Source organism: Segatella copri, from assembly GCF_015074785.1.
In the GTDB taxonomy this organism is placed as follows: domain Bacteria; phylum Bacteroidota; class Bacteroidia; order Bacteroidales; family Bacteroidaceae; genus Prevotella.
Window position 1 is genome coordinate 3387501 of the sequence record NZ_CP042464.1, and the last position, 57671, is coordinate 3445171.

At 42.4% G+C, this 57671-nt stretch carries 58 protein-coding genes, 5 tRNA genes and 1 pseudogene (2 of these 64 cut by a window edge); 55 read left to right on the forward strand and 9 right to left on the reverse strand.

From position 1 onward, the window contains the following. From FO447_RS13890 to FO447_RS13900, 3 genes are all read left to right on the forward strand, one after another. Window positions 1-298, forward strand: the 3' portion of a protein-coding gene (locus FO447_RS13890; RefSeq protein ID WP_151201837.1) for a hypothetical protein. 185 nt of this gene lie to the left of the window's left edge; 298 of the gene's 483 nt are visible here — the last part of the coding sequence; its start codon lies off the left edge, out of view; the stop codon is at window positions 296-298. A 93-nt stretch (window positions 299-391) separates the two neighbouring features. Next, window positions 392-613, forward strand: a complete 222-nt coding sequence (locus FO447_RS13895; RefSeq protein ID WP_006848869.1) for a DUF2795 domain-containing protein — start codon at window positions 392-394, stop codon at window positions 611-613. A 326-nt stretch (window positions 614-939) separates the two neighbouring features. Next, entirely contained in the window at window positions 940-2313 is a 1374-nt protein-coding gene (locus FO447_RS13900) for a tyrosine-type recombinase/integrase (protein ID WP_200756886.1), read from the forward strand. Between the two features lie 258 nt (window positions 2314-2571). On the opposite strand, the gene FO447_RS13905 is transcribed toward FO447_RS13900, so the two are convergent. From FO447_RS13905 to FO447_RS13915, 3 genes are all read right to left on the reverse strand, one after another. Continuing rightward, window positions 2572-3015, reverse strand: a complete 444-nt coding sequence (locus FO447_RS13905; protein ID WP_147337160.1) for a hypothetical protein — start codon at window positions 3013-3015, stop codon at window positions 2572-2574. Window positions 3016-3158: 143 nt separating this feature from the next. Beyond that, a complete protein-coding gene (locus tag FO447_RS13910) occupies window positions 3159-4382 on the reverse strand; it encodes a transposase (RefSeq protein WP_200756887.1) in 1224 nt (407 codons plus the stop codon). A 122-nt stretch (window positions 4383-4504) separates the two neighbouring features. Then, a complete protein-coding gene (locus FO447_RS13915) occupies window positions 4505-5467 on the reverse strand; it encodes a CfxA family broad-spectrum class A beta-lactamase (protein WP_118082167.1) in 963 nt (320 codons plus the stop codon). 141 nt (window positions 5468-5608) lie between these two features. Between FO447_RS13915 and FO447_RS13920 the strand changes: the two genes are divergently transcribed. The 10 genes and pseudogenes from FO447_RS13920 (at window position 5609) to priA (ending at window position 17865) form a co-directional block, all read left to right on the forward strand. Continuing rightward, window positions 5609-6895, forward strand: a complete 1287-nt coding sequence (locus tag FO447_RS13920) for an IS1380 family transposase (RefSeq protein ID WP_200756500.1) — start codon at window positions 5609-5611, stop codon at window positions 6893-6895. A 594-nt stretch (window positions 6896-7489) separates the two neighbouring features. Next, window positions 7490-8119, forward strand: a complete 630-nt coding sequence (locus tag FO447_RS13925) for a DUF6088 family protein (protein ID WP_089543958.1) — start codon at window positions 7490-7492, stop codon at window positions 8117-8119. A 10-nt stretch (window positions 8120-8129) separates the two neighbouring features. After that, window positions 8130-9035, forward strand: coding sequence for a nucleotidyl transferase AbiEii/AbiGii toxin family protein (locus FO447_RS13930; protein ID WP_367397237.1), 906 nt, complete (start codon window positions 8130-8132; stop codon window positions 9033-9035). Window positions 9036-9277: 242 nt separating this feature from the next. Further along, the gene (locus FO447_RS13935) at window positions 9278-10240 is read left to right on the forward strand and encodes a PorP/SprF family type IX secretion system membrane protein (protein ID WP_200756891.1); all 963 of its coding nucleotides are present in this window, start codon (window positions 9278-9280) and stop codon (window positions 10238-10240) included. Between the two features lie 38 nt (window positions 10241-10278). Continuing rightward, the gene (locus tag FO447_RS13940; RefSeq protein WP_118085876.1) at window positions 10279-11739 is read left to right on the forward strand and encodes an SUMF1/EgtB/PvdO family nonheme iron enzyme; all 1461 of its coding nucleotides are present in this window, start codon (window positions 10279-10281) and stop codon (window positions 11737-11739) included. A 5-nt stretch (window positions 11740-11744) separates the two neighbouring features. Next, a complete protein-coding gene (gldL, locus tag FO447_RS13945) occupies window positions 11745-12476 on the forward strand; it encodes a gliding motility protein GldL (RefSeq protein ID WP_118085877.1) in 732 nt (243 codons plus the stop codon). A 228-nt stretch (window positions 12477-12704) separates the two neighbouring features. After that, a pseudogene (gldM, locus tag FO447_RS13950) lies at window positions 12705-13601 on the forward strand (gliding motility protein GldM); the annotation flags it as partial. A 120-nt stretch (window positions 13602-13721) separates the two neighbouring features. After that, window positions 13722-14780 carry a gliding motility protein GldN gene (gldN, locus tag FO447_RS13955; RefSeq protein ID WP_200756895.1) on the forward strand — a complete coding sequence of 353 codons (1059 nt, stop codon included), beginning with the start codon at window positions 13722-13724 and terminating at the stop codon, window positions 14778-14780. A 28-nt stretch (window positions 14781-14808) separates the two neighbouring features. Then, window positions 14809-15423 (forward strand): porin family protein, encoded by a 615-nt coding sequence (locus FO447_RS13960; protein WP_117727221.1) that lies wholly within the window; start codon window positions 14809-14811, stop codon window positions 15421-15423. Between the two features lie 171 nt (window positions 15424-15594). After that, the gene (priA, locus tag FO447_RS13965) at window positions 15595-17865 is read left to right on the forward strand and encodes a replication restart helicase PriA (protein ID WP_117727220.1); all 2271 of its coding nucleotides are present in this window, start codon (window positions 15595-15597) and stop codon (window positions 17863-17865) included. 125 nt (window positions 17866-17990) lie between these two features. On the opposite strand, the gene FO447_RS13970 is transcribed toward priA, so the two are convergent. Together FO447_RS13970 and FO447_RS13975 are read right to left on the reverse strand one after the other, a co-directional pair. Continuing rightward, window positions 17991-19592 carry an OmpP1/FadL family transporter gene (locus FO447_RS13970; protein ID WP_200756897.1) on the reverse strand — a complete coding sequence of 534 codons (1602 nt, stop codon included), beginning with the start codon at window positions 19590-19592 and terminating at the stop codon, window positions 17991-17993. A 218-nt stretch (window positions 19593-19810) separates the two neighbouring features. Beyond that, entirely contained in the window at window positions 19811-21910 is a 2100-nt protein-coding gene (locus tag FO447_RS13975) for an HD family phosphohydrolase (RefSeq protein ID WP_118079733.1), read from the reverse strand. Window positions 21911-22028: 118 nt separating this feature from the next. Here FO447_RS13975 and gltX point away from each other — a divergent pair, with 118 nt between their 5' ends. Continuing rightward, window positions 22029-23546, forward strand: coding sequence for a glutamate--tRNA ligase (gltX, locus tag FO447_RS13980; RefSeq protein WP_022122130.1), 1518 nt, complete (start codon window positions 22029-22031; stop codon window positions 23544-23546). 104 nt (window positions 23547-23650) lie between these two features. Then, entirely contained in the window at window positions 23651-24910 is a 1260-nt protein-coding gene (locus tag FO447_RS13985; protein WP_200758599.1) for a 3-deoxy-D-manno-octulosonic acid transferase, read from the forward strand. A gap of 92 nt (window positions 24911-25002) precedes the next feature. On the opposite strand, the gene FO447_RS13990 is transcribed toward FO447_RS13985, so the two are convergent. The 4 genes from FO447_RS13990 to FO447_RS14005 form a co-directional block, all read right to left on the reverse strand. Beyond that, window positions 25003-25527 carry a nitroreductase family protein gene (locus FO447_RS13990; protein ID WP_200756899.1) on the reverse strand — a complete coding sequence of 175 codons (525 nt, stop codon included), beginning with the start codon at window positions 25525-25527 and terminating at the stop codon, window positions 25003-25005. Between the two features lie 53 nt (window positions 25528-25580). Continuing rightward, a complete protein-coding gene (locus tag FO447_RS13995) occupies window positions 25581-26783 on the reverse strand; it encodes a MalY/PatB family protein (RefSeq protein WP_022122133.1) in 1203 nt (400 codons plus the stop codon). A 263-nt stretch (window positions 26784-27046) separates the two neighbouring features. Continuing rightward, window positions 27047-27901: a DUF3737 family protein gene (locus FO447_RS14000; RefSeq protein WP_200756901.1), complete on the reverse strand. Its 855-nt coding sequence runs from the start codon at window positions 27899-27901 to the stop codon at window positions 27047-27049. Between the two features lie 221 nt (window positions 27902-28122). Next, window positions 28123-29115, reverse strand: a complete 993-nt coding sequence (locus FO447_RS14005) for a malate dehydrogenase (protein WP_118415817.1) — start codon at window positions 29113-29115, stop codon at window positions 28123-28125. Between the two features lie 246 nt (window positions 29116-29361). Between FO447_RS14005 and FO447_RS14010 the strand changes: the two genes are divergently transcribed. From FO447_RS14010 to rplR, 40 genes are all read left to right on the forward strand, one after another. Next, a complete protein-coding gene (locus tag FO447_RS14010) occupies window positions 29362-31149 on the forward strand; it encodes an aminopeptidase P family protein (protein WP_200756903.1) in 1788 nt (595 codons plus the stop codon). Between the two features lie 136 nt (window positions 31150-31285). Next, window positions 31286-31477 carry a 30S ribosomal protein S21 gene (rpsU, locus tag FO447_RS14015; protein WP_006848852.1) on the forward strand — a complete coding sequence of 64 codons (192 nt, stop codon included), beginning with the start codon at window positions 31286-31288 and terminating at the stop codon, window positions 31475-31477. 83 nt (window positions 31478-31560) lie between these two features. Next, window positions 31561-32442 carry a site-specific tyrosine recombinase/integron integrase gene (gene xerA, locus FO447_RS14020; RefSeq protein ID WP_118140348.1) on the forward strand — a complete coding sequence of 294 codons (882 nt, stop codon included), beginning with the start codon at window positions 31561-31563 and terminating at the stop codon, window positions 32440-32442. Between the two features lie 23 nt (window positions 32443-32465). Next, window positions 32466-32765, forward strand: coding sequence for a ribosome hibernation-promoting factor, HPF/YfiA family (gene hpf, locus FO447_RS14025; protein WP_022122138.1), 300 nt, complete (start codon window positions 32466-32468; stop codon window positions 32763-32765). A 99-nt stretch (window positions 32766-32864) separates the two neighbouring features. Further along, a tRNA-Thr gene (locus tag FO447_RS14030) sits at window positions 32865-32938 on the forward strand. 17 nt (window positions 32939-32955) lie between these two features. Beyond that, window positions 32956-33037 (forward strand) — tRNA-Tyr (locus tag FO447_RS14035). Window positions 33038-33050: 13 nt separating this feature from the next. Further along, window positions 33051-33123, forward strand: a tRNA-Gly gene (locus FO447_RS14040). 14 nt (window positions 33124-33137) lie between these two features. Continuing rightward, window positions 33138-33209, forward strand: a tRNA-Thr gene (locus tag FO447_RS14045). A gap of 68 nt (window positions 33210-33277) precedes the next feature. Further along, window positions 33278-34474: an elongation factor Tu gene (tuf, locus tag FO447_RS14050; RefSeq protein WP_022122139.1), complete on the forward strand. Its 1197-nt coding sequence runs from the start codon at window positions 33278-33280 to the stop codon at window positions 34472-34474. 63 nt (window positions 34475-34537) lie between these two features. Further along, window positions 34538-34610: transfer RNA gene (locus FO447_RS14055), tRNA-Trp, on the forward strand. A 16-nt stretch (window positions 34611-34626) separates the two neighbouring features. Next, window positions 34627-34815 (forward strand): preprotein translocase subunit SecE, encoded by a 189-nt coding sequence (secE, locus tag FO447_RS14060; protein ID WP_006848848.1) that lies wholly within the window; start codon window positions 34627-34629, stop codon window positions 34813-34815. Between the two features lie 12 nt (window positions 34816-34827). Next, window positions 34828-35370 carry a transcription termination/antitermination protein NusG gene (gene nusG / locus FO447_RS14065; RefSeq protein ID WP_006848847.1) on the forward strand — a complete coding sequence of 181 codons (543 nt, stop codon included), beginning with the start codon at window positions 34828-34830 and terminating at the stop codon, window positions 35368-35370. A gap of 58 nt (window positions 35371-35428) precedes the next feature. Then, window positions 35429-35869, forward strand: coding sequence for a 50S ribosomal protein L11 (gene rplK, locus FO447_RS14070; protein WP_006848846.1), 441 nt, complete (start codon window positions 35429-35431; stop codon window positions 35867-35869). A 21-nt stretch (window positions 35870-35890) separates the two neighbouring features. Next, the gene (rplA, locus tag FO447_RS14075; protein ID WP_117586709.1) at window positions 35891-36583 is read left to right on the forward strand and encodes a 50S ribosomal protein L1; all 693 of its coding nucleotides are present in this window, start codon (window positions 35891-35893) and stop codon (window positions 36581-36583) included. Between the two features lie 18 nt (window positions 36584-36601). Continuing rightward, window positions 36602-37120: a 50S ribosomal protein L10 gene (rplJ, locus tag FO447_RS14080; RefSeq protein WP_200756905.1), complete on the forward strand. Its 519-nt coding sequence runs from the start codon at window positions 36602-36604 to the stop codon at window positions 37118-37120. A 56-nt stretch (window positions 37121-37176) separates the two neighbouring features. Continuing rightward, window positions 37177-37554, forward strand: coding sequence for a 50S ribosomal protein L7/L12 (gene rplL, locus FO447_RS14085; protein WP_006848843.1), 378 nt, complete (start codon window positions 37177-37179; stop codon window positions 37552-37554). 110 nt (window positions 37555-37664) lie between these two features. After that, window positions 37665-41477 (forward strand): DNA-directed RNA polymerase subunit beta, encoded by a 3813-nt coding sequence (rpoB, locus tag FO447_RS14090; RefSeq protein ID WP_118064553.1) that lies wholly within the window; start codon window positions 37665-37667, stop codon window positions 41475-41477. Window positions 41478-41508: 31 nt separating this feature from the next. Further along, entirely contained in the window at window positions 41509-45843 is a 4335-nt protein-coding gene (rpoC, locus tag FO447_RS14095; protein WP_117727213.1) for a DNA-directed RNA polymerase subunit beta', read from the forward strand. A 235-nt stretch (window positions 45844-46078) separates the two neighbouring features. Then, the gene (locus FO447_RS14100) at window positions 46079-46405 is read left to right on the forward strand and encodes a DUF3467 domain-containing protein (RefSeq protein WP_200756907.1); all 327 of its coding nucleotides are present in this window, start codon (window positions 46079-46081) and stop codon (window positions 46403-46405) included. A gap of 244 nt (window positions 46406-46649) precedes the next feature. Then, complete coding sequence (gene rpsL / locus FO447_RS14105) at window positions 46650-47030, forward strand: 30S ribosomal protein S12 (RefSeq protein WP_006848839.1); 381 nt, start codon at window positions 46650-46652, stop codon at window positions 47028-47030. A 180-nt stretch (window positions 47031-47210) separates the two neighbouring features. Continuing rightward, window positions 47211-47687 (forward strand): 30S ribosomal protein S7, encoded by a 477-nt coding sequence (rpsG, locus tag FO447_RS14110; RefSeq protein WP_006848838.1) that lies wholly within the window; start codon window positions 47211-47213, stop codon window positions 47685-47687. A 27-nt stretch (window positions 47688-47714) separates the two neighbouring features. Continuing rightward, window positions 47715-49829: an elongation factor G gene (gene fusA, locus FO447_RS14115; RefSeq protein ID WP_200756909.1), complete on the forward strand. Its 2115-nt coding sequence runs from the start codon at window positions 47715-47717 to the stop codon at window positions 49827-49829. A 111-nt stretch (window positions 49830-49940) separates the two neighbouring features. After that, window positions 49941-50246: a 30S ribosomal protein S10 gene (gene rpsJ, locus FO447_RS14120; protein ID WP_006283658.1), complete on the forward strand. Its 306-nt coding sequence runs from the start codon at window positions 49941-49943 to the stop codon at window positions 50244-50246. A gap of 19 nt (window positions 50247-50265) precedes the next feature. Continuing rightward, window positions 50266-50880 carry a 50S ribosomal protein L3 gene (rplC, locus tag FO447_RS14125; protein WP_022122145.1) on the forward strand — a complete coding sequence of 205 codons (615 nt, stop codon included), beginning with the start codon at window positions 50266-50268 and terminating at the stop codon, window positions 50878-50880. Further along, window positions 50880-51509 (forward strand): 50S ribosomal protein L4, encoded by a 630-nt coding sequence (rplD, locus tag FO447_RS14130; protein ID WP_022122146.1) that lies wholly within the window; start codon window positions 50880-50882, stop codon window positions 51507-51509. The genes rplC and rplD overlap by 1 nt, the downstream gene beginning before the upstream one ends. A 17-nt stretch (window positions 51510-51526) precedes the next feature. Beyond that, window positions 51527-51820, forward strand: coding sequence for a 50S ribosomal protein L23 (gene rplW / locus FO447_RS14135; protein ID WP_006848834.1), 294 nt, complete (start codon window positions 51527-51529; stop codon window positions 51818-51820). An 8-nt stretch (window positions 51821-51828) separates the two neighbouring features. Then, the gene (rplB, locus tag FO447_RS14140; protein ID WP_006848833.1) at window positions 51829-52656 is read left to right on the forward strand and encodes a 50S ribosomal protein L2; all 828 of its coding nucleotides are present in this window, start codon (window positions 51829-51831) and stop codon (window positions 52654-52656) included. Window positions 52657-52666: 10 nt separating this feature from the next. Then, window positions 52667-52933: a 30S ribosomal protein S19 gene (rpsS, locus tag FO447_RS14145; protein WP_006848832.1), complete on the forward strand. Its 267-nt coding sequence runs from the start codon at window positions 52667-52669 to the stop codon at window positions 52931-52933. Between the two features lie 35 nt (window positions 52934-52968). After that, window positions 52969-53373, forward strand: coding sequence for a 50S ribosomal protein L22 (gene rplV, locus FO447_RS14150; RefSeq protein ID WP_006848831.1), 405 nt, complete (start codon window positions 52969-52971; stop codon window positions 53371-53373). Between the two features lie 9 nt (window positions 53374-53382). After that, the gene (rpsC, locus tag FO447_RS14155; RefSeq protein WP_006848830.1) at window positions 53383-54114 is read left to right on the forward strand and encodes a 30S ribosomal protein S3; all 732 of its coding nucleotides are present in this window, start codon (window positions 53383-53385) and stop codon (window positions 54112-54114) included. Between the two features lie 16 nt (window positions 54115-54130). Continuing rightward, window positions 54131-54559: a 50S ribosomal protein L16 gene (gene rplP, locus FO447_RS14160; protein WP_006848829.1), complete on the forward strand. Its 429-nt coding sequence runs from the start codon at window positions 54131-54133 to the stop codon at window positions 54557-54559. 2 nt (window positions 54560-54561) lie between these two features. Continuing rightward, a complete protein-coding gene (gene rpmC, locus FO447_RS14165) occupies window positions 54562-54756 on the forward strand; it encodes a 50S ribosomal protein L29 (protein ID WP_006848828.1) in 195 nt (64 codons plus the stop codon). A 2-nt stretch (window positions 54757-54758) separates the two neighbouring features. Then, window positions 54759-55025, forward strand: a complete 267-nt coding sequence (rpsQ, locus tag FO447_RS14170) for a 30S ribosomal protein S17 (RefSeq protein WP_006848827.1) — start codon at window positions 54759-54761, stop codon at window positions 55023-55025. Between the two features lie 2 nt (window positions 55026-55027). Beyond that, window positions 55028-55393, forward strand: coding sequence for a 50S ribosomal protein L14 (rplN, locus tag FO447_RS14175; RefSeq protein WP_006848826.1), 366 nt, complete (start codon window positions 55028-55030; stop codon window positions 55391-55393). Between the two features lie 20 nt (window positions 55394-55413). After that, the gene (gene rplX / locus FO447_RS14180) at window positions 55414-55731 is read left to right on the forward strand and encodes a 50S ribosomal protein L24 (RefSeq protein ID WP_006848825.1); all 318 of its coding nucleotides are present in this window, start codon (window positions 55414-55416) and stop codon (window positions 55729-55731) included. Then, window positions 55731-56285 (forward strand): 50S ribosomal protein L5, encoded by a 555-nt coding sequence (gene rplE / locus FO447_RS14185; RefSeq protein ID WP_022122149.1) that lies wholly within the window; start codon window positions 55731-55733, stop codon window positions 56283-56285. The genes rplX and rplE overlap by 1 nt, the downstream gene beginning before the upstream one ends. A gap of 5 nt (window positions 56286-56290) precedes the next feature. Next, a complete protein-coding gene (gene rpsN, locus FO447_RS14190; RefSeq protein WP_006848823.1) occupies window positions 56291-56593 on the forward strand; it encodes a 30S ribosomal protein S14 in 303 nt (100 codons plus the stop codon). Between the two features lie 74 nt (window positions 56594-56667). Then, window positions 56668-57063 carry a 30S ribosomal protein S8 gene (gene rpsH / locus FO447_RS14195; RefSeq protein WP_006848822.1) on the forward strand — a complete coding sequence of 132 codons (396 nt, stop codon included), beginning with the start codon at window positions 56668-56670 and terminating at the stop codon, window positions 57061-57063. A 14-nt stretch (window positions 57064-57077) separates the two neighbouring features. Beyond that, window positions 57078-57650: a 50S ribosomal protein L6 gene (rplF, locus tag FO447_RS14200; RefSeq protein ID WP_117694704.1), complete on the forward strand. Its 573-nt coding sequence runs from the start codon at window positions 57078-57080 to the stop codon at window positions 57648-57650. 18 nt (window positions 57651-57668) lie between these two features. Next, window positions 57669-57671, forward strand: the start of a protein-coding gene (gene rplR / locus FO447_RS14205) for a 50S ribosomal protein L18 (RefSeq protein WP_022122151.1). The gene runs 342 nt beyond the window's last position; 3 of the gene's 345 nt are visible here — the first part of the coding sequence; the start codon lies at window positions 57669-57671; its stop codon lies off the right edge, out of view.

Consider the following 57671-nt stretch of genomic DNA (forward strand, 5'->3'; position numbering starts at 1 on the left):
CCAAGATGCCTCCAAACAGAAACGTCTTCTCTTCCGCATCAGAACTGTTTATCCTAATGTAGTAGAACTCTCTGCATCTTCCCTGCTAAAGAGAGAGGATTTCCAGCAGTTTCTCTGGAAAGTGTCTGATGATACGGTTTTAGTAGTTACAGACATTAATCTCGATGCAGAATATGGGAAAGTATGGCTTCGACTTGTAACAGATAATCGTACGGTTTTGACCTTTAATTTGGTTGATTGCGGTATAGTTTTCTTTGATAAAACCAAATATAAGCAGAATTTTAATGTAAATTATTGATTTGTGCGTAAATTTGTTCCATAAATATTTGGAATTTAAAATAAAAGTATTACTTTTGCAGCCAAAATAATAGAAACGTTAAATTATAGAGCTATGTATTGGACACTTGAATTGGCTTCAAAGCTTGAAGATGCACCATGGCCTGCAACAAAAGAAGAGTTGATTGACTATGCAACTCGCTCTGGTGCGCCTCTAGAAGTTCTAGAGAATTTGCAGGAGATAGAAGACGAAGGCGATGTTTACGAAAGCATCGAAGACATCTGGCCTGATTATCCTTCAAAGGATGACTTCTTGTGGAATGATGACGAGTACTAATCGTTCATCGATTACGATTATCAGTATAAGATAATGGAAATGAGCCATATAGGTGATTTCTCTTGAAATTCCTATATGGCTTTTTGCCGTCTTTTACCGCCAATTTTACCGTTCTAATGGCCTTATTTTACATAATTAAATGATCAATAATCGGTATATCCTGAAATTCTTTCTTTTCTGATCGGTTAATTTCATCTTTTCTTCTCTTATTATTCTCCTTACTTCATACTAAAATCATCTGAAGTTTATAAAAAAGGAGTGATATGATAAACTTTTCTACTATCTTCGCGTACATAGTGCCATAATTAATAAAAAGGTATTTTAATATGGGAAGAATTTCAAGACTTTATCCGAAAGGACGATTGAGACTGCGTATACCAAAGATGGTGCAGTCTGGTAAAAAGTATCCATTGTATATAGAATACAATTGGCATGCTGATTCTATTCGTAAATCAACTGGTATAAGTGTGTCAGTAAAGGAATGGAATGAGAAAGGCTATTGCGGTATTGGTGAAATACGTGCCACGACTGATATTGACTATAAGTATTATAATCATGCTCTTCATAAGCGTATCGAAGACATAGATGTGAAGATACATAAGTATTATGAAATGCATCAACATATTACTTGTGATGTGATTCGATCTTTTCTCGAAGACAATGACAATGCTTTGCGACCTGATGAAGGAAAAGACTTCATAGAGTTTGCTAAAGAGTTGATGGAAAAACGTTATGAGAAAGGTAAGATAGGTTTCAGTACTTGCAAGAATGGTATTTCATATCTCAATCAGTTTGAGGAATACCTGTTGCTTGAACACAAAGGTACACATGGTGAGCATAAGGAATTCATTTATGTCTCAGATATTAGTGAAGACTTATTGCTTGACTTCCGTAAGTATCGACTCTTGGCAAAAAAGAAAGCAACAACAGTCAACAAGACTCTATGTCCGATTCTTCAGGCGTGTGAATATGCTTGTCAGTTAGGTTATATCTCTCATCAGCTTAATGTATCTCTCCAGGACTTGTATATGAAAGAAGAGGACCGGCTTGATGAAGAAGAGAGGAATATCAAGTATCTCACTGAAGAGAGACTTGCTGAGTTAGTTTCCGTTTATAATACCATCGAACAGCCTCGACGAAAAGAGTTTTTGGAGATGTGGCTGTTTGCCTTCCATGCTTGCGGTATGCGAATGGTTGATGTGATGACGCTCCGATGGAAAGACATTGATTTCAACAAGAATTTCATCAGTAAAATACAAGTCAAGACGAGAAACCGAAATACCATACCTTTGAGTGAACCACTCATTCGTATTCTTGAAAAATGGAAGGGTATAAACAAAGTCTTTGTTTTTGATCTATTGCCAGAGAACTTCGATATAAATGACCATGAGGCGATATACCGTCGTAGAAATTCCTGGAATAATACCATCAATACTTCGCTTCGCTGTATATCTCATGATTTAAAATGGAATCAAGACTTGACTTTCCATGTATCAAGACACACTTGGGCAGTTTTAGCGCTTGCACACGGAGCTGAAATCAGTGAGATAAGCAGATTGTTAGGTCACGCTTCAACAGGCGTCACAGAGCGAGTTTATGCAGAATTCTTGCCAGACAACCTTGCGACTGTAGTAAGCAAACTTGGCTTCTGCTTCATTCCTGATATGAATGCCAAACAAAAGAAGGTGGTATCACGCTAAACAGAGTGATACCACCTTCGATCAAATTTGTAGCCTTTATAGTCGAAACTATCAGAATATCTTGTAGTCCTTGCCAGTAAGATTAGAAATTGGCTTGAATAAACGCAATAGAATGAGCCCTATCACGATAAATGCTATTCTGACTATTACTGAACCGCCCATAGTAAAACCGTGCCATACGAGGAAAATGGGTGAGCACATGAGGGCTACGATGATTAGGCACATTAGAGCTGCTAGAAATGTTTTTGGTCCCATACGTCAATAATCTAATGGAGCTATGAAATGATCATCAGGCAGGTCGTGAAAATACTTGCCATCTGCATCATTAGTCACATATGTTTCGTTTTCTGGATCTTCTGTAGCGAAATAGATTTCCAAATCCTTGAAACGATTTTTGAGAAGAACGCGGAAGTCAGTAATCAATGCGAGTTCTTCCGCTTCTATATAGAGAAAGCCTTCTGAAAGTTCGCATTTCTTGATATTACCACAGAGATTGCAAGTCCCATAGTCCACACCAAGAGCTAAGATGATGTTTCCTTCCCAATCATCGGCCTCGTCTTCTTCCATAGCAGGGCGTTCTTTCTGTATGAAAGTCTGATAGAGGTCATATATCTCTTGCAACTCTTCTTGTTTTCCCACAATGTGGTAGCGTACTTTTATATTATGCATTTGGGATGCAAAGATAGCTAAATCTGATTCCATGTCTTGTCAATCGATTTCACTACTGTCCAATAAAAAAGGGCAATTCGATCTTTGAAACAGTTGAATTATAGTCTTTTATGCAGTATTTTGCAATGAAACGGACTTGATTTTGTACAATAGTTCGTTAATAATTCAATAATGTGCTAAGCAGCTATACGCTGTAAGCACGAGAGATCTTTGAAAATCTTGCTAATTAAAGTTCGGTTCGGGATGTACCCGCATGCTTTAAAAATTCGTCTCACCAGATAAATGTTGGTCATCAGTGACTTGAATGAAGACATAGAATATTCCATTCCCATCTCCTTCATAGTTACCTTGGCAACATTTAGTGATGTGAACGAAGCATTGAAAGCAAAATCGAGTTTCCACTTATCGCGAGTCTGGCAGTCCATAAGACCAGTATAGCCTTTGGCGTCACGAAAGCAAAATTCGATCTGAAACCTGGTTCTATAATAAAGAAGTACCTCTTCACCCGAAAGTGAGGTGTCTGTAGAGAAGAATAGTTTCTTCTTGCCATTCGGCATCTGCCAGATGACAAGTCTAACTTTACACTTGAGTGCCTTGGAATAGGCAATCAAAGTATAAGCTGTTCCTTCTATATCTTTCATCTCCATCTTCTCCATTCGAGTGAGGTCAAGATTCTTCATATCAATCTTGCCATCCTTGGTCTTGGGGCGATCACGTTTTCCAGTACGTGGACCAGTATAGACATAAAAGAGACAAGCATTGTCACGAAAGCGGCTTATCAAAGAGAAACCTTCTTTCTTTATCCCATTAACAAATGTACTTGTAGAGAAGTAAGCATCTGCAACTATGAGGGTTGAGAGTTTAAGAAGTTCCTTGCGGTAACGCTTAATGACGCTGATATAGAAATCTACCATAGTCTTGTTTCTAAGACTCAGTTCTTTATTATTTAGCGACTGGTGGGCTCTTAACATCATGCAGTCTTTGGTATCAATATCAATGAGTCCAATACCCATGATTTCGAGACCATGTTTAACAGACTGAGCACATCCTGACCAAAAACGACCGATATGTGGTGTTTTCTTGCCAGCTTTACTGATGTAGCTGGGATCAATGGCAATAGCCCATCTTCCCTGTTTACCCAAGAAGCGCTTGGCAAGTGAGACATTAAGTTTGAGCCAATCAATGCACTTCGACTTTTTCAAGCCGAATGCGTTGCGATAGGTTTGCTCAACATGCAAGCCATACCTCCCCATTTGGGTGAAATTTATCTTTCTTGGTATTACCATGAACAAAATTATCACCTCGATGAGTATTTTCTCGAAACTTTTTGTTATCTTTGCAGCTGAATCTTCAACTGCATCTTTAAAGATATCCATATATTGGTCAAGTCCTGTATTCATGTAATATTGTATTTGTCGTGATCTACAAAGTTACTGAAAATCAGCGACTTGACCAACTTTTTACAGTTAAGTTTTCATAAGCATTTCTTAATATAAGTTATTGATTTACAGACGATTAAATATTAATTTAACGCAGTATTGATTAATAAAGAATATACTACCGCTGATATATGCGCAACAAATTGTGACGCTTGTGATTCATTTCCCTTGAAATCCTTAACAAATACAGCTAAGGTATAGCAGACCTTATTAGGCAGACATATATAGGCTACATCATTCTGAGCTGCAAGAATACCATTTTCATTGACATAACCAGAACCTGTCTTATGTGCTATTACAACCCCTTCTTTATCAAGAAGTGGAGCTACTATCCTATCTATACCTGTTTTACATTCTTTCAATGCATTCTTAATGAAATCTTGTTTCTCATTACTGATAAGACTTTCTGTAAACAAACGATTCATCAACATTGCAGCACCAAGAGGAGATGTGTAATTAGAGTAAGCTTTGTCATGGTCAGCGGACATTTCCTCTTCTGTATAAGCTATCTGAAAACTCGAATGTGGTATGAGTTTCGCTATAAAACTGTCTGTTTGTGCAGTATTGAGCATATTCTTAAACATGATATTGCTTGCATTATTGTCGCTCTGGGAAAGAGTATAGCGCAACAGATCTCTTACTGTCAACGATATAACTGGTGCTGAATAATCTTTCATCATAGGGCTCCATGTCTTTGGATCAAGTTTTTCCCTATTTATCTTTACCAAGGTATCAAGGGAAAGGCCTTTTTTGTCAAAATCATTGCAAAGAGCTAATGCCTGATGAACCTTAAATACACTCATCATAGGATAAATGCTTTTATTATTAACACTAACCGTATCTGTGTTATTAATAATAACCGCCACACCAATTTCACCAGGACAAGCCGAGACAATCTGAGAAATGCTATCAGTCAAAACATCTGTTAATGGAGGATTCGCGCTACCTTTTGTAGCTGATTTATGGGACAATGAGAACACCAAGATGAAGATGCAAACTAAAGCTATACACAAAACTACGATTTGCTTTTTTCTGTTTTTTTTCATGTTCCTTAATTCCGCAACACTATAGTTTAATATTATTTATAAGTGCCTGAGCAACAAAAAAGTTACCCAGGATTTTGCCATGTCAGAATTTTCACTTACCTTAGTGTTGCGAAAAGAAGACAAGCAAAACTCTAATATGACATGGCAAAGATACAAATAAAATCTGAGAAACTCACTCCTTTTGGGGGAATTTTTTCGATTATGGAGCAATTTGATGCTCTTTTAGCTCAAACCATAGATTCCACCTTGGGATTGAGATGCACTATGTTTGGTTATCAATATAGCGAGATTCTACGCTCTCTGATGTGCGTATATCTTTGTGGTGGCTCATGCATTGAGGATGTTACAACTCACCTGATGAAACATTTGTCTCTTCATCCAACTCTTCGCACTTGCAGCGCAGACACCATATTACGTGCTATCGAAGAACTGACTTTTAAGAGCATCACCTATAAGTCTGCTTCTGGCAAATCCTATGATTTCAATACTGCAGACAAGATGAACTGCTTACTGGTCAATGCCCTGCTTGCTACTGGTCAATTGAAATCCGGTCAAGAGTATGATTTTGACTTTGACCATCAGTTCATTGAAACAGAGAAGTATGATGCAAAACCAACCTACAAGAAGTTCTTGGGCTATAGTCCAGGCGTAGCTGTCATTAACGACATGATTGTTGGTATTGAAAATAGAGACGGCAACACAAACGTACGCTTCAACCAAAAAGAAACTTTGGAAAGAATCTTCAAGCGATTGGAGGCTTCGGAAATATATATTTCTCGTGCCCGCATGGATTGCGGCTCATGTTCGGAGGAAATCGTAGATATGGTAGAGGCTCATTGCAGGCATTTTTATATTCGTGCCAACAGATGCTCTTCTTTCTACGATTCCATGTTTGCCTTAACTGGATGGAAAACTGTTGAAATCAACGGTATTGAGTTTGAGTTGAATTCTATCCTTGTTGAGAAATGGAAAGGAAAACCGTATCGTCTTGTCATACAGAGACAAAGGCGAATAGATGGAGACCTTGACATTTGGGAAGGCGAATATACCTACAGATGTATACTGACTAACGATTACAAGTCGAGTGCAAGAGACATCGTGGAATTCTACAATCTTCGTGGTGGCAAGGAACGCATCTTCGATGACATGAACAATGGCTTTGGCTGGAATCGATTGCCAAAATCGTTCATGGCACAGAATACTGTATTCCTGCTTATGACAGCTCTCATCAGAAACTTCTACAAAGCTATTATGCAGAGATTGAAAACCCATGAATTTGGATTGCGTGCCACCAGCAGAATCAAGACCTTTGTTTTCAAGTTCATCTCTGTTCCTGCGAAATGGATTAAGACATCACGTAGGCATGTATTGAACATTTACTCAGACAACAATGCTTATGCCAACCTGTTCAAGACAGACTTTGGTTAAAGACCATGCTTTTCTGGTTAAACCAGCGTATTACCTCAAGTCGCTTTATGGGGTAAGGGGATTTTGTGTCTGCGACATTTCTGTTGTGCAAGAAATATGTACAATAAAATGAATTTTGTCGCTTTGCAAGCAAAATCCCACTAAACCCTATAGGTTGCGGATTTGAGGTAAAGAAGGTTACACAAAAGAACAAATAGCGAAACTTATGTTTATAAATGGTCGTCATCGTAAGACTTCTGACTATTCTCTATATTGGCGAGCCGGAAACTCCATTGTCGTGCAGGTCTTGTCCGCAGTCTTTACTGCAATAATCAAGCAGTATCCAGATTCATTCGGAGAATTTGCCTGTATGTCTCTTAAAGAGTGAAAAACTGCCACGAAAAAAGAGTATCAACGTCGATATTATGCCAGTCATAAGGAAGAACTACAACGCAAGAGCCGTGAGTACCACAGACAGCTAAGAGTGAATAAAAATAAGTGATTGTGGAAAATATTTGCAAAGTTTTCTACATAAAAAAAGTTAATTGAATCGGCGGGGTGTTACACATATCGCTGATTTTTTGTATTTTTGCACCATTAAAGAAAGAAAACGATATGGCAGAAATAGCAAACCGTATATACGAGACAAGTGAAGGGCAGATTCTCTTCATCTCAGACTTCTCTGACATCAATGATAATGAGAAGGTGGTAAGTCGTGCACTTTCTGTAGAAGAAAAAAAGGGAAATATAGTTCGATTAGCTAATGGGGTTTATCTTCGCCCTAAGAATACCCGATTTGGGATAGTCTATCCATCAATAGATGAAATGGTGATGGCTATAGCCCAGCGAGATAAGGTACAAATACAACCTTCAGGAGTTACAGCGCTCAACAAACTTGGACTCTCAACACAGGTGCCTACCAAATATACTTATCTGACATCGGGAAGTGGAAGAGTCTTGACTCTTGGAAATCGGACTATAGAGTTGAAGAGAAGTGTTCCTAAGAACTTTGCTTTTCAGACTGTGTTGGCAGCGCTTCTTGTACAAGCTCTTAGAACATTAGGACAAAAGAATGTAGGTAATCAAGAACTCTCTACCATTAGAAAATTGGTCAATGAAGAGGAACATAAAGACTTGTTTGTACAAGATCTTACTCTCATGCCAGTATGGATGAGAAAGCTGATAACTGATATAATAGATAAAAACGAGCATTATGACACTTTGGTTAAATCACACAATAGATGAACGAATAGCAATGTTGCAACGTGCGGAAGAGAAGTTTCGTATTAATCAGGTTGCAATTGAAAAGGACTGGTGGGTAACTGTGGTGCTCAACGCTCTTTTCAAATGTTCATGTGCAGATCAACTCATCTTTAAGGGAGGTACAAGTCTCAGTAAAGGATGGAATTTGATAGAAAGATTCAGTGAGGATATAGATTTATCTGTAAACCATGAATTCTTCGGTATAGAGAAGACGACAAAGAATCAGCGTGAAAAGCTTCGCAAGAAGGCACGTAGGTATTTTCTTGATACAGTTTCAGCAGAGTTGGATGAAAATCTAAAGAAACTTGGTGTGGAAGGATACCATATAGAAAATGTAGTAGAGGAAATTGATGAGGATGGTAAGGCAAGTCCCGTTGCAAGTGATAAGGATCCATCTGTCATTCTCGTTCATTATGAGTCTATGCTTGGTCATACGATAGAGTATATTCCGCCAAGAGTTAAGATAGAGATTAGTTGCTTGTCTATGAATGAACCTACGGAAGACCGTTTGATTTCATCATATATTGAGCAGACTTTCCCTGGAGAAGATGCGGCGGCTACAGCTACGGTCAGAACAGTTGTGCCTACTCGAACATTCCTAGAGAAGGCATTCCTGCTATGCGAGGAATTTCAGAAACAGACTCCTCGTCATGTCCGAATGTCTAGACATCTTTATGATCTCGAACGCTTGATGGATACAGAATTTGGCAAACAAGCCCTGCAGGATATTGATTTGTATGAGCGTATAGTTAAGCATCGTTCCATATACTATGCTGTTGGGTATGTAGATTATTCTAAGTTGATGCCTAGTGAGATTGATTTCGTTCCTAGGCAAGAGTTGATGAAGGATTGGGAAGGTGATTATGCAGAGATGTGTAACCACTTTATCTATGGTTAGACTTTATCTTTCGAAAAACTTTTAGAGCGAATCAAGGAGTTGCAAGATAGGTTTAGAAAAGCCTTTTAGCGACTTTTACTCCTTAATAAAATGTTCAATAAAAAAGTTAGAAGGCTATAAGTGTTTGGTATTCAGCCCTAATATTCCTCTGGAATGATGACGAGTATTAATCTCGATGATAGGGCTGCTCTCTTATAAGAGGGTAGCCTTTTTCATCTTTTGTTTCTTGCTTATATATAATAATGTGTAAGAAATTCCGTTATCTTATTGTGTTGAAAAGATTTATCATTATATGGATTCTGCTAGTGGGGGTGCTCGAAATGAGGGCACAGTATGATCCTTCCTTCAGTCATTATTTTGACATGGAACCATCATTCAATCCTGCTGCTGTGGGTAAGCAGTCGAAACTTAATGTTGCGGCGGCCTACGCGCTTGATATGGCTGGATTCGAACATAACCCCCGTACCTTTCAGGTGGCGGCTGACATGCCTTTCTTCTTGCTCAATCACCGGCATGGAGTAGGCTTGTCGCTACAGAATGACCAGATTGGTCTTTTTACTCATCAGCGACTGGCTTTACAGTATGCTTTGCAGAATAAACTCCTGGGTGGAACGCTGAGCGTGGGTGTGCAAGGAGGCATGCTGAGTGAGAAGTTTGATGGAAGCAAGGTGGATTTGGGAGAAAGTGGTGACCCTGCCTTTTCTACTTCAGACGTAAATGGAAGCGGAATGGATTTGAGCCTGGGTCTGTATTACCAGCATAAGGCTTGGTACGTAGGACTTTCTGCCCAGCATCTTACATCGCCTACGATAAATCTAGGTGAGACCAACGAATTGAAAATAGATGCCACATATTATTTGACAGGTGGATACAATATTCGACTGAGAAATCCGTTCTTAACAATAAAGCCGTCTGTTCTTGTTACAACAGATGGTACCACATGGCGAGGCGACCTGACAGGAAGGTTAGTTTACCAATATGAGAAACGGATGTTGTATGGTGGTGTGACCTACAGTCCGGACAGATCGGTAACCGTGCTGGTAGGCGGTAGTTTTCATGGGGTAGTGCTTGGTTACAGTTACGAGGCATACACCTCCAAACTCAGTGCAGGAAATGGCAGTCATGAACTCTTTGTAGGGTATCAGACCGAGATCAACCTGACCAAGAAAGGCAGAAACCGCCATCAGAGCGTCAGAATATTATAATGTAAATAGAAATAAGAACATAGTAGAATCATAAAACAATGAAGAAAAGTATATTGCTCCTTAGTGCATTCGCTATATTGCTCACCTTGAGCGGCTGCTTCGGTGCCAAGCAAGCTTCTGTTGCAGGCAGAGGTGGCGAGGTGGTTGGCGTGAGCGGTAGAAGCTTTGTAGAGCCAGCCCCTTATGGTATGGTAAAGATAAACCGTGGCTTCCTGAAAATGGGAATGGAGACCCAAGACTCACTCTGGGGAATGAAAACACCACGCAAGGATGTGTCGGTGGATGGATTCTGGATGGATGATACCGAAATCACCAATTCAGAATATAAGCAGTTTGTGGCTTATGTGCGCGATTCTATTCTTCGTACCCGTCTGGCTGATCCTGCTTATGGAGGCGACGAGACTTACATGATTACTGAAGATAAGAATGGCGATCCGGTTACACCTCATGTAAACTGGAAGAAAGCGCTGCCTAAGAAACCTAATGAGGATGAGCAGAGAGCTTTTGAAAGTTTGTATGAAACCAATCCGGTTACAGGAGAAAAACTCATCGACTGGCGCCAGCTCAACTATAAATACGAAATCTATGATTATACAGCTGCGGCTCAGCGTAAGTTCCGCCTGAATCCACAGGAACGTACCTTCAACACCGATGTGAAGATAAATCCGGACGAGGTGGTGATGATTTCGAAAGATACTGCTTATTACGATGATGAGGGTAGAGTAGTGCGTGAGACTATCAACCGTCCGCTTTCAGGACCATGGGATTTCCTGAATACCTATATCGTGAATGTTTATCCTGACACTACCTGTTGGGTAAACGACTTCAGAAATGCAGAGAATGAAACCTATCTGAGAAGTTATTTCAGCAATCCTGCGTATAATGACTATCCGGTAGTCGGTGTTACCTGGGAACAGGCAAATGCCTTCTGCGCCTGGAGAACAGACTATCTGTTGAAGGGTTTAGGTCCTGAAGCTAGATATGTGCAGCGTTACCGTCTGCCAACCGAGGCAGAATGGGAATATGCTGCAAGAGGCAAGAACCAGAATGAATTTCCTTGGGACAATGCGGATGTGAAGAATGGGGATGGCTGTTTTTACGCCAATTTCAAACCAGACAGGGGCAACTATACCAAAGACGGCAACCTGATAACCAGTAAGGTGGCTATCTATTCGCCAAATTCTAATGGACTTTACGATATGGCTGGTAATGTGGCAGAGTGGACAAGTACCGTTTATACAGAGGCGGGTGTTGACGCAATGAGCGATTTTAACCCAACTTTACAGTATAATGCTGCCATAGAAGATCCTTACCGTTTGAAGAAGAAGAGTGTAAGAGGTGGTTCCTGGAAAGACCCAGAGTCGTTTATCCGTTCGGCATGGCGCACTTTCGAGTACCAGAATCAGCCTCGCTCATACATCGGATTCCGTTGTGTGAGAAGTTTTGCTACTACGGCTAGCGGAAAACAGAAACCATTGAAGAATAAGAATAGGAGATAAATAATATGAGCTATTATAGCAAATTCAATATCGTATACCGCTTACAGAAGTGGATGGATAGTGTGCCGGGTCAGACATTCCTTAACTATGCTTACAGCTGGGGTGCCTCTATCGTAATCGCTGGTACCCTCTTTAAGTTGACCCATCTTCCTGGTGCCAATCTCATGCTTTTCTTAGGTATGGGAACCGAGATTCTCGTGTTCTTCCTTTCTGCTTTCGACCGTCCTTTCGACAAGACTGCCGAAGGTAGAGACTTGCCTACCCATGCTACAGAGGAGTATCTGGAAGGAAAGGTGTCGGCTGAAGAAATGATGACTGCCAAGAATCGTTCTGAAACCATTCAACCTCAGGTTTCTTCTCCTGTCTCTCCTGTAATGACTGCTGCGCCAGAACTGACTCCACTTAATCCTGAGGTGGTGGAAGTTCAGAACAGCTACGTAGAACAGTTGAAGAGCCTGGTAGAAACCTTGAGTAAGGTAAACGAACAGAGTAGCCGACTGACTCGTGACAGCGAGGAGATGGAGAATCTGAACCGTACCTTGACAGGTATCAGCAGGGTATACGAGATGCAGCTGAAAAGTGCCAGCCAGCAGATTGGTACCATTGACCAGATCAATGAGCAGACCAAGATGATGGCAAAGCAGATAGAACAGTTGAACAAAATTTATACCCGTATGATTGATGCCATGACCATCAATATGCGTGTGGCGGCTCCTCATGTAACAAGTGAAGAGTAAAGACGAAGAAAATAAATAGAATCAAGCAAATTTATATCCATGGCAATCAAGAAAAGACCGGTTTCGCCTCGCCAGAAGATGATTAACCTGATGTATGTCATCCTGATGGCTATGTTGGCGCTGAATACTCCTACAGATGAGGAATTCGGTGTCAAAGGCAAGTCTGTTGTCGAGAAAATCAAGAAAAGTCTTGCCGATGATGGGAAGAAATCGGATGAGGAGAAGAAAAATATAGATCTGGTAGAACTGAATGTGAATGAACTCGATGCATTCGTTATTCCAGAGAAAACAACCCTCTATGCCGGTGAACGTTTCAATTCGCATGTGGTGATGGCTGCAATAGACAGTACACAGCGCCCGGAAATCTATGTGAATGGTAGTAGGCTGAATGCCGAGAATGGCAGATACAGTTTTGTGGCAGGTGGCGTAGGTGAGCATCAGTTTGGCGGTTACATTCTGATGAGAGGCAAGAATGGCGAGATGATGCGACGCAATTTCGTTCAGAAATACACCGTATTGCCTGTTCCTAATACAGCTACCGTTGCTGCCGACCTGATGAATGTGCTCTATGCAGGCTATGCCAATCCTATCAGCATCAGCGTTCCTGGTGTTCCGGCAAATGCTATCTCTGCTTCCATGACAGGCGGTTCTTTCGTAGCTAAGGGCAATGGTCATTTCGTGGCTACACCTTCAGCGGTGGGTAAGGATGTTACCATCCATGTGACAGCCCGCGATAAGGGACAGGTGAGAAGTCTGCCTCCATTCGTATTCCATGTAAGAAAACTTCCTGACCCAACAGCTTATATTGCGATGGGTACAGATAGATTTAGAGGTGGTGCTCTATCGAAAGGTGCTCTGATGGGTGCTCCAGGCATTCATGCAGCCATAGATGACGGACTCCTTGATATTCCGTTTAAGGTGCTGGGCTTCGAAACCATATTCTTTGATAATATGGGAAATGCCATACCTTTGGCTTCGGCGGGTTCCAATTTCTCAGAACGACAGCGCGAAGAGTTCAGAAAACTGTCAAGAAACCGACGCTTCTATATCTCGCATATCAAGGCTGTAGGTCCTGATGGAATTACCCGAAATCTGCCGGCAGCAATGGAAGTTATCGTTAGGTAAGTGAAGTAAGTGAAGAACGAAGAGTGAAGAAACAACGTTCGGCGTCCGAAGGGAAAGCCAATTCAACGGCTTTACTTATCATACATCAAGTTCAAAGTTCAATGTTCAAAGTTCAATGTAATGAAAAAGATATTATTCATATTCATGCTTTTGGGAATGGTGCAGAGCATCATGGCACAGCCAGCGGCTCGCAGAAAGCAGGCTCAGCAAAAGGCACAACAGTCGAATGCTGACAATATGACCTTGCGTGCCAAACTTTATTTCCCTACAGCCATCCCGATGGATGAGGACGTGGTTTGGAGAAGAGACATCTATCGTGAACTCAATCTCACAGATGATGCCAATGCTGCCTTGTATTATCCTGTAGAGCCAACAGATGGTAAGATGAATCTCTTTACCTATATCTTTAAACTGATGTTTACGGGTAAAGTGCCTGTTTATCAGTATCGTATGGATGGTAATGAAGACTTCTCTGCAGCCAACCGTCTTACTCCGAAAGCATTCGTAGATAATTATCATATCTACTACGAGAAGACTGATAACGGAAAGGTGCATATTGATGACAGCGATATTCCATCAGCTGAAGTGAAGGCGTACTATGTGAAGGAGACTTCTTATTATGACCAGAAAACAGCTTCTTTCCATACCAAGGTATTGGCTTTGTGCCCTATCATGACCCGTGATGATGACTTTGGAGATGTAGGAAACAAGTATCCGCTCTTCTGGGTGAAGTATGATGATCTGGCTCCTTTCCTGGCTAAGCAGCAGCTGATGACCAGTAATGTGAACAATGCTGCTGTGATGAGTGCAGAAGATTATTTTACCAAGAATCTGTATCAGGGTAAAATCTACAAGACCAATAATATGCAGGGCAATACTCTGGCACAATACTGTCCTTCGGATACGGCTATGGCGAAGGAACAGAAGCGCATTGAGGCTGAGTTGGAAGCCTTTGAGAAGAATATCTGGGGTAATCAGGCTAGGAAGGATTCTCTTGACAGTATTGCCAAGGCTGAAAAGAATATGGATGCCAAGACTCTGAAGAAAAGCCGTAACAGAAGAAGTGGTTCTGCATCTAAATCAGCTAAGACTTCTACTGTTAAAAAACGCAGGTCAGGAGGAAGCAATGTTTCTTCTGGTGGCTCAGCTAGGGTAACGGTTCGTAGAGAGCGTCATTAATTTATATAAGAATTAAAGTAAATATAGAATGAAGAAAGTTTTATCAGTATTAATGGTTGTAGCAGCCATGATGTTTGCTACAAATGCTAATGCCCAGATTAAGTTTGGTTTGAAGGGCGGTTTGGATGTTACTAACATGTCTTTGAGTAACGATGTATTCGATGCATCTAACAAGACTGGTTTCTTTGTAGGTCCAATGGTAAAGGTTACTATCCCTGTTGTTGGCTTGAGCTTTGATGCTGCTGCCTTGTACGATCAGAAGGAAGCTAAGGTTTCTGCTGAGAATGTAGAGACAACAATGACTCAGAAATCTCTTAATATTCCTGTAAACGTACGTTATGGCTTCGGTTTGAGCAGCTTGGCTAATGTTTTCGTTTTCGCTGGTCCACAGTGGGGTATCAACGTTGGTGACAAGAACTTCAAGTGGAATGATTCCAGCTGCTATTCTCTGAAGAAAACAAACTTCAGCGTAAACGTAGGTTTGGGTGTTACCCTGCTGAGCCATCTCCAGCTCTCTGCGAACTATAACATCGCTTGCGGTAAGACTGCTGATGCAACCTGGAAGGATGTAAGCAGCAATGTTATTGAGAAGGGTAACAGTAAGAATAACTGTTGGCAGATTGCTTTGGGTTATTGGTTCTAATCTCGTAAAAGAACAGGACAGATTATGGGTGAGAACATCGTATGGTCTCGCCTAGTACATCTTAAAATATATAAAAGCAGGTATCCGATGATGGGTATCTGCTTTTTTTTTGCTAACTTTGCAAGTCGAAAGTCTGAATAACGGATATTTCAAGGTTAAAGAAGATTAGATATGAAGTATGTAGATGTGATATTACCCCTTCCGCTCGACGGAACCTTTACTTATTCTGTCCCTGATGGGATGGAAGGGAAAGTTGTGCCTGGGGTACGCTTACTGGTTCCTCTTGGTAAAAGTAAGAAATATATCGCAATGGCTACCCGGCTGCATGATGATAAGCCTGCATTCTCCTGCAAACCTGTCGAGGCGGTACTTGACAGTACCCCTTCGCTGTTGCCTCAGCAGATGAGATTGTGGCAATGGATTGGCTATTATTATATGGCTCCGTTAGGCGATGTCTATAATGCTGCTATGCCAGGTGGACTGAAGTCTACAGAGAAATTCAAGCCCAAGATGGAACTCTATGTAGAACTTGCCAGTACGTACCGTAGTGAGCAGGCACTTCATGTAGCGCTCAACCTGGTGCAGAGAGCCTTGAAGCAAGCCAAGACTTTAACCACCTTTCTGAGTCTCTCGCATTGGGACAGTCTTGATGGCGATACGCCTAGGGAAGGCATAAAAAAAGTGACCAAGGAAGAACTGATGAACGAGAGCCATTGTACGGCTGCTGTTGTCAAGGCGCTTATCGACAGGGGAATTCTCTTTACTTATGAATTGGAAATAGGACGATTGAATACGAATGGAGAATCTCATCTAGATCTGATTAAACCTCTCTCATTGGCACAGCAAGATGCCTATAATGGTATCCTGATGCAAATGATGAAAAAGGATGTTGTATTGCTTCATGGTGTGACATCCAGCGGAAAGACGGAAATCTACATTCATCTTATCAGAAAAGCCATTGAGGAGCATAAGCAGGTGCTCTATCTTCTGCCGGAAATCGCTCTGACCGTACAAATCATGGAGCGCCTTCATAGAGTTTTCGGCGACCGGCTGGGCATCTACCATTCTAAATATAGTGATGCTGAGCGTGTAGAAATCTGGCAGAAACAACTCTCTGATCATCCCTATGATGTAATCCTGGGTGCAAGAAGTGCCGTCTTCCTGCCTTTTAAGGCTTTGGGACTCGTCATCATAGACGAAGAGCACGAGACTTCCTTTAAACAACAGGATCCTGCTCCGCGCTACCATGCCAGAAGTGCTGCCATAGTGCTTGCCAAGATGTATGGGGCAAAGACATTATTGGGTACGGCTACGCCTTCGATGGAGAGTTATTATAATGCGCAGCAAGGTAAGTATGGACTGGTAGAACTGAAGACAAGATACAAAGGTATTCAGTTGCCGGAAATTCAGGTGGTAGATGTAAAAGACTTGCGCCGCCGTAAGATGATGAGCGGTCCTTTCTCTCCACAGCTTTTGGCTGCAGTAAGAGAGGCTTTGAAGAATGGGCAACAGGCAATTCTCTTTCAGAATCGTCGTGGTTTTGCGCCGATGGTTGAATGTAAGGTATGTGGTTGGGTGCCGAAATGTAAGAACTGTGATGTCTCGCTTACGTTACACAAAAGCATTAACCTGCTGACTTGCCATTATTGTGGTTACACTTATCCGGTTCCTACGGAATGTCCTAACTGTGGCAGTACGGAAATCATGGGACGTGGTTTTGGTACCGAGAAGATAGAAGACCAGATAGCTGAAATCTTTCCGGAAGCCAAGATTGCCAGAATGGATTTGGATACAACACGTACACGAAATGCCTACGAACGTCTTATCGCAGACTTCTCTGAAGGCAGGACGAATCTTCTCATAGGCACACAGATGGTTTCTAAGGGTCTCGATTTCGATAAGGTAAGTGTAGTTGGCATCCTGAATGCTGATTCGATGCTCAACTATCCCGATTTCCGTGCCTACGAGCATGCTTTCATGATGATGGCACAGGTGAGTGGTAGAGCTGGAAGAAAAGGTAAACGTGGCTTGGTGATTCTACAGACCAAGAATCCTACCTTGCCTGTCATCGGACAGGTGGTGCATAATGATTATGAAGGCTTGTATCAGGGTATTCTGGAGGAGAGAAGAACTTTTCATTATCCACCTTTCTTTCACCTGATTAATGTGTATGTAAAACATAAATATGATAAGGTATGCGAACAGGCTGGCTATGAACTAAGCAAAACGCTGAGAAGCTGGTTTGGCGAGCGTGTGTTGGGACCGGATAAACCTGCTGTGGCAAGGGTTAAAACGATGAACATTCGAAAGATTGTTATCAAACTGGAAAATGGTATTGATCAGCAGAAGGTAAGAGAATATCTGAAGTTTGCTCAGCAACAGATGGGAAAGGATCCGAGATATGGAGCTCTGCAGATTTATTATGATGTAGACCCATTGTAGTTTCCTGGACATCCTTTTCTCTGGTAGAATGGAAGAAAATATGATTGGTAAATAAAATTAAAAAGGCTATCCGTTACTTGTTGCAAGAACGGGTAGCCTTTTAATTATGATATTTGTAGTTATGTTTAAAAGTTGATGTCAAGACCTACTGCAAATACGTTGTTGTTACGTGTGTAGTCAGAACTGTAGGTCTTTCCTATTAGTTCTACATTCTCTGAAGTCTTCTTGTGCTGATAGAAGGTATGGAAGTAAGCTACGTTCAGATCCATCTTCTTATTGATGTGATAAACACCACCGATAGCTGCAGAGTTGGAACTGACAACGAATGATTTGTCGTCCATGTATTCATCGCTCAAGCCATAGTTGGTATTCTGCCAACCTGTACTCAAGGTAATCTTCTTGTTGACATCCACTTCAACACCTGCGTTGTACTCCAAGGTACCGCGCTTTAACTTCTCCTGTCGGTTGTTGTAAGATGTAGCGTGCTTGTCATCGAACCAGTGGAAACCTACGTTTACTCTAACTGCATCGACAGGGCTATAGCCAACACCGAGTGCCAGATAAGCAGGAATATCACCAGCAATCTTCTTGCCATCCTCATATTCACCGATAGCCTCTTCGAGCTCTGTATCGAACTGAGTCTTCAAGCCAGCCATTGTCTTTACTACATCACCGTTAGTCAAAACAGCTTGAGTAGTATTTGTTGCAGTGGCTAGAGCTTTCTCTGGAGTCATACCCTTATTTGTGAATACTTGAGTCAATGTTCCAACCATCTGTCTGGACAAGTTGTCTGGGAGAGCACTGATACTAGGAGCCTGATTTACAGACTTGTTCTTCAAACGTATGCGAGTCTTGAACTCATATTTTGCAGAGAAGTTCCACTTGCCTGTCTTGAAGTCTACACCGATGATAGGAGTAAAGCCGATGCCGCTCTGATCACAGCTCAATTCAATGTTGGCTGCATTTTCCTTGTTAGGGTCGAGTACCTTGTAAAGAGGCATGTTGCCTACCTTGATGTTTTCAACATATCCATAGTAGTTTGTTGAAGCATAAACGCCACGCACGCCTGCAAATGCGCTGAAGTTGTCGCTGAATTTATATGCAGCACCTACAGAGAGACCATAATAGTATTGACGTCCATGCATATAGCTATTGTAACTATATTCGCCTTTCTGTCCGAATGCTTGGTCGGTTGTAAACATTTGCATTCCTGGCTGTCCAAGTGTATTGCCCAATACGTTGTCAACAGTTCTTGCCAAACCGCAAGCAGCCATTGCTGTCTCAGCTACGATCTTTTCGAAAGAGCCCAGACCATTATCGAAGGTACACTTGCCACCGCCACCCGTGAGGGCGAAGCTAGCCTGGAGTGACCATCTACCTTTATTATAAGCATACTGGAATGAAGGGATGACAGGTGCAAAAGCCTCACCCTTGAATGTACGAGGAGTAATAGGATTGTTCACATTGTTTGTGAACAGAGCATAATCATTTTCAATGCTACGTGTTTGGTAAGCCAACTGCCAGTTGATGGCGAGATGGTGACCTTCACCCATGAATACAACTCCGGCTGGATTGTAATAAACACCGTCGATACCAATTGAAGCCTCACGGCTCATCATTCTGTTGAATGCTACATGTTGATTGGTGTTGGTGAGCAAACCGCCTGCAAAAGATGGGGTTGCACAAGCCATCGCAATGGCCAAACCAACTAATTTTAGTTTCTTCATCTTAATAATATTAAATAAAAACGTCCGCAAAGGTAACTATAATGTTCTATTTCACTATTGGTTTTATTAAATATTTAAAACATATTAACGCAAAAAGCCCTTTCTCTTGCACAGATTTGAAAAACTGTGCAAGAAAAAGGACTTTTATCGGTTATGTTTTACCTTTTTGTATATCCGTTTATACGCTTTACGGCATAAGAACTTCACGAATTGTATCTTTACTCTTGTTCTTTAGACTCCTGACTCGTCTTTTTGCCGGCATTCTGTCTTACGTTCAAGTGAGGATACGAAATACGGGTATGGTAAATAGCCTTGAGTCGTTCGATGAGTACTTGTTTAGCGAGAGCAATGTCTCGGAACGTGATAGGGCACTCCTTGAAGAAACCATCTGCCACCTGTCCGTCGATGAGTTTATTGACGAGGTTACTGATGCTTTCTTCTGTATATTCGTTCAGAGAGCGCGAAGCCGCTTCAACCGTATCTGCCATCATCAGAATGGCCTGTTCGCGAGTAAATGGGTTTGGTCCAGGATATTGGAACTGCGACTTATCAATCACCTCTGTAGGGTGAGCATTACAGTAATTAATATAGAAATACTTGGTGATGCCCGTTCCGTGATGAGTAGTGATGAAATCCTTTATGATGCCTGGCAGACCAACCTTCTCTGCCATCTTCAGACCTTCTGAAACATGGCTTATGATAATCTGTGCACTCTCAAGGTCGCTTAACTGGTCGTGAGGATTAACGCCCGCCTGATTCTCTGTGAAGAAAACAGGGTTAGTCATCTTACCGATATCATGATAGAGTGCTCCGGTACGTACCAGGAGACTGTTGGCTCTGATGCGGTTGGCAATCTCTGCTGCCAGGTTACCTACGGTGATAGAATGCTGGAAGGTGCCTGGAGCAATCTCACTCAGGTTGCGGAGTAATCCCTTGTTGGTATTTGACAACTCGAAAAGTGTAACATTAGATGTAAATCCAAACATCTTTTCTATAATGTACATGAGCGGATAAGAGAGTAGCAGGAAGATGCCGTTTACGGTAAAGTAGGTATACATACTGGCATCTACGTTGAACACCTGGTTGTCCTGCATCAGCTGAAGGGCAAGATATACTACACTGCTGGCTATAGTTACCAACAGGGCTGTGATGAATATCTGCGAGCGCTTGCTGAGTTCACGCAAACTGTAAATAGCAACAAGACCTGCTACCAGCTGTACGATGATAAACTCGTATTGGTATTTTACAGCTGCTGCACAAATAAGAATCATCGTAACGTGGCTGATAAAGGCTGTACGCGAGTCCATAAATACACGTACGAAGATAGGCGCCATGGCAAATGGGATGATATAGACGCTGAAGAAATTGTGTTTCATCATGAGCGACACAAAGATAGGGAAAAGCGTAATCATCGCATAAAGCATGGTAATGCTGCGCGGCTTATCAAAATAGTCTTTTCTGAAAAGTGAGAGATAAGAGGTAAACAGCATGACAAGAATGAAGATAAACAGTACCTGTCCGATGATAGTGGTTGTCAGTTCTTCCTGGGTAGAACTGCGGCGCTTCATCTCCTTATCGAATGAATTGAGCACCCGATAGGTGTTGTTCGTAATCACTTCACCACGATCCACAATCTTCTGACCGCTCATCACCATTCCGCTTGCCAGTGGAATGCTGCTCATCATGTCGGCTTTCTCTGCCTCGCTTCTTCCCTTATCGTATATGACGTTGGCTTCAACATAATTGTTGAGGTTGCAACGGGATAAAAGCTGTCGCTGGGTTGCCAGTTTCTCATCGTAGAAGATGCGTTCGTAAGCGGCAATAGTAGAGTAGAACGAACCGATAGGTACGCTCTTCACATTCTTTCCGTTGATAATTCGTATCATACTGGTAGAATCTTTGTAGATACGATTATATTCCGTGGTAGCGATGATGCCGGTCTGATAAAGGCGCTGAAGCTGGTGGGCTATGAGTCCCACATATTCTTTTGGCAAACCTGGTACACCTTGGCTGAAGTCGTGCAGGAAACGGCTCACCTGTTCGCTGCCGATGGATTCATTGACAGAATAATAAGGTTGGAATTGCTTCATCAGCGAATCCTGTTCACGCTTGATAGCTTCATCGGTCTTATAGATCGGAAAGTCAAATTTTGCAATGACGGAACCATACATCCATGGCTTTCCAACATCGTACCGGAACATCCTTCCTTCGTTGCGAGGAAGGAACCAAACAATGATAGCAACGGTAATTAATATCAAAACCGTTTTTGTGGCGAAATTGCGCCAATAGTTCTCTTCTGGGTTGTTAAATATGCTCATTTTCCTACTTTTTTCTTACTTATTTCGTTTTACAGTGCGAAAATACGAAAAAAAACGGCTAAAATCGCAAAAAAAGATGTAAATTTGCAGAAAAATTTGAAAATAGCTATAAAAAGACATGGCAGATAGAAAAGTAAGGGTGCGTTTTGCCCCTAGTCCAACGGGTGCATTGCACATTGGCGGTGTTCGTACCGCTCTGTATAATTATTTGTTTGCTCGCCAACATGGAGGTGAGCTGGTGTTCCGTATTGAGGATACAGATTCTCATCGTTTCGTGCCTGGAGCCGAAGAATATATCCTGGAATCTTTCAAGTGGCTGGGTATCCAGTTTGACGAGGGTGTAAGTTTCGGTGGAGAGCATGGACCTTATCGCCAGAGTGAACGTCGTGATATCTATAAGCAGTATGTTCAGCAGCTTCTGGATAATGATAAGGCGTATATTGCTTTTGATACTCCTGAGGAGTTGGAAGCGAAACGTGCCGAAATCCAGAATTTCCAGTATGATGCTCATACTCGTATGCAGATGCGCAACTCTCTGACTCTTTCTAAGGAAGAGGTTGATAAGCTGATTGCTGACGGAAAGCAGTATACTGTACGTTTCAAGATTGAACCGGGACAGGAAATTCACGTGAACGATATGATTCGTGGTGATGTGAAGGTAATGAGTGATATCCTGGATGATAAGGTGCTTTACAAGAGTGCTGATGAATTGCCAACTTATCACCTGGCAAATATCGTAGACGACCACCTGATGGAAATCTCTCATGTAATCCGTGGTGAGGAGTGGTTGCCTAGTGCGCCTTTGCACGTACTTCTTTATAAGGCTTTCGGTTGGGAAGATACCATGCCTCGTTTTGCGCATCTTCCTTTGCTTCTTAAGCCTGAAGGTAAAGGTAAGCTGAGTAAGCGTGATGGCGACCGCCTCGGTTTCCCGGTATTCCCGCTGGAGTGGCATGATCCTAAGACTGGCGAGGTTTCTTCCGGTTATCGTGAGAGTGGCTACTTCCCAGAGGCTGTAGTCAACTTCCTGGCGCTCCTCGGCTGGAATCCTGGTACAGAACAGGAAATCTTCTCTCTTGATGAACTGGTGAAGGCTTTTGATATTTCACGTTGCTCTAAGGCTGGTGCCAAGTTCGACTTCAAGAAGGGAATCTGGTTCAACCACGAATACATTCTGATGAAGAGCGATGATGAAATAGCTAACCTCTTTGCCCCTATTGTTGCCAACAATGGTGTAGAGGAAACTCTGGACCGCGTAAAGCAGGTGGTACACATGATGAAGGATCGTGTGAACTTCGTCTATGAATTGTGGCCATTGTGTTCTTTCTTCTTCATTGCTCCTACAGAGTATGATGCTAAGACAGCCAAGAAGCGCTGGAAGGAATATTCTGCACAGCAGATGACAGAACTTGCTGATGTGCTTGAAGGTATTGAGGATTTCTCTATCGAAGGTCAGGAACCTGTCGTGATGAAATGGGTAGAGGATAAGGGCTATAAGCTGGGTGATGTGATGAACGCATTCCGTCTGACTCTCGTAGGTGAGGGTAAGGGCCCGGGTATGTTCGATATCTCTGCCTTCCTTGGCAAGGAGGAAACTCTGCGCCGTCTTCGCAAGGCAATCGAAGTTTTGGGTTAATTCACAATAATTTCTCTCTGAATGGCTTTCTGCAGAATATTGCTGAAGGCTATTCAGAGAGTTCACGTATTTATAGATAGTAACCAATATAAAGAAATATCATGATCTATAATATCGTAATATATTTCGTCCTTTGGGGCATAGCCATTGCAAGTCTGTTCAATGAAAAGGTGCGCAAGATGTGGCGTGGTGAGCGTGAGGCTTTCAAAATATTGAAGCAGAAGGTAGATCCTAACGCTAAGTACATTTGGTTTCATGCTGCATCGCTCGGTGAGTTTGAACAGGGACGACCTTTGATGGAACGTATCCGCAAGGACTATCCTCAGTATAAGATTTTGCTTACCTTCTATTCTCCTTCAGGTTATGAGGTGCGCAAGAACTATGAGGGAGCTGACATCATCTGTTATATGCCGGTGGATACTCGGTTGAACGCCATCCGTTTCCTTAGATTGGTACGTCCTGTGATGGCTTTCTTCATCAAGTATGAGTTCTGGTCTAATTTCCTTCATATCCTGAAGCATCGCAACATTCCTACTTATAGCGTGAGCAGTATCTTCCGCGAGGATCAGGTGTTCTTCAAATGGTATGGAAGAAACTATGCTGGAGTGCTGAAGTGCTTTACCCGTTTCTTCGTACAGAACGAAGAGAGTAAGCGATTGCTCGAAGGTATCGGCATCACGGCTGTGGATGTGGTAGGAGATACCCGTTTCGACCGTGTTCTCCAGATAAAGGAGGCTGCCAAGCAATTGCCGATTTGCGAGGCTTTCAGAACAGGAGTAGCTTCATCTCAGTCTGCGGATGTACCACATCATGATTTCAAGGTATTTGTTGCCGGTAGCTCTTGGCCACCAGATGAGAATATCTTTATACCTTTCTTTAATGAGCATAAGGATTGGCGCCTGCTGATTGCTCCTCATGTCATTGCTGAAGAGCATCTGAAGTTGATTCTTTCTCTGATAAAGGGCAAGAAGGTGGTGCGCTATACGCAGACTACTCCTGAGGAAGCTGCGGAGGCTGATGTCTTGATCATCGATTGTTTCGGATTGTTGAGCAGTATGTACAACTATGGTGATGTGGCTTATATCGGTGGTGGCTTTGGTGTAGGTATTCATAACACCTTGGAGGCTGCCGTATGGAATATGCCGGTTATCTTTGGCCCGAACAATAAAAAGTTTCAGGAGGCTCAAGGCTTGCTGAAATCGGGTGGAGGTTTTGAAATCAATACCTATGAGGATTTCTCAGGCTTGATGAGTTCTCTGATGAATGATGAGACCTTCCTGAAACAGGCTGGCGATAAGGCTGGCACCTTCGTGGCTCATTTGGCTGGCGCTACTGATAAGGTCTTGACAAGTGTAAAGTTGTAATTTATAGTATCCTATACAAGAAAAGGTCTCATGAATGTTTTTCTTCATGAGACCTTTTATTATTTATGTGCCGTAAACCAGGCATCCTGCCTTTATTTGATAATGCGGTAGTAATCCTCTTTTCTTGGTTTTACGGTATGAGGATGCGAAGAAGCATAACCCAAGGCTAAGGCACCGATACCCATCAGCCCCTCTGGAAGATTCCAGTCCTTCATCAGCTTCTTGCCTTCTTCTGATGCAAACATGCCGTCTTCACGGTTAATCCAGCAAGATGCAAGGCCGATAGAGTGGGCAGCAAGCATCATATTGCCTAAGATAAGGCTGCCATCTTTCACACCATTAACGTTGCTTTCTGGTGCCAGAACGATAACGATGGTTGGCGCTCCATAGTAAGGATCGCTTTCTACACCCATGATTTCTGCGTTCATCTTGCGAAGCTGGGCGCAAATCTCAGGATTCTGAACGGCAATGATGAAAGGCTCCTGGGTTCCATGACCTGTTGCTGCCCATGTGCCGGCTTCCAATACCGTCTTCAACTCTTCGTCGGTAATCTGATCTGCCTTGAAGCGACGAATGCTTCTTCTCTCCTTAATGGCTTTTAAAACTTCATTTTCCATCTTATCTTGTTTTAAATATTTTATTTAGAAATCTTTTCTCTTTCTTCGCTCTTTTATGCAGGGCATCCGCTTAAATCCTCTTCATCCATATACTGGCTGAGAACCCGAGCAATGCGAATCAGGCCCTGCATCAGGGTCTTGCGAGGACAGGCGATGTTGAGGCGCAGGTAGCCCTGACCAGCCTTTCTGCCATACATCGTACCACTGTTGACGAATACCTTACCATCGTTCATCAGCTTTTCGTAAGCCTCGTCGCTAGATAATTCGAATGGCAGAATGTCGAGCCATACCAGGTAGGTGCCTTCAAGGCGGGTAACGCGAACTTGTGGCAATTCGGTATTGAAGAATTCCTTTACTGCCTGATAGTTCTCGTAGAGATATTGGTTCAATTCATCCAGCCATTCTTCTCCCTCATTGTAAGCTGCCTGGAGAGCGATGACGCCGAATGGGTTTACGTCACAAACCTCGTTGATGTTGATGGCACGGTTGATGCGGCGGCGCAATGTTGCATCCGGACAGATAATGTTGGCTATCTGAAGTCCTGCAATATTGAATGACTTTGATGGAGAATTCAATACTACGCAGTTGTCGCGGCAAGCTTCGCTGATGCTGGCAAATGGAGTATACTGATAGCCTGGCATGATGAGCTCGCAATGAATTTCATCTGCGATGACCTTTACCCCGTGCTTGAGACAGATGTCATTCATTCGCTCCAGTTCCTCTTTCTTCCATACCCTTCCGGCTGGATTGTGAGGATTGCAGAGGATGAAGGCTGTGGTCTTCTCATCGGCACATTTGCGCTCGAAGTCTTCGAAATCTATCTCATAAGTGCAGTTGCCCACACGTTTCAGTTCGTTTTCTACTACTTCGCAGCCGCTGTTTGTAATGCAGGAGAAGAAGCAGTTGTACACAGGAGTCTGCACCAAAACCTTCTCGCCAGGCATGCAGATGGCTTTCAGACAGCAGGAAATGGCTGGTACAACGCCTGAAGTATAGAGTATCCAGTCTTTCTCTATCTTCCACTGGTGGCGGCGGGAGAACCAGCTGATGATAGCCTCGTAATAAGAATCAGGTACGAGGGTATAGCCGAAGATGCCATGAGCTACGCGCTTCTGCAGAGCTTCGATGATGCAGGGAGCAGTCTGGAAGTCCATATCTGCTACCCACATCGGAATAACGCCGTCTTCCTTCACCAAATCCCATTTGTATGAGTTGGTTCCACGACGTTCGATGATTTCATCAAAATTGTATTTCATATTTGTTTTCTATCTATGTTGTTTCTTCTATCTATATAGGATAATTCTCTTATTTATATAGGATAATTCTCTTTTTCTCCTAATTGAAATCTTCGTTCATAGACTTTGAATCTCCGTTCAAAGACATTGAACGTACATTCAAAGCTTTTGAACGGCCGTTCAGTGTCTATGAACGGAGATTTCAGCTAAGTGTAAGAACAATTAGTTATGGGAACAATAAGTAATTTACTTGATTGTTGTCATTTCTGTAATTATCTCTTAAACTATTTCGATTTATCTGTGATTTCACATGCACCCTTTGGCGCTTTGGCAAACTCAGTATATGTTACGCTTCCCACTTCGTCTGCCTCGATTCTTCCGGAGATAGGGTTCTTGATATTGGTGATACTTCCCTTGATCTGTGCATCGATGTTGGTGCAATCCTCGAAGGCACGGTCGCATTCCTTATTAAAGGTGCAATCCTCCAGAGTTACATGGTCCATGTAGCAGAGAGGCTGCTCGCCGCTGATGTGGCAACGTACGAACTTGATGTTCTTGCTGTGCCAGGCCAGATACTCACCATTCAGTTCCGAATCATAGACGGTTACATTCTCGCATTCCCAGAAACTGTCCTTGGTTGTAATCTTTGCGTTGTGAATCTCCACATTTCTGCAGTATTGGAATACATACTTGGAATCGCTCTCAAGTCCGTCTACATAGATATTCTTGGAGAACATGAATGGATAAGTTCCATCGTGGAGCTTTACGTTCTTCAGTTTCAAGCCATCTACCTTCCAGAAAGTCTCATCAGCATCTGTGATGTTTACGTTCTCCAAATCCAGATTCTTCATTTCGCGGAAGAACTTAGGACCATCGATGGTGCAGTCTTTCATCACCATATTATCACTATACCAGATGGCCGAACGGCTTTCTGGGGCGAAGTAGCAGTCTGTGATAAGGGAACCGTCCACATGCCACCAAGGGTATTTGCCATAAAACTTGGAATGGTGGCATTCTATGTTTTGGCAGCACTTGATGCCCGACTCGCCATCTGTAATCGTAATATCTTCTAAACGCACATCGTGAGCACCGAAAAGAGGGCGCTCGCCCCCGAATGATTTGTTCTTTATCAATTCCATAATTTTCTATTATCCTTTTTTATTTGTTATTTCTGTGTGCAAAATTACAAAAATAATACCAAACTCGTATAACCTGATTTACAGAAAAATGTAACGATATGGCGTATTTGGGGGATAAATGGTCGCTATAGGAGGAAAATAAATGAAAAAAGGCTGAATCATGAAGCATTTTCACGATTCAGCCCTTATCGAGTTAACTTCTAAAAATCCGAAGCGGAGAATTACAAGTTAGGGTTCATCTCTTTCCACTCAGCTACTGGAGGAACGATGCCGAGCTCTACGATCTCATCGCGCATCTTGCAAAGGTGCTCGTAAGACTTAGCGAGGCTAGCGAGCTCTTCCTCAGTACCTGTAGGCTCTGTGAAGTGAACACCAGTCTTGTCGATAGTAGTAGGCATAGCCATCATTACGTTCTTGAAGCCGCACTTGTCGCACTTAACGTAGCAACCTGCTGGCAATGTGAACTTCTCACCACCCATAGCAGCCTCGATCATCTTAACTGCATTGTAAGCTGGGCTCTGGAATGAAGAACGGCCACGGAGCTTGATGATGTTAGAACCACCCTGTACTGTGTGGTGCTTGATCTCTTCCCAACGCTCGTCAGAAAGACCCATCTCTGCCAATGGCTTGCCGTCAACCTTAACCTGAGAAGCAAATACAGCCATCTGCTCGCCGTGACCACCATAAGTGTGAGCGCCAGTAACCTTATCCTGCTGTACACCGAACTCGAGGGCCAAAGCCTGCTGCAGACGAGTAGAATCGAGAGCTGCGAGTGATGTCAACTGGTTTGGCTTCAAACCAGAGTGGATAAGTGCTGTAAGAGCTGTAACGTCAGCTGGGTTGAAGATAACAACTACGTGCTCAACCTCTGGGCAGTACTTCTTGATGTTGTCACCAAATTCTGCAGCAATCTTGCAGTTGCCCTTAAGAAGATCTTCACGAGTCATACCCTCCTTACGAGGAGCACCACCAGAAGAAATGATATATTTAGCACCAGTGAAAGCCTCTTCTGGGTTAACAGTATAAGTTACGTTAACACCTGGGAATGCGCACTGCTGAATCTCATCGAAAACACCATGTACACCTGGCTCGAAGATATCATAAAGACAGATGTTTGGAGTAAGACCGAGCATCAAAGCGCTCTGTACCATGTTAGAACCGATCATACCGCCTGCACCGACGATAACGAGTTTGTCATTTGTTAAAAAATTCATAACTACAATTCTTATTTAAATGTTTATAATCTTTTTCTCTGAAAAATAGCGGAATGTATCTGGAATAAAGTTTGTAAAACTCCTTCTTTTTACTTTCCGACCGCAAAATTAATAAAAAGTAATGTAAATCGTGCATATTTTTGCGCTTAAATTTGTTGTTAATTCTTAAAAATGTTATCTTTGTAATCTCTAATTAGCAAAATGCATTATTTTGAGTTAAGTTAAACATTAAATTGCATAACAATTATGAATGAAATCGAATTACGTTTAGCTAGATTGAGGGAGTTGATGAAGCGTGAACATCTTTCTGCTTTCATCTTCCCTAGTACAGATGCTCATCAGAGCGAGTATGTTGCCGACCATTGGCGAGGAAGAGAGTGGATCTCTGGTTTTAACGGGTCGGCTGGTACTGCTGTCGTTACAATGAAATCGGCTGCTTTATGGACTGATTCCCGCTACTTCCTGGCTGCGGAAGAACAGTTGGAAGGTACTGAATATCAGCTGATGAGGCTGAAAATGGAAGGTACGCCTACTATCGCAGAATGGTTGGGAAAAGAATTGCAGGATGTACAATCTCCTGAGGTTGGACTTGATGGCATGGTCAACTCTTATAATTATGTTAAAGATTTAAGCTATTCTCTCCGTAAACTCGGTGGAATTACGCTTAGAACTAATTTGGACCCTTTGGAACAGATTTGGGAGAATCGTCCTTCGCTTCCTGCAAATCCTGTAGAAATTCAACCATTGGGATATGCTGGAGAGACGCTAGCCTCTAAAGTGGCCCGTATCCGTAAGTCTTTGAGAGGACTTCATGCAGATGGTATGCTCGTTTCTGCATTGGATGATATTGCTTGGACTTTGAATCTTCGTGGTACAGATGTTCATTGCAATCCTGTATTTGTAAGTTATTTGTTGATTGAGAGCGATAAAGTTTCTCTTTTCGTGGATGATAATAAATTATCTCCTGAAGTAAAACAGTATCTTCAAGACAATCAGGTTTCTCTCTATAAATATAATAAGGTGGAAAAATGCCTTGAATCATATTCGGAATATAATATCCTGTTAGATGGAAATGAAACGAGCTATTATCTGTGGAAAGCTGTAAAATGCCAGGAAATTGTTGCTGCTGGTTCTCCTATTCCGGCTATGAAGGCTGTGAAAAATAAAGCAGAAATAGAGGGCTACCGTAGTGCGATGCTTAAAGATGGTGTTGCTATGGTTAAGTTCTTGAAGTGGCTGAAACCTGCTGTTGAGGCTGGCGGACAAACTGAAATTTCCATTGATGAGAAATTAACGTCGCTACGTGCCGAACAGAAACTGTTCAGAGATATTTCTTTTGATACGATTGCCGGCTATGCGCAGCATGGAGCAATTGTCCATTATGAGGCAACTCCTGAAACAGATGTCGTTCTGAAACCGGAAGGCTTGATCCTGATAGACTCTGGGGCTCAATACCAGGATGGTACTACTGATATTACCCGTACCATTGCTTTGGGACCTGTATCTGAAGAGATGAAGCATATTTATACCTTGGTCCTGAAAGCGCATATTCAGTTGGAATTGGTTAAATTCCCCGATGGTGCATCAGGAACACAGTTGGATGCTGTAGGAAGAGAGTGTATGTGGCGTGAAGGATATAATTTCTTGCATGGTACAGGCCATGGAGTAGGTTCGTATCTCTGTGTGCACGAAGGCCCTCATCAAATAAGAATGGAGTGGATGCCTACACCTTTGAGAGCTGGAATGACCTTGACTGATGAGCCTGGTTTGTATCTGGCAGGTAAGTTCGGCGTAAGAATAGAAAATACTGTGCTGATTTCAGACTACATGTCTACTGAGTTCGGTAAATTCCTGCAGATAGAGCCTCTTACTCTTTGTCCTATAGATACCACTCCTATAGATGTTGATATGTTGTTGCCTGAAGAGATTGACTGGCTCAATGCTTATCATCATTCAGTTTATGAAAAATTGTCTCCTTTCCTTGATGAAGAGGAGAAAATATGGCTTGAAAATGCTACAAAACCCATAAAATGAACATTTTAGAGTAAAAAGTTGAAGAAAAACTTGGTAGTTTGATAAAATAGATGTAATTTTGCACCCGCAAATTGTGGCATTGCCATATTTCGCATTGAATAACATAAGTTTAACATAATAAATTAAAAGCAAAAAAATGATTATTGTACCAGTTAAAGACGGTGAGAACATCGAGAGAGCTCTCAAGAAGTTTAAGAGAAAATTCGAAAAGACAGGTGTTGTTAAGGAGCTTCGTGCTCGTCAGCAGTATGACAAGCCTTCTGTTTTGAAGCGTCTCAAGATGGAACACGCCATCTACGTACAGCAGTTGCGTGCAAACGAGGAATAAAAGTAAAAAATCCTCAAAAAATTTGGTAGTTTAAAATAATTTTCGTAACTTCGTTGCCGAAATGAAAAAGGTACGACGTTATGTTGAGTATAGATAAGTTCTTGGAATATTTGCGCTCTGAACTGAACAGGTCGCAGAGGACGGTAGAAAACTATCGCGAAGATTTGAAACTCTTTGAGCAGTATGCTAGGAACTTGTCTGAATCCTTCACTTGGGAATCTGTTGATTCTGATATGATTCGCAACTGGATGGAGCATATGATAGATGCAGGAAATAAGGCAACCTCGGTTAATCGCCGGTTGAGTGCTTTGAAAATGTTCTATCGGTTTGCTTTAGTCAGACATTATGTGGAGTCGGATCCCGCTCATAGCCTCAAAGGACCTAAGGAAAGTAGACCGCTACCTCAATTCTTGAAAGAAAATGAGATGGATGAGTTGCTTGATAGGAAAATGTGGGGCGATGATTATAATAATGTACGCGCACGTACTATTATAATATTGTTCTATGAGACGGGGATGCGATTGTCAGAGTTGATAGGACTTGATGTTGACGATGTGAACTTTATCAAAAAAGAGATAAAGATTACGGGTAAGGGAAACAAACAACGTATAGTTCCTTTTGGTGACGAGCTTAAAAATGCTCTTTCGGAATATTTGGCTCTAAGAGCACAAAGAGTGATGGTTAGGTCTGGAGCTCTTTTGCTTGCGGATAAGGGCGGACGGATGAGTCCGGTTCAAGTCAGAGAAATCGTGAAGGAGAACCTCGCAAGGGTTTGCTCGTTGAAAAAGAAAAGTCCGCACGTGTTGAGGCATACGTTTGCTACTGCAATGTTGAATCATGGTGCAGGAATTGAAAGTTTGAAAAGACTGTTAGGACATGCGAAACTCTCGACGACCGAGATTTATACGCATACAACGTTTGAACAGTTGAAACGAGTTTATATTGAAGCCCATCCTCGGGCGTAACCTTTTAAAAAATGGAGGTAACTATGGAAATTAAGATTCAGTCGATTCACTTCGACGCTACCGAGAAGTTACAGGCGTTTATCGAAAAGAAAGTCGCCAAGTTAGAAAAAACTTTTGAAGATATACAGAAAGTAGAGGTGCAATTAAAGGTCGTGAAGCCTGCTACTGCCTTGAACAAGGAAGTTCATCTGGAAGTTGCTGTCCCTGGAACCAAGTTGTTCGTAGAAAAGACATGTGACACTTTTGAGGAAGGAATTGACCAGGCAGTGGACTCAATGAAGGTTCAATTGACCAAATTTAAAGAAAAATCAAGGAATCGATAAAAAAAACTCGAAAAAATTTTGTTGATTCAAAAAATAGTTGTATCTTTGCAGCCGTTTTCCGGTAGATGGAAATTTAGCCGTATTGCGGCTGTAAAGATCGCCTCTTTAGCTCAGTTGGCCAGAGCACGTGATTTGTAATCTCGGGGTCGTTGGTTCGAATCCGACAAGAGGCTCAGAAAAAGAAAAGTTTGGGTAGTTACCAGAGTGGCCAAATGGGGCAGACTGTAAATCTGCTGGCTATGCCTTCGGTGGTTCGAATCCATCACTACCCACTTTCTTTGATAAGCGGAAATAGCTCAGTTGATAGAGCACTAGCCTTCCAAGCTGGGGGTCGCGGGTTTGAGCCCCGTTTTCCGCTCAATTTATTAACTTGCTGTAATAGCTCAGTGGTAGAGCACTTCCTTGGTAAGGAAGAGGTCCTGAGTTCAACTCTCAGTTACAGCTCTATCGTTCTAGATGCTTAGGATGGTAGAGGAACAGATTATTCATTTATATAAATAAAAAGAAAAGCTATGGCTAAAGAAGAATTCGTGCGTACCAAACCGCATGTTAACATTGGTACAATTGGTCATGTTGACCATGGTAAGACTACTCTGACCGCTGCTATCTCTAAGGTATTGAACGAGAAGCTCGGTACATCTGAGGCAGTTAAGTCATTCGATCAGATTGATAATGCTCCTGAGGAGAAAGAGCGTGGTATCACTATCAACTCTGCTCACATCGAGTATGAGACAGCAAAGCGTCACTATGCACACGTTGACTGTCCTGGACACGCTGACTATGTAAAGAACATGGTTACTGGTGCTGCTCAGATGGATGGTGCAATCTTGGTTTGTGCTGCTACTGATGGTCCTATGCCACAGACACGTGAGCACGTACTTCTTGCACGTCAGGTAAACGTACCTCGTTTGGTTGTTTTCTTGAACAAGTGCGATATGGTTGATGATGAGGAGATGCTTGAGCTCGTTGAGATGGAGCTTCGTGAGATCCTCGAGCAGTATGGTTACGAGGAGGATACTCCAATTGTACGTGGTTCTGCTCTCGGTGCTTTGAACGGTGTTGAGAAGTGGGTTAAGTCTGTTGAGACTTTGATGGATACAGTTGATGAGTGGATTCAGGAGCCAGAGCGCGAGATTGATAAGCCATTCTTGATGCCTATCGAGGATGTATTCTCAATTACAGGTCGTGGTACTGTTGCTACAGGTCGTATTGAGACAGGTCGTTGCAAGGTAGGTGACGAAGTTCAGTTGCTCGGTCTTGGTGAGGACAAGAAGTCAGTTATTACTGGTGTTGAGATGTTCCGTAAGATCCTTGCTGAGGGTGAAGCTGGTGATAACGTAGGTTTGCTTCTCCGTGGTATCGATAAGGCTGAGGTTAAGCGTGGTATGGTAGTTGTACACCCAGGTGCTATTACTCCTCACGATCACTTCAAGGCTTCTATCTATGTATTGAAGAAGGAAGAGGGTGGCCGTCACACTCCATTCGGTAACAAGTATCGTCCTCAGTTCTATCTCCGTACTATGGACTGTACAGGTGAAATCAAGCTTCCAGAGGGAGTTGAGATGGTAATGCCTGGTGATAACGTAGAGATTGAGGTAGAGTTGATCTACAAGGTTGCTTTGAACGAGGGTCTTCGTTTCGCTATCCGTGAGGGTGGTCGTACAGTAGGTTCTGGTCAGATTACAACAATTCTCGACGATATCAAGTAATTTAGATTTATCTAATTTGCTATATATATCAGACTCCCCTCCTAAGGGAGTGGGAGTCTTTCTACGGGTTTAGCTCAGTTGGTAGAGCACTGGTCTCCAAAACCAGGTGTCGAGGGTTCGAGCCCTTCAACCCGTGCTAAATAGAAGATAATATGAATAAAATAGTAAATTATTGCAAGGCATGTTACGATGAACTTGCGCATAAGACTACTTGGCCATCACGTGCCGAACTTACTCATAGTGCAATGGTTGTATTATCTGCTTCCCTAGTCATTGCACTTGTTGTGTTCGCGATGGATTCTATTTTCAAAGCCTTTATGGGTGTAGTTTATCCAGGTTAATTTTTTAAGGAAATGGCAGACGCAGGAAATAAATGGTATGTGCTTAAAGCCGTTAGTGGTAAAGAGGCTAAGGTGAAAGAATACATCGAAGCTGAAATGAAGCACAATGACTTACTAGCAGCAAATGTTTCTCAGGTGTTGATACCAGTTGAGAAGCATGCAACTGTGCGTAATGGAAAGAGAGTCGTTAAAGAAAAGGTCTCTCTTCCAGGTTATGTTTTTGTGGAGGCCAAACTGAAGGGTGATGTAGCGCATACGTTGCGTTTCCTCCCTAATGTTTTGGGTTTCCTTGGAGGTTTGGATGAACCAACACCAGTTCCACAGCGCGATATCAATCGTATGCTGGGTTCTGCTGAGGAGACTGAGTTTGAGGAGAATCTTGATTGTCCTTACTTGGTTAATGATACCGTTAAGGTTATGGAAGGTCCATTCAGTGGTTTCAGCGGAATCGTTGAAGAGGTTAATGCTGAAAAGCATAAGCTGAAAGTTACGGTTAAGATCTTCGGACGTAAAACTCCGTTGGAATTAGGTTTTATGCAAGTAGAAAAGGAATAGGATTCTGTTACGAGATTGTTATTCCTTATAAGTTTCAATTTTAAATATTAACAAAGAAATGGCTAAAGAAGTTGCTGGATTAATCAAATTACAGATTAAAGGTGGCGCTGCGAATCCTTCACCTCCAGTAGGACCTGCATTGGGTTCTAAGGGTATTAATATTATGGGATTCTGCAAGGAATTCAACGCCCGTACCCAGGACAAAGCAGGTAAAGTGTTGCCAGTAGTTATTACTTATTATACTGACAAGTCTTTTGATTTTATTATCAAGACTCCACCTGCTGCAGTTCAATTGAAAGAGGCTGCCAAAATCAAGTCAGGTTCTGCTCAGCCTAATCGTCAGAAGGTTGCTTCTCTTACTTGGGATCAGGTAAAGGTAATCGCTGAGGATAAGATGAAGGACTTGAACTGCTTTACTGTAGAATCAGCTATGAAGCTCATCGCTGGTACTGCAAGAAGTATGGGTATTACTGTAAAAGGGGACTTCCCTGGTAAATAATTTAAAACTTCAATTAGAAAAATGAGTAAACTGACAAAAAATCAAAAATCAGTAGCTGATAAGGTTGAAGCAGGGAAGGCATACACATTGAAGGAGGCTTCAGAGTTGGTTAAGGAAATTACTACTACCAAGTTTGATGCATCTCTTGATATTGATGTACGCTTAGGTGTTGATCCACGTAAGGCTAACCAGATGGTTCGTGGCGTTGTTTCATTGCCAAACGGAACAGGTAAGGTTACTCGTGTGCTCGCACTCTGTACTCCTGATCAGGAAGCTGCTGCTAAGGAAGCAGGCGCTGATTATGTAGGTCTTGACGAATACGTTGAGAAGATTAAGGGTGGTTGGACAGATATTGATGTCATCATCACAATGCCTTCTTGTATGGGTAAGATTGGTCCTTTGGGTCGTGTACTCGGTCCTCGTGGTTTGATGCCTAACCCTAAGAGTGGCACTGTAACTATGGATGTTGCTAAGGCAGTAAAGGAAGTTAAGCAAGGTAAGATTGACTTTAAGGTTGATAAGGCTGGTATTATCCATACTTCAATCGGTAAGGTTAGCATGACTCCTGAGCAGATCTATGGAAATGCTAAGGAGTTCATCAACACAGTTATCAAGCTGAAGCCTGCTGCTGCTAAAGGTACATATATCAAGAGTATCTTTATTTCTAGCACTATGAGTAAGGGTATCAAGATTGATCCTAAATCAGTTGAATAACTCTAAAAGTTTTGTAAAATGAAGAAAGAAGTTAAAGATACTATTATCGCTGAACTTGGACAGAAGTTGCTGGAGTTTCCTCATTTCTATCTTGTAGATGTTACAGGATTGAATGCAGAGAAGACAAGCGCACTCCGTCGTAAGTGCTTCCAGAGCGAGATTAAGATGGTTGTTGTTAAGAATTCCTTGCTTCACAAGGCTTTCGAGGCTTCAGATATCGATTTCTCTGAGCTCTATGGCTGCTTGAAGGGTACTACTGCTGTAATGTTTGCTAATACAGCTAATGTACCAGCTAAGTTGTTGAAGGAATATGACAAGGAAGATGTTCCAACATTGAAGGCTGCTTATGCAGAGGAAAGCTTCTACGTTGGCGCAGACAAACTTGCAGAGCTTTCAGCTCTCAAGAGCAAGAACGAAGTTATCGCAGAGATTGTTGCTTTGCTCCAGTCACCTGCAAAGAACGTTGTTTCAGCTCTTCAATCAGGAAGCAACACTATTCATGGTGTGCTTAAGACATTGGGCGAGCGTCCTGAGTAATCAATCACAATGTTATCATTAATTATAGTATAAACAAAAATAAAATTTAGAATAAAATGGCAGATATCAAAGCTATTGCAGAAGAGTTAGTAAATCTTACTGTTAAGGAAGTTAATGAGTTGGCAACAGTCCTCAAGGACGAGTATGGTATTGAGCCTGCTGCTGCAGCTGTAGCTGTAGCTGCTGGTCCTGCTGCTGGTGGTGCAGCTGCAGCTGAGGAGAAGTCTACATTCGACGTAGTCCTCGCTGAGGTTGGTGGCGCTAAGCTCCAGGTTGTAAAGGCTGTTAAGGAGGCTTGTGGTCTCGGTTTGAAAGAGGCTAAGGATCTCGTAGACGGTGCTCCTTCTACAATCAAGGAAGGTGTAGCTAAGGACGAGGCTGAGAACCTTAAGAAGGCTATCGAAGAGGCTGGTGCTAAGGTAGAGCTCAAGTAATTAGAGTAATACATTTTTTATATAAATGGTTAGGATTCTCCAAGTAGGTGAGTCCTAACCTTTTTGTGTCTTTTATTATATTATTAATAAAACCCATTTAATAACTTCTAATGGCTACAAAAATTGTTGATAACAGAGTAAATTTTGCCAGCGTGCATAATCCGTATCCATATCCGGATTTCCTCGATGTGCAGTTAAAGTCTTTCAAGGACTTCTTACAGTTGGATACTCCGCCTGAGGAACGCAAGAATGACGGTTTGTATAAGGTGTTCTCTGAGAACTTCCCTATTACCGATACACGTAACAATTTCGTTCTTGAGTTCTTGGATTACTATATCGACCCTCCTCGCTATTCTATTGATGAGTGCCTGGAGCGTGGTCTTACATATAGCGTACCTTTGAAGGCTAAGATGAAACTGTATTGTACTGATCCTGATCATGAGGATTTCGGTACATTTATTCAGGATGTGTTCCTTGGTACTATCCCATATATGACCGATAATGGTACTTTCGTGATTAATGGTGCTGAGCGTGTTGTTGTTTCTCAGCTTCATCGCTCTCCTGGTGTGTTCTTTAGCCAGGGTGTTCATGCAAATGGTACCATGCTTTATTCTGCTCGTATCATTCCTTTCAAGGGAAGCTGGATTGAATTTGCAACTGACATTAACAATGTAATGTATGCATATATCGATCGTAAGAAGAAGTTGCCTGTAACCACATTGTTGCGTGCTATTGGTTACGAACAGGATAAGGATATTCTTCAGATTTTTGATCTCGCCGAGGAGGTGAAGGTTAACAAGAAGAATATGAAGGCTGCTATTGGTCGTAAGCTTGCTGCTCGTGTTTTGAAGAGTTGGAATGAGGACTTCGTTGATGAGGATACTGGTGAAGTAGTATCTATCGAGCGTAATGAAGTAATCATGGAGCGTGAGACTGAACTTACTGCTGATAATATTGAGGAGATTGTTGAGAGTGGAGCGCAGACTGTTCTTCTTCATAAGGATGAGGAAGCTGCCAACAAGTTTACTATTATCTTCAATACTTTGGCAAAGGATCCAAGTAACTCTGAGAAGGAAGCTGTTAACTATATCTATCGTCAGTTGCGTAATGCTGATCCTGCAGATGACGCAAGTGCACGTGAGGTTTTCCAAAACCTGTTCTTCTCGGATAAGCGTTATGATCTGGGTGAGGTAGGTCGTTATCGTATCAATAAGAAATTGAATCTTGATACTGACATTGATGTTCGTGTCTTGACTAAGGAAGATATTATTGAGATTATTAAATATCTTATTCAGCTGATTAACTCTAGTGCAACAGTTGACGATATCGACCACTTGTCTAATCGTCGTGTTCGTACTGTAGGTGAGCAGTTGGCTAACCAGTTCTCTATTGGTTTGGCACGTATGACCCGTACTATCCGTGAACGTATGAATGTTCGCGACAATGAGGTGTTTACTCCAACAGATTTGATTAATGCTAAGACAATCTCTAGTGTTATCAATTCTTTCTTTGGAACTAATCCATTGTCACAGTTCATGGACCAGACTAACCCTCTGGCTGAGGTAACTCATAAACGTCGTCTTTCTGCCTTAGGTCCTGGTGGTTTGTCTCGTGAGCGTGCCGGTTTCGAGGTTCGTGACGTACATTATACACACTATGGTCGTCTTTGCCCTATTGAGAGTCCTGAAGGTCCAAACATCGGTTTGATTTCTTCTCTCTGTATGTATGCAAAGATTAATGATCTTGGTTTTATTGTTACTCCTTACCGTAAGGTGAATGATAGCAAGGTCGATATGGCTAATGAGGATGTTGTATACTTGACTGCTGAGGATGAAGAGTCTAAGATTATCGGTCAGGGTAATGCGCCTTTGACTGTTGATGGTTCTTTCATTCGTGATGTAGTAAAGTGTCGTCAGGATGCTGATTATCCTGTTGTAGGTCCGGATCAAGTTGATTATGTTGACGTCTCTCCACAGCAGATTGCTTCTGTATCCGCAGGTTTGATTCCATTCTTGGAGCATGATGATGGTCACCGTGCGTTGATGGGATGTAACATGATGCGTCAGGCTGTACCATTGCTTCATAATGATGCACCAATAGTTGGTACTGGTCTTGAGAAGCAAGTTTGTGAGGATTCACGTACTATGGTTACTGCAGAAGGTGAGGGCGTTATCGAATATGTTGATGCTACAACTATCCGCATCCTTTACGATCGCACAGAAGACGATGAGTTTGTAAGTTTCGAACCTGCTTTGAAGGAGTATCGTATTCCTAAGTTCCGTCGTACCAACCAGAATATGACCATCGACTTGCGTCCTATCTGTAATAAGGGACAGCGTGTAAAGAAGGGTGATATCCTGACAGAAGGTTATGCAACAGAAAATGGTGAGTTGGCTTTGGGCCGTAACTTGCTTGTTGCTTATATTCCTTGGAAGGGTTATAACTACGAGGATGCTGTCGTTATCTCTGAACGTATGGTTCGTGAAGACGTATTGACATCTGTACATGTTGACGAATATTCTCTTGATGTCCGTGAAACTAAGCGTGGCGTAGAGGAGTTCACATCTGATATTCCTAATGTCAGCGAGGAAGCTACTAAGGATCTTGATGATAATGGTATCGTACGTGTTGGTGCTAGAATTGAGCCAGGTGATATCATGATAGGTAAGATTTCGCCTAAGGGTGAAAGTGATCCGTCACCAGAGGAGAAGTTGCTTCGCGCTATCTTTGGTGATAAGGCTGGTGATGTGAAGGATTCTTCATTGAAGGCAAATCCATCATTGAGTGGTGTCGTTATTGACAAGAAGTTGTTCTCTCGTGCTATCAAGACCCGTGAGTCAAAGAAGCAGGATAAGATTATTCTTGCTAAGATTGATGAGGAGTATGAGGCAAAGGGCGATGACTTGAAGGATATCCTCGTAGACAAGTTACTTACGCTTACAGAAGGTATGACTTCTGAGGGCGTTAAGGATTATTCAGGTGCTGAGATTATTACCAAGGGCAGTACCTTTACTGCTACAGCCTTGAAGAATTTGGAGTATGATGGTGTTCAGTCTAATAAGTGGACTAAGGATGAGCATACCAATGGCTTGATTCAGAGACTTATTATGAACTATATCCGCAAGTATAAGCAACTTGATGCTGAATTAAAGCGTCGTAAGTTTGCTATCACTATTGGTGATGAACTTCCATCAGGTATTCTTCAGATGGCTAAGGTATATATTGCTAAGAAGCGTAAGATCCAGGTTGGTGATAAACTTGCCGGTCGTCATGGTAATAAGGGTATTGTGTCTAAGGTAGTTCGTTTGGAGGATATGCCATTTATGGCTGACGGTCGTCCTGTTGATATGGTATTGAATCCATTGGGTGTGCCTTCACGTATGAACCTTGGTCAGATCTTCGAGTGTATCTTGGGTGCTGCAGGTAAAAAGTTGGGTGTAAAGTTTGCTACTCCTATCTTTGATGGTGCTAAATTGGATGATCTCTCTGAATGGACAGATAAGGCAGGCTTGCCACGTTTCTGCTCAACTTACCTTTATGATGGTGAGACTGGAGAGCAGTTTGACCAGCCAGCTACTGTTGGTATGACTTACTTCTTGAAGTTAGGTCATATGGTTGAGGATAAGATGCACGCTCGTTCTATCGGTCCATACTCTTTGATTACACAACAGCCACTTGGTGGTAAAGCACAGTTTGGTGGTCAGCGATTCGGAGAGATGGAGGTCTGGGCTATCGAGGCATTTGGTGCAAGCCACGTTTTGCAGGAGATCCTGACTGTTAAGTCAGATGATGTTGTAGGACGTAGCAAGGCATACGAAGCAATCGTAAAGGGCGATCCAATGCCAACTCCTGGTATTCCTGAGTCACTTAACGTATTGCTCCATGAGCTTCGTGGCCTTGGTTTGAGCATCAAACTTGATTAATTTTGAGAACCCCTAATTTATATATAGAAACATGGCTTTCAAAAAAGATACAAAGGTAAAGAATAATTTTACGAAGATTACCATCGGTCTCGCTTCGCCAGAGGAGATCTTGGAAAATTCGTATGGTGAGGTTACTAAACCGGAAACCATTAATTATCGTACATATAAGCCGGAGCGTGATGGCTTGTTCTGCGAGCGTATTTTTGGTCCTACTAAGGACTATGAATGCGCCTGCGGCAAGTACAAGCGTATCCGTTATAAGGGAATCGTCTGCGACCGATGCGGTGTAGAGGTTACAGAGAAGAAAGTTCGTCGTGAACGCTCTGGTCACATTGAGCTTGTCGTACCTGTTGCTCATATTTGGTATTTCCGTTCTCTTCCAAATAAGATTGGTTACCTTTTGGGTATGCCGACCAAGAAACTTGATGCTGTTATTTACTACGAGAAGTATGTAGTTATCCAGCCTGGTATTCTTGAGGGAAAGACTGATGCTGATGGTCTTGAATTGAACGGTTCTCACAAACTTGATCTCTTGTCAGAAGATGAATATATGGCTCTTCTTGACCAGTATGATCCTAATGGTGACAATGAACTTTTGGACGATACGGACCCAAATAAGTTTATAGCAAAAATGGGTGCTGAAGCAATTTATCAGTTGCTCCAGAATGTAGACCTTGACTCTTTGTCATACGAACTCCGCGATCGCGCAAATAACGATTCAAGTCAGCAGCGTAAAACTGAGGCTCTGAAGCGTCTGCAAGTTGTAGAAGGTTTCCGTGCTAGTAAAGGTATTAACAAGCCAGAATGGATGATCATGAAGATTATTCCTGTTACTCCACCTGAGCTTCGTCCGTTGGTACCATTGGATGGTGGTCGTTTTGCAACATCAGACTTGAATGACCTCTATCGTCGTGTGATTATCCGTAACAACCGTTTGAAGAGATTGGTTGAGATCAAGGCTCCTGAGGTTATTCTCCGTAACGAGAAGCGTATGTTGCAGGAGGCTGTTGACAGCTTGTTCGACAACTCACGCAAGAGTTCTGCTGTAAAGAGTGAGAGCAATCGTCCTTTGAAGTCACTCTCTGACTCTTTAAAGGGTAAGCAGGGTCGTTTCCGTCAGAACTTGCTGGGTAAGCGTGTAGACTATTCTGCCCGTTCTGTAATCGTTGTAGGTCCAGAGTTGAAGATGGGTGAGTGTGGTCTTCCAAAACTGATGGCTGCAGAGCTTTACAAACCATTTATCATCCGTAAGTTGATAGAGCGTGGTATCGTAAAGACTGTAAAAAGTGCCAAGAAGATTGTTGATCGTCGCGAGCCAGTTATCTGGGATATTCTTGAGAATGTAATGAAGGGTCATCCGGTTATGTTGAACCGTGCCCCTACGCTTCACCGACTCGGTATTCAGGCATTCCAGCCTAAGATGATTGAGGGTAAGGCTATTCAGTTGCATCCATTGGCATGTACAGCGTTCAACGCCGACTTCGATGGTGACCAGATGGCTGTTCACCTTCCATTGAGCAATGAGGCTGTTTTGGAGGCTCAAATCCTGATGCTTCAGAGTCATAACATTCTCAACCCAGCTAATGGTGCGCCTATCACCGTTCCTTCTCAGGATATGGTGCTTGGTCTTTACTATATTACTAAGATTCGTCCAGGTGCAAAGGGTGAGGGCTTGACATTCTATGGTCCTGAAGAGGCATTGATTGCTCGTAACGAGGGTCGATGTGATCTTCATGCTTTGATTAAGGTTGTAGTTGACGACTTGGTTGATGGTACAATCCAGAAACGAATGGTAGAAACTTCTGTTGGACGTGTCATCGTTAATGGTATCATTCCAGATGAAGTTGGCTTCTTCAATGATGTGATTTCCAAGAAAACCCTCCGTGGTTTGATTTCTAATGTTATCAAGGCTGTTGGTATGGCTAAGGCTTGTGAATTCCTTGATGGAATCAAGAACTTAGGTTATCGTATGGCTTATGTCGCAGGATTGTCATTCAACCTTGGTGATATTATTATTCCACCAGAGAAGGAAGCTATTGTTGAGCGCGGTCGCAAGGAGGTTGAGGAAATTACCAATAACTATAATATGGGTTTCATCACCAACAAGGAACGATACAACCAGGTTATTGATGCGTGGACTCACGTAAATACAGATTTGGGTAATATCTTGATGAAGGAGATGACCGAAGCTGACCAGGGATTCAACGCAGTATACATGATGCTTGATTCCGGAGCCCGTGGTTCTAAGGATCAGATTAAGCAGTTGTCTGGTATGCGTGGTTTGATGGCTAAACCTCAGAAGGCTGGTGCAGAGGGCGCGCAGATCATCGAGAACCCTATCCTTTCTAACTTTAAGGAGGGTATGTCTGTATTGGAGTACTTTATCGCTTCTCACGGTGCCCGTAAGGGTCTTGCTGATACCGCTATGAAGACTGCCGATGCCGGTTATTTGACTCGTCGTCTTGTAGACGTTTCTCACGATGTTATCATCACCGAAGAGGATTGTGGTACATTGCGTGGCTTGGTTTGTACAGCTTTAAAGAATGGCGATGAGATTATTTCATCTCTTTATGAGCGTATTCTGGGTCGTGTATCTGTACATGATGTTATTCATCCAACAACTGGTGAACTGATTGTCAAATCTGGTGAAGAAATCACCGAGGCTAAGGCAAAGGCTATAGATGAATCTCCTATCGAGAGTGTTGAAATTCGTTCTGTTCTCACCTGTGAGAGCAAAAAGGGTGTCTGCATGAAGTGCTATGGCCGTAACTTGGCAACAGCCCGTATGGTACAGTTGGGTGAAGCCGTTGGTGTCATCGCTGCTCAAGCTATTGGTGAGCCAGGTACTCAGTTGACTCTCCGTACATTCCACGCCGGTGGTATTGCATCTAACGCTGCTGCCAATGCTAAGATTGCTGCGAAGAATAAGTCTCGTATCGAGTTTGACGAGTTGAGCACAGTACCATTTGTAGAGGAAGACGAGGAAGGCAACGATATCAAGTGCGAAAAGGTAGTAAGCCACTTGGCTGAAATCCGTTTCGTGGATCCTAATACAAACATCGTTCTTGCAACTTTGAATGTTCCTTACGGTTCTTCATTGTATCACAAGGAGGGTGAAATCGTAGAAAAGGATACTGTTATCGCCCGTTGGGATCCATTCAACGCCGTTATCGTCAGCCAGTATGCCGGTACATTGAAGTTCAATGACGTTCAGAAGGATCAGACTTATCGTGCTGAGGTCGATGAGACTACAGGCTTGGAGGAGAAGATTATCACCGATTCCAAGAATAAGGCAATGGTTCCATCTTGTGATGTTATTGATGCTAATGGTGAAATCCTTGGTACATACAACTTCCCTGTAGGTGGTCACTTGGCTGTTGAGGATGGACAGACAATTAATACCGGTGAGGTTTTGGTTAAGATTCCTCGTGCTGTAGGTGGTGCAGGTGATATCACTGGTGGTCTCCCTCGTGTAACTGAACTTCTTGAGGCTCGCAACCCTTCTAATCCTGCTGTTGTATCTGAAATCGATGGTGAGGTAACTATGGGTAAGGTAAAGCGTGGTAACCGTGAGATCATCGTAACATCTAAGACTGGCGATCAGAAGAAGTATCTTGTATCTCTTTCAAAGCAGATCTTGGTACAGGAACATGATGCTGTACGTGCTGGTACTCCTCTTTCTGATGGTAGTGTAACTCCTGGCGATATTCTCGCCATCATGGGTCCTACCGCTGTTCAGGAGTATATTGTTAACCAGATCCAGGACGTTTACCGTCTTCAGGGTGTGGCTATTAATGATAAGCATTTTGAGGTTGTGGTACGTCAGATGATGCGTAAGGTTCGTATTGACGATCCAGGTGATACTACCTTCTTGGAGCAAGAGTTGGTTGATAAACTTGACTTTGCAGAAGAGAATGATCGTATCTGGGGTAAGAAGGTTGTTACTGACGGTGGTGATAGTGAAAGTCTCAAACCAGGTCAGATCATAACGGCTCGTAGATTGCGTGATGAGAATTCTGCATTGAAGCGTCGCGACTTGAAACTTGTACAGGTTCGTGATGCCGTATCTGCAACTTCTACACAGATCCTCCAGGGTATTACTCGTGCTGCTCTTGGTACTAAGAGCTTTATGAGTGCTGCATCATTCCAGGAAACTACTAAGGTTTTGAATGAGGCTGCTATCCGTGGTAAGGTTGATTACCTAGAGGGTATGAAGGAGAATGTAATCTGTGGTCACTTGATTCCTGCAGGTACTGGTCTTCGTCAGTGGGATAAGCTCATTGTAGGCTCTAAAGAAGAATATGAGCGTATGCAGGCTAATAAGAAAAATGTGCTCGACTATGCTGATTCTCCAATAGGAGAATAATCGTAGAATAGAGTACTATATATAAATAGGTATAATGAGGGTGCGTCATAAGTTTATGGCGCACCCTTTTATTATCTGTAACAGATGAAAAAAGAAAATAATAAGGATTTCCCCCTTCTGTTGTCTTATGATGTTTTTTTTTGAAAAATATGTGGCAAATTATTCGTCTTTTTCAGAAATAATGTGTAAATTTGCACTATCATTTAAAGTTTAATCCTATTAACTTAGTAAAATTATGGAAGAAAATAAGAATAATCAACAGCAGCAGAATCAGTTCCAAATGGGCATCAGCCCTGAAGTAGCAGAGGGTACATACTCAAACTTGGCACTGATTACTCATTCTAGTTCAGACTTCATCTTGGATTTTGCATGTGCACTTCCTGGCATGCCTGCACCTCAGATCAAGAGTCGTGTTATCATGGCACCTGAACATGCTAAGCGATTGCTCCAGGCATTGCAGAGCAATATTTATAACTACGAGCAGTCCTTCGGTAAAATTAAGTTGTCTGATGAGCAAGAACGTACAATCGCTCCATTCGGCATACCAAAGGGTGAGGCATAATGTACTACAACATACATACTAAGACTAAATTCTCTGCTAAATACCGCTTTTTTCTTTATAATATTTGTTTTTAATGGTTATATAAAGTTAAAACTAGCCTTCGTTTTTTAAAAGTCTTCTTAATATTTAGGTAGTTTGCCGAAAAAATCGTACCTTTGCACCCCGAAAAGGCTCTATAAAGTAGTGGCTTACATCGAAATAAGACAATAAATAAAAATAAATATATAAATTAAAAAGTAAAATTATGCCTACTATTTCACAGTTAGTAAGAAAAGGCAGACGAGTTCTTGTAGACAAGAGCAAGTCACCAGCTTTGGATTCTTGTCCTCAGCGTCGTGGTGTTTGTGTTCGTGTTTATACAACAACTCCTAAGAAGCCTAATTCAGCAATGCGTAAAGTTGCACGTGTACGTTTGACAAACTCAAAGGAAGTAAACTCTTATATTCCAGGAGAGGGTCACAACTTGCAGGAGCACTCAATTGTTTTGGTTCGCGGTGGTCGTGTAAAGGACCTTCCAGGTGTACGTTATCACATTGTCCGTGGTACACTTGATACTGCAGGTGTTGCAAATCGTACACAGCGTCGTTCTAAGTACGGAGCTAAGCGTCCTAAGGCAAAGAAGTAATATCGCTTCTTAAATTTTAGACAAAACCGCAGACTCACGATCGGAGAAGGTCGGGAGTTGGGGTTAAAATATTTAATAAATGTTTTGCTGGAGAAGTAATCAGGTTGAGTAAATGCTCGGGTGCGAGCGTTGAAGAACATTATACAGCCCCATGCAGAATTAAAAAAAGTTTTATTTAAAATGAGAAAAGCAAAACCAAAGAAGAGAGTGATCCTTCCAGATCCTGTCTTCAATGACCAGAAGGTCTCAAAGTTCGTAAATCATTTGATGTATGATGGAAAGAAGAATACATCTTATGAGATTTTCTACAATGCACTTGACATTGTAAAGGCTAAGATGTCTAACGAGGAAAAGTCTGCTCTTGAAATCTGGAAGCAGGCACTTGATAATATTACTCCTCAGGTAGAGGTTAAGAGCCGTCGTATCGGTGGTGCAACCTTCCAGGTTCCTACAGAGATTCGTCCTGATCGTAAGGAGAGTATTTCTATGAAGAATCTTATTCTTTTTGCACGTAAGCGCGGTGGTAAGACTATGGCTGATAAGCTTGCTGCAGAGATTATGGATGCTTTTAATAATCAGGGTGGTGCATTTAAGCGTAAGGAGGATATGCATCGTATGGCTGAGGCTAACCGTGCGTTCGCTCACTTTAGATTCTAATTTAATATATAATATAGTTAAAAGAAAATGGCAAATCGCGATTTACATTTGACTCGTAACATCGGTATCATGGCGCATATCGATGCTGGTAAGACAACAACTTCTGAGCGTATTTTGTTCTATACAGGTAAGACTCATAAGATTGGTGAGGTACACGATGGTGCTGCTACAATGGACTGGATGGCCCAGGAGCAGGAGCGTGGTATTACTATCACTTCTGCGGCTACTACTTGTAATTGGAACTATCTCGGTAAGTCTTATAAGATCAACTTGATCGATACTCCGGGACACGTTGACTTCACTGCTGAGGTTGAGCGTTCTCTCCGTGTACTTGATGGTGCTGTTGCTACATATTCTGCAGCTGATGGTGTTCAGCCACAGTCTGAGACTGTATGGCGTCAGGCTGATAAGTATAATGTACCTCGTATCGGTTATGTAAACAAGATGGACCGTTCTGGTGCTAACTTCTTCGAGACAGTTCAGCAGATGAAGGATATCTTAGGCGCTAATCCAATTGCTATTCAGATTCCTATTGGTGCAGAGGAGAACTTCAAGGGTGTAGTTGACCTCATTAAGATGAAGGCTATCCTTTGGCACGATGAGACTATGGGTGCTGAGTATGATGTTGAGGAAATCCCTGCAGACTTGGCTGACGAGGCTGCTGAGTGGCGTGATAAGCTCCTTGAGGGTGCTGCAAACTTCGATGATGAGGTTATGGAACTTTATCTCGATGGTAAGGATATTCCAGAAGAAAAGCTTCTTGCAGCTATCCGTAAGGGTTGCTGTGCTATGGAGTGCTGTCCAATGTTGCTCGGTTCTTCATACAAGAACAAGGGTGTTCAGCCATTGCTCGACTATGTATGTGCATTCTTGCCTTCACCAATGGATACTCCAAATATCATCGGTACTAACCCTGATACAGAGGAGGAAGAGGATCGTAAACCATCTGAGGATGAACCAACATCTGCTCTCGCATTTAAGATTGCTACTGACCCATTCATGGGCCGCTTGGTATTCTTCCGCGTTTACTCAGGTAAGGTCGTTGCTGGTTCTTATGTTTACAACCCACGTTCTGGCAAGCGCGAGCGTATCAGCCGTCTGTTCCAGATGAACTCTAAGCAGGAAATCCCAATGGAGTCTATCGATGCTGGTGATATCGGTGCGGGTGTAGGTTTCAAGGATATCCGTACAGGTGATACACTCTGTGACGAGGAACACCCAATCGTATTGGAGTCTATGACATTCCCTGATACTGTGATTTCTATCGCAGTAGAGCCAAAGAGCCAGGCAGATATCGCTAAGATGGATAATGGTCTCGCTAAGTTGGCTGAGGAGGATCCAACCTTCACAGTTCGTACAGACGAGCAGAGCGGTCAGACAATTATCTCTGGTATGGGTGAGCTCCACTTGGATATCATCATCGACCGTTTGAAGCGTGAGTTCAAGGTTGAGTGTAATCAGGGTAAGCCTCAGGTTAACTACAAGGAGGCTATCACTAAGACAGCTCAGAGCCGTGAAACTTATAAGAAGCAGTCTGGTGGTCGCGGTAAGTTCGCTTGTATCGATGTAACCATCGGTCCTAAGGATGAGGATTACAAGGAAGGCGACTTGCAGTTCATCAACGAGGTTAAGGGTGGTAACGTTCCTAAGGAATTCATCCCATCTGTACAGAAGGGCTTCGCTGATTGCTTGTCAAATGGTGTACTCGGTGGCTTCCCAATGACAGGTTTGAAGGTGACTTTGACCGATGGTAGCTTCCACCCAGTTGACTCTGACCAGTTGTCATTCGAGTTGGTAGCACATCAGGCTTTCAAGGTACTTTGCCCTAAGGCTGGTCCTGTTTTGATGGAGCCTATCATGAAGGTAGAGGTTGTTACTCCAGAAGAGAACATGGGTGACGTAATCGGTGACTTGAACAAGCGCCGTGGTCTCGTTCAGGGTATGGAAGAAGGTCGTAGCGGTGCTCGCATCGTAAAGGCAATGGTTCCATTGGCTGAGATGTTCGGTTATGTAACAGCTTTGCGTACTATCACTTCTGGTCGTGCAACAAGTTCTATGGAGTACGATCATCATGCACCTCTTTCTTCAACAATTGCTAAGGCTGTGTTGGAGGAGGTTAAGGGTCACGCAGAACTCCTTTAATAACAAAGAATAACGGTAAGATGAGGCGCTGCTTAGCGAATGACTCTTAAGCAGCGTACCTCTTCTTCCATTAGACTATATAATTCATATAATAATAACTTAATTTTAAAAATGAGTCAGAAAATCAGAATTAAGCTGAAGTCTTACGACCACCAGTTGGTTGACAAGTCAGCTGAGAAGATTGTGAAGGCTGTAAAGGCAACAGGCGCTATTGTTAGTGGTCCTATTCCATTGCCAACGCACAAGCGTATTTTTACTGTAAACCGCAGTACTTTCGTTAACAAGAAGTCTCGCGAGCAGTTCCAGCTCTCAGATTTCAAGCGTCTCATTGACATCTATAGCTCAACAGCTAAGACAGTTGATGCCTTGATGAAGCTTGAATTGCCAAGTGGTGTAGAAGTAGAAATCAAAGTCTAATTATTTAAATTAAATTGAAATGCCAGGATTAATTGGAAAGAAAATCGGAATGACATCCGTTTTCAGTGCCGACGGTAAGAATATTCCGTGCACTGTTATCGAAGTAGGTCCTTGTGTTGTAACCCAGGTGAAAACTGTAGAAAAGGATGGTTACAAGGCTTATCAGTTAGGTTTCGAAGAGGCAAAGGAGAAGCGTACTTCTCAGCCTATGATGGGAATCTTCAAGAAGGCAGGCACAACACCTAAGAAGCACTTGGCCGAGTTCAAGTTTGATGAGGAGTACAACCTCGGTGACACAATTACAGTTGAAATCTTCAACGATTGCAAGTTCGTTGATGTAATTGGTACATCAAAGGGTAAAGGCTTCCAGGGCGTTGTTAAGCGTCACGGATTCGGTGGTGTAGGTCAGTCTACTCACGGTCAGGATGACCGCGCTCGTAAGCCGGGATCTATTGGTGCTTGTTCTTACCCTGCAAAGGTATTCAAGGGTATGCGCATGGGCGGCCAAATGGGAGGTGACAGAGTTACAACTCAGAACCTTCAGGTGTTAAAGGTAATTCCAGAGCAGAATCTTCTTATTGTTAAGGGTTCTTTCGCTGGATGCAAAGGTTCAACTGTTTTAATTGAGAAATAATGGAAGTTAGCGTATTAGATATCAAAGGTCAGGAGACCGGCCGCAAGGTAGCTCTTAATGATGCAGTCTTCGGCATTGAGCCTAACGATCACGTTCTCTATCTTGACGTAAAGCAGTATCTCGCTAACCAGCGTCAGGGTACAGCTAAGTCTAAGGAGAGAAGCGAGATGAGCGGTTCTACTCGTAAGCTTGGTCGTCAGAAGGGCGGCGGCGGTGCTCGCCGTGGTGATATTAACTCACCTGTACTCGTAGGTGGTGCTCGCGTTTTTGGTCCTAAACCACGTGATTACCGCTTCAAGCTCAACAAAAAAGTAAAGATTCTTGCTCGTAAGTCTGCTCTGTCTTATAAGGCACAGGAAAGCGCAATTGTAATGTTGGAAGACTTTACATTTGAGGCTCCAAAGACTAAAGAATTCTTAAGTATTATTAAGAATCTCAAAATTGAGGGCAAAAAAGTGCTCTTTGTTTTGCCAGAATCAAATAAAAACGTATATTTGTCTGCTCGTAACTTGCAGCGTGCTGAAGTTATCCTCGCATCAAACGTCAATTCGTATAAAGTTTTGAATGCTGATGTTGTAGTGATTACAGAAAAGTCGCTCGAGACTATCGACCAAATCTTAACAAAGTAAAAAGGAGATATTAGAATATGGCATTTATTATCAAACCATTGGTTACTGAGAAGATGACCAAGATTACAGACAAGCAGCCTAACCGCTATGGCTTCGTTGTTCGTCCTGAGGCTAATAAGCTCGAGATTAAGAAGGAAGTTGAGAGTCTGTATAATGTTACAGTAGTTGACGTGAACACTATTCGTTACGCTGGCAAGCGCTCTGCCCGTTATACAAAGGCAGGTCTTGTTAAGGGTCAGAAGAATGCGTTCAAGAAGGCAATCGTTACTCTTAAGGAGGGCGATACAATTGATTTTTACAGCAATATTTAAAATAAAAAATGGCAGTACGTAAATTAAAACCGGTTACTCCGGGTCAAAGACACAAAGTTATTGGCACGTTCGAGGATATTACTGCATCCGTGCCAGAGAAGTCTCTCGTTTACGGTAAACGTTCTACCGGCGGTCGAAACAACACCGGTAAGATGACCGTTCGCTACATTGGCGGTGGTCACAAGCAGAAGTATCGTTTAATCGACTTCAAACGTGAGAAAGATGGTGTTCCAGCAGTTGTTAAGACAATCGAGTACGATCCAAACCGTTCGGCTCGTATCGCATTGCTTTACTATGCTGATGGTGAAAAACGTTACATTATTGCTCCTAACGGACTTCAGGTAGGCGCTACTTTGATGTCAGGTGCAGATGCTGCTCCTGAGATTGGTAACTGTCTTCCTTTGGCAAACATCCCTGTAGGTACAGTGATCCACAACATCGAGTTGCGTCCTGGTCAGGGTGCTTTGTTGGTTCGTTCGGCTGGTAATTTTGCTCAGTTGACTTCTCGTGAGGGCAGTTATTGTGTAATTAAGCTCCCTTCTGGTGAAACACGCCAGATTTTGAGTGCTTGTAAGGCTACAGTTGGTAGTGTTGGTAACTCAGACCACGCACTTGAGCAGTCTGGTAAGGCTGGTCGCTCACGCTGGTTGGGTCGTCGTCCACACAACCGTGGTGTTGTTATGAACCCTGTTGATCACCCAATGGGTGGTGGTGAAGGTCGCCAGAGTGGTGGTCACCCACGTTCACGTAAGGGCTTGTACGCTAAGGGTCTTAAGACTCGCGCACCTAAGAAGCTTTCTAACAAGTATATTATCGAAAGAGCTAACAAAAAATAAAGAGTAAATTATGAGTCGTTCACTTAAAAAAGGTCCATACATCAACGTTTCTCTCGAGAAGAAGATTCTCGCTATGAACGAGAGTGGCAAGAAGAATGTTGTTAAGACATGGGCTAGAGCTTCAATGATATCTCCTGATTTCGTAGGACATACTGTTGCAGTTCATAACGGTAACAAATTTATCCCTGTTTATGTTACAGAGAATATGGTTGGCCACAAGCTTGGAGAGTTTGCTCCAACACGTCGCTTTGGCGGTCACTCTGGTAACAGAAAGTAAGCTAAGGGTTAAACCATTTAAAATTTAAGTAAATAATGGGAGCAAGAAAACATATTGCGGCTGAGAAATTGAAAGAAGCCCGTAAAAACTTGTACTTCGCAAAGTTGGTAGGCGTTCCTTCTTCTCCACGTAAGATGCGCTATGTAGTAGACATGATTCGTGGTATGGAGGTTAACCGTGCACTCGGAGTACTTCGCTTCTCTAAGAAGCAGGCATCAGCTGATGTAGAGAAATTACTTCGTTCAGCTATCGCTAACTGGGAAGCTAAGAATAATCGCAAGGCTGAAGACGGTGAGCTTTATATCAGTAAGGTCTTCGTTGACGAAGGCGTTACAATGAAACGTATGAGACCTGCACCACAGGGTCGTGGTTATAGAATTCGTAAGCGTTCTAACCATGTAACTCTTTTTGTTGATGCAAAAACTAATGACGAAAAATAATTAAGTAGAATGGGACAGAAAGTTAATCCGATTAGTAACCGACTTGGTGTTATCCGTGGTTGGGATTCAAATTGGTTCGGTGGTAAGAACTTCGGTGATAACCTCGTTGAGGATCAGAAAATCCGTAAGTATCTTAACGAGCGTCTTGCTAAAGCAAGCATTTCTCGTATTATTATCGAACGTACATTGAAACTTGTTACCATTACTATTTGTACAGCCCGTCCAGGTATTGTCATTGGTAAAGGTGGTCAGGATGTAGATAAGTTGAAGGAAGAGTTGAAGAAGCTTTATAAGAAAGATATTCAGATCAACATCTTCGAGGTTAAAAAGCCTGAACTTGATGCTACTATCGTTGGTAAGAATATTGCGACTCAGATTGAGCACATGATTGCTTATCGTCGCGCTATCAAGATGGCAGTTGCTAACACCATGCGTGCTGGTGCTGAGGGTATCAAGGTACAGATTACAGGTCGTCTGAATGGTGCTGAAATGGCACGTAAAGAAATGTACAAAGAGGGTCGTACTCCTCTTCATACATTCCGCGCAGACATCGACTACTGCCAGTGCGAGGCACTTACAAAGGTAGGTTTGCTTGGTATTAAGGTTTGGATTTGCCGTGGTGAGGTTTATGGTAAGGCTGATCTTACTCCAAACTTCTCACAGGACAATAAGAGCAACAACCGTGGTAACGGTCGCTCTAACAACCGTGGTGGTAATCGTAAAAGAAACAATAACCGTTAAATTTTAGAAAGCTATCATGTTACAGCCAAAAAGAGTTAAATATAGAAGACCTCAAGATGGTCGTGGCAACAAAGGCAACGCTCACAGAGGTACACAATTGGCTTTCGGTTCTTTTGGTATCAAAACTCTTGAATCAAAGTGGATCGATAGTCGTCAGATTGAGGCAGCTCGTGTAGCATTGAACCGCTATATGAACCGTCAAGGTCAGGTCTGGATTAGAATTTTCCCTGATAAGCCAATCACTCGCAAGCCTGCTGATGTCCGTATGGGTAAAGGTAAGGGTGATCCAGCAGGATGGGTTGCACCTGTTACACCAGGTAGAATTCTCTTCGAAGTTGAAGGAGTTAGTTTCGATATTGCAAAAGAAGGTCTTCGCCTTTGCGCTCAGAAACTTCCTGTTAAGACTAAGTTTATTGTTAGACGTGATTACGATAAAAACGCTTAATTATGAAGATTGCAGAAATTAAAAATATCGAGACCAAAGAATTGGTTGAGAAGTTGGAGGCAGCTGTTGATGCTTTGAACAAGAAGAAGATCAATCATAATGTAACTCCACTTGAGAATCCATCAGAGATTAAGGTTGCTCGTCGTGATATTGCACGTATGAAAACTGAACTTCGTCAGAGAGAACTTAACAAATAATAATGGTCCAGATGGAAACAAGAAATTTAAGAAAAGTAAGACAGGGTGTTGTTATTAGCAACAAGATGGATAAAACCATTGTTATTGCAGCTAAGTTCAAGGAGATGCACCCTATTTATGGTAAATTTGTCCAGAAGACAAAGAAGTACCATGCACATGACGAGAATAATGAGGCTAACGTAGGTGATACTGTTATGATCATGGAGACTCGTCCTCTGTCTAAGACAAAGAGATGGAGATTAGTACAAATTGTTGAAAAAGCTAAGTAATTATGATACAGACTGAATCAAGACTTACAGTATGTGATAACAGCGGTGCTCGTGAGGCTCTTTGCATTCGAGTTCTCGGTGGTACAGGCCGTCGTTACGCTAGCGTTGGTGACGTTATTGTTGTTGCAGTCAAGAACGTTATCCCATCAAGTGATTTGAAGAAGGGTGCAGTATCAAAGGCTTTGATTGTTCGCACAAAGAAGGAAATTCGTCGTGCAGATGGTTCTTACATCCGTTTCGATGACAACGCTTGTGTATTGCTTAACAATGCAGGTGAGCTTCGTGGTAGCCGTATCTTCGGTCCTGTTGCTCGTGAGCTTCGTGCAGTAAATATGAAAGTCGTTTCTTTGGCACCTGAGGTTCTTTAATATTTAAAAAGTAAGAAGTAATGAGTAAGTTACATATTAAGAAAGACGATACCGTTATCGTTATTGCCGGTGCAGATAAGGGCAAGACTGGTAAGGTGCTTAAGGTCCTCGTTGAGGAGAACCGTGCTATCGTAGAAGGTGTGCACATGGTTTCTAAGAGCACTAAGCCATCTGCTAAGAATCCTCAGGGAGGTATTGTTAAGCAGGAGGCTCCTATTCATATCTCAAATTTGAGTTTGATTGATCCTAAGAGTGGCAAGGCTACTCGTGTTGCTATCAAGCATGAGGGTAAAAACGTTGTTCGCATCGCTAAAAAGTCAGGGGAGGAAATCAAGTAATGGATACAGCACAGTTAAAGAAAGTATATAAGGAGACAATCGCTCCTGCTCTTCAGAAGCAGTTCAACTACTCTTCAGCTATGGAGATTCCAGTATTGAAGAAGATTGTCATCAATCAGGGTCTTGGTGATGCTACTCAGGACAAGAAAATTGTTGATGTAGCAATCAATGAGATTACTGCTATCACCGGTCAGAAGGCTGTTGCTACATATTCTAAAAAGGATATTGCAAACTTCAAGCTTCGTAAGAAGATGCCTATCGGTGTTATGGTAACATTGCGTCGTGAGCGTATGTACGAGTTCTTGGAGAAGCTCGTTCGTGTTTCTCTTCCTCGTATTCGCGACTTCAAGGGTATTGAGAGCAAGTTTGATGGTCGTGGTAACTATACATTAGGTATCACAGAGCAGATTATCTTCCCTGAGATTAATATCGATGAGATTGATCGTATTCAGGGTATGAATATTACCTTCGTAACAACAGCTAAGACTGATGAAGAAGGTTTTGCTCTTTTGAAGGCTTTTGGTCTTCCATTCAAGAACGCAAATAAAGATTAAGTGATATGGCAAAAGAATCAATGAAAGCTCGCGAGGTTAAGCGTGCAAAGCTTGTAGCTCGTTACGCTGAAAAGCGCGAAGCACTGAAAAAGATTATTGCAACTTCTAATGATCCAGCCGAAGCATACGAGGCAGCTCGTAAGCTTCAGGCTATCCCTAAGAATGCAAACCCAATCCGTCTTCACAATCGTTGCAAGATTACTGGTCGTCCAAAGGGTTATATCCGTCAGTTCGGTATTTCTCGTATCCAGTTCCGTGAGATGGCTTCTGCTGGTTTGATTCCAGGTGTAAAGAAGGCTAGCTGGTAATCCTTTCAAAGGTAAGAATATTTTTTTATTTAATATTGTCGGGGTAGTCCCGATTAATTAAACATTTATATTTTATGACAGATCCAATAGCAGATTATCTGACAAGACTCAGAAATGCAATCATGGCTCATCACCGTGTTGTAGAAGTTCCTGCGTCTAACTTGAAGAAAGAGATCACTAAGATCCTCTTCGAGAAAGGTTACATCCTCAATTACAAGTTTGTAGAGGATGGTCCTCAGGGCTCAATTAAGGTTGCCTTGAAGTACAACCCAACTACAAAGCAAAACGCTATCAAGTGTTTGAAGCGCGTGTCAACTCCAGGTTTGCGTAAGTATACCGGTTACAAGGACATGCCAAGAGTTATTAACGGATTAGGTATTGCAATCTTATCTACATCCAAAGGTGTAATGACAGACAAAGAAGCTTCTGATCTTAAGATCGGTGGCGAGGTTCTTTGCTATATTTATTAATTGGAGGCTTTTATATGTCTAGAATAGGAAAATTGCCAATTAGTATCCCTGCAGGTGTTACTGTAAACTATGATGAGACTTCTCATGTTTGTACAGTAAAGGGCCCTAAGGGTGAACTTTCTCAGTGGATTGATCCATCTATCAAGTTTAATAATGCAGATGGTCAGATTAGCTTTGAAATCGATGAAAATAGTCCTGTAAATATTAAGCAGAAGCAGGCTTTCCACGGTTTGTATCGCTCTCTCGTTAACAACATGGTTGTTGGTGTAAGCGCTGGTTATACAAAGGTTTTGGAATTGGTAGGTGTTGGTTATCGTGTTTCTAACCAGGGTAATATCATTGAGTTTGCTTTGGGTTACACTCACCCTATTTTCATCCAGTTGCCTAAGGAGATTAAGGTTGAGACTAAGTCTGAAAGAAACCAGAACCCAATCTTGACATTGGAGTCTTGCGACAAGCAGTTGTTGGGACTCGTTTGTGCAAAAATTCGTTCTTTCCGCAAGCCTGAGCCTTATAAAGGTAAGGGTATTCTCTTTAAGGGTGAAGTTATTCGCAGAAAGTCTGGTAAGAGTGCTTCAGCTAAGTAATTTTAATTATTTACGATTATG

Excerpts from the sequence above, each read along its gene's own strand:
- nusG (WP_006848847.1), top strand. The coding sequence starts at position 34,828 with ATGGCAGACGCAGGAAATAAATGGTATGTGCTTAAAGCCGTTAGTGGT.
- FO447_RS13940 (WP_118085876.1), top strand. The coding sequence starts at position 10,279 with ATGAAGAAAAGTATATTGCTCCTTAGTGCATTCGCTATATTGCTCACC.
- FO447_RS13920 (WP_200756500.1), top strand. The coding sequence starts at position 5,609 with ATGGCAAAGATACAAATAAAATCTGAGAAACTCACTCCTTTTGGGGGA.
- FO447_RS13935 (WP_200756891.1), top strand. The coding sequence starts at position 9,278 with ATGTGTAAGAAATTCCGTTATCTTATTGTGTTGAAAAGATTTATCATT.
- gldL (WP_118085877.1), top strand. The coding sequence starts at position 11,745 with ATGAGCTATTATAGCAAATTCAATATCGTATACCGCTTACAGAAGTGG.
- FO447_RS13895 (WP_006848869.1), top strand. The coding sequence starts at position 392 with ATGTATTGGACACTTGAATTGGCTTCAAAGCTTGAAGATGCACCATGG.
- rplB (WP_006848833.1), top strand. The coding sequence starts at position 51,829 with ATGGCAGTACGTAAATTAAAACCGGTTACTCCGGGTCAAAGACACAAA.
- rplE (WP_022122149.1), top strand. The coding sequence starts at position 55,731 with ATGGATACAGCACAGTTAAAGAAAGTATATAAGGAGACAATCGCTCCT.
- hpf (WP_022122138.1), top strand. The coding sequence starts at position 32,466 with ATGGAAATTAAGATTCAGTCGATTCACTTCGACGCTACCGAGAAGTTA.
- rpsQ (WP_006848827.1), top strand. The coding sequence starts at position 54,759 with ATGGTCCAGATGGAAACAAGAAATTTAAGAAAAGTAAGACAGGGTGTT.
- rpsC (WP_006848830.1), top strand. The coding sequence starts at position 53,383 with ATGGGACAGAAAGTTAATCCGATTAGTAACCGACTTGGTGTTATCCGT.
- rpsN (WP_006848823.1), top strand. The coding sequence starts at position 56,291 with ATGGCAAAAGAATCAATGAAAGCTCGCGAGGTTAAGCGTGCAAAGCTT.
- FO447_RS13930 (WP_367397237.1), top strand. The coding sequence starts at position 8,130 with ATGTTGCAACGTGCGGAAGAGAAGTTTCGTATTAATCAGGTTGCAATT.
- rpsS (WP_006848832.1), top strand. The coding sequence starts at position 52,667 with ATGAGTCGTTCACTTAAAAAAGGTCCATACATCAACGTTTCTCTCGAG.
- rpoB (WP_118064553.1), top strand. The coding sequence starts at position 37,665 with ATGGCTACAAAAATTGTTGATAACAGAGTAAATTTTGCCAGCGTGCAT.
- FO447_RS13905 (WP_147337160.1), bottom strand. The coding sequence starts at position 3,015 with ATGGAATCAGATTTAGCTATCTTTGCATCCCAAATGCATAATATAAAA.
- priA (WP_117727220.1), top strand. The coding sequence starts at position 15,595 with ATGAAGTATGTAGATGTGATATTACCCCTTCCGCTCGACGGAACCTTT.
- rplX (WP_006848825.1), top strand. The coding sequence starts at position 55,414 with ATGAGTAAGTTACATATTAAGAAAGACGATACCGTTATCGTTATTGCC.
- rplV (WP_006848831.1), top strand. The coding sequence starts at position 52,969 with ATGGGAGCAAGAAAACATATTGCGGCTGAGAAATTGAAAGAAGCCCGT.
- rplF (WP_117694704.1), top strand. The coding sequence starts at position 57,078 with ATGTCTAGAATAGGAAAATTGCCAATTAGTATCCCTGCAGGTGTTACT.
- rplJ (WP_200756905.1), top strand. The coding sequence starts at position 36,602 with ATGAAGAAAGAAGTTAAAGATACTATTATCGCTGAACTTGGACAGAAG.
- FO447_RS13990 (WP_200756899.1), bottom strand. The coding sequence starts at position 25,527 with ATGGAAAATGAAGTTTTAAAAGCCATTAAGGAGAGAAGAAGCATTCGT.
- rplN (WP_006848826.1), top strand. The coding sequence starts at position 55,028 with ATGATACAGACTGAATCAAGACTTACAGTATGTGATAACAGCGGTGCT.
- FO447_RS13910 (WP_200756887.1), bottom strand. The coding sequence starts at position 4,382 with ATGAATACAGGACTTGACCAATATATGGATATCTTTAAAGATGCAGTT.
- FO447_RS13925 (WP_089543958.1), top strand. The coding sequence starts at position 7,490 with ATGGCAGAAATAGCAAACCGTATATACGAGACAAGTGAAGGGCAGATT.
- tuf (WP_022122139.1), top strand. The coding sequence starts at position 33,278 with ATGGCTAAAGAAGAATTCGTGCGTACCAAACCGCATGTTAACATTGGT.
- FO447_RS14100 (WP_200756907.1), top strand. The coding sequence starts at position 46,079 with ATGGAAGAAAATAAGAATAATCAACAGCAGCAGAATCAGTTCCAAATG.
- FO447_RS13960 (WP_117727221.1), top strand. The coding sequence starts at position 14,809 with ATGAAGAAAGTTTTATCAGTATTAATGGTTGTAGCAGCCATGATGTTT.
- rplD (WP_022122146.1), top strand. The coding sequence starts at position 50,880 with ATGGAAGTTAGCGTATTAGATATCAAAGGTCAGGAGACCGGCCGCAAG.
- rpsG (WP_006848838.1), top strand. The coding sequence starts at position 47,211 with ATGAGAAAAGCAAAACCAAAGAAGAGAGTGATCCTTCCAGATCCTGTC.
- rplA (WP_117586709.1), top strand. The coding sequence starts at position 35,891 with ATGAGTAAACTGACAAAAAATCAAAAATCAGTAGCTGATAAGGTTGAA.
- rplL (WP_006848843.1), top strand. The coding sequence starts at position 37,177 with ATGGCAGATATCAAAGCTATTGCAGAAGAGTTAGTAAATCTTACTGTT.
- FO447_RS14010 (WP_200756903.1), top strand. The coding sequence starts at position 29,362 with ATGAATGAAATCGAATTACGTTTAGCTAGATTGAGGGAGTTGATGAAG.
- fusA (WP_200756909.1), top strand. The coding sequence starts at position 47,715 with ATGGCAAATCGCGATTTACATTTGACTCGTAACATCGGTATCATGGCG.
- gltX (WP_022122130.1), top strand. The coding sequence starts at position 22,029 with ATGGCAGATAGAAAAGTAAGGGTGCGTTTTGCCCCTAGTCCAACGGGT.
- FO447_RS14000 (WP_200756901.1), bottom strand. The coding sequence starts at position 27,901 with ATGGAATTGATAAAGAACAAATCATTCGGGGGCGAGCGCCCTCTTTTC.
- rpsU (WP_006848852.1), top strand. The coding sequence starts at position 31,286 with ATGATTATTGTACCAGTTAAAGACGGTGAGAACATCGAGAGAGCTCTC.
- rpsH (WP_006848822.1), top strand. The coding sequence starts at position 56,668 with ATGACAGATCCAATAGCAGATTATCTGACAAGACTCAGAAATGCAATC.
- FO447_RS13970 (WP_200756897.1), bottom strand. The coding sequence starts at position 19,592 with ATGAAGAAACTAAAATTAGTTGGTTTGGCCATTGCGATGGCTTGTGCA.
- secE (WP_006848848.1), top strand. The coding sequence starts at position 34,627 with ATGAATAAAATAGTAAATTATTGCAAGGCATGTTACGATGAACTTGCG.
- FO447_RS13900 (WP_200756886.1), top strand. The coding sequence starts at position 940 with ATGGGAAGAATTTCAAGACTTTATCCGAAAGGACGATTGAGACTGCGT.
- rpmC (WP_006848828.1), top strand. The coding sequence starts at position 54,562 with ATGAAGATTGCAGAAATTAAAAATATCGAGACCAAAGAATTGGTTGAG.
- rplP (WP_006848829.1), top strand. The coding sequence starts at position 54,131 with ATGTTACAGCCAAAAAGAGTTAAATATAGAAGACCTCAAGATGGTCGT.
- rpsJ (WP_006283658.1), top strand. The coding sequence starts at position 49,941 with ATGAGTCAGAAAATCAGAATTAAGCTGAAGTCTTACGACCACCAGTTG.
- FO447_RS13975 (WP_118079733.1), bottom strand. The coding sequence starts at position 21,910 with ATGAGCATATTTAACAACCCAGAAGAGAACTATTGGCGCAATTTCGCC.
- rpsL (WP_006848839.1), top strand. The coding sequence starts at position 46,650 with ATGCCTACTATTTCACAGTTAGTAAGAAAAGGCAGACGAGTTCTTGTA.
- rpoC (WP_117727213.1), top strand. The coding sequence starts at position 41,509 with ATGGCTTTCAAAAAAGATACAAAGGTAAAGAATAATTTTACGAAGATT.
- FO447_RS13995 (WP_022122133.1), bottom strand. The coding sequence starts at position 26,783 with ATGAAATACAATTTTGATGAAATCATCGAACGTCGTGGAACCAACTCA.
- rplC (WP_022122145.1), top strand. The coding sequence starts at position 50,266 with ATGCCAGGATTAATTGGAAAGAAAATCGGAATGACATCCGTTTTCAGT.
- rplW (WP_006848834.1), top strand. The coding sequence starts at position 51,527 with ATGGCATTTATTATCAAACCATTGGTTACTGAGAAGATGACCAAGATT.
- FO447_RS14005 (WP_118415817.1), bottom strand. The coding sequence starts at position 29,115 with ATGAATTTTTTAACAAATGACAAACTCGTTATCGTCGGTGCAGGCGGT.
- gldN (WP_200756895.1), top strand. The coding sequence starts at position 13,722 with ATGAAAAAGATATTATTCATATTCATGCTTTTGGGAATGGTGCAGAGC.
- rplK (WP_006848846.1), top strand. The coding sequence starts at position 35,429 with ATGGCTAAAGAAGTTGCTGGATTAATCAAATTACAGATTAAAGGTGGC.
- FO447_RS13915 (WP_118082167.1), bottom strand. The coding sequence starts at position 5,467 with ATGAAAAAAAACAGAAAAAAGCAAATCGTAGTTTTGTGTATAGCTTTA.